Consider the following 41,965-nt stretch of genomic DNA (forward strand, 5'->3'; position numbering starts at 1 on the left):
GGCCCACCCCGATCACCTTGTCCGGACCGATGCCGGTCGTCTCGATCAGCCGCCTGACCAGCTGCTCCGCCCGCCCGAACCCCTCCGCGGACGAGGCGTCGACGTCCAGCGGCTCGGCCTCTTCGGCGAGCACCTGGTGGGCGAGGTTGCCGACCGCCACCCGCAGATGCGTATGGCCGAAGTCGACCCCGATCACGATGCCCGCGTCTCCGCTGAGCGAGACGCTGCGGGCCCGGCGGCCGCCCGCCGAGGTGGGGGTGACCTCGACCGTGCCGCCGTCCTTCAGTTCACGAACGATGTTGGAGACGGTGGCCGCTGACAGGCCGGTGCTCCGTGCGATCTCCGCCTGGGTGAGCGAACCGGCCATGCGTACCGCACGCACGACCCGCTCAAGGTTGGCGCGATGCAGAGATGTCTGCGACCCCGGAGTCTCCATCGACGCTCTCACTCCTACCGTTTTCTCTAACATGTGAACTCTAAGCTGAGCGTTTTGCGACACCCCCCGTCAAGACCTTGAGCAAGCGAAGCCCTCGGATGAGCACCCCGGCCGCACCCCGGGCAGCCTCGGAGCACGCAGGAACCGCCCGCCGGCGCGTGGCCGACGGGCGGTTCGTGTGTACGGGGAAAAAGCCGTGCCGGGGCGCTACTTCACCGCGCCCGCGGTGAGGCCGGCGACGACCTGGCGCTGGAAGATGATGTAGGCCGCGAGGACCGGCAGCATCGCCATCACCAGACCGGCGAAGAGCCCGGACCAGTCCCCCTTGTACCCCTGGCTGGTGGCCAGTTCGACCAGGCCCTGCGAGAGCACCCGGTATTTCGGTTCCGTGTTCAGGACCGTCGGCAGCATGTACTGGTTCCACTGACCGAGGAAGTTGAAGATACCGACACTGATCAGCCCGGGCTTCGCCATCGGCAGCATCACCTGGAAGAACGTCCGGGTGTGCGAGGCGCCGTCGAGCATCGCGGCTTCCGCCACCGAGCTCGGCAGGGTCCGGAAGAACGAGGTGAGGAAGAAGACGGTGAACGGCAGCGAGTACGCGATGTAGACCATGATCAGTCCGTGGCGCGTGTTCAGCAGGGCCATGTTGTTCATGACGAAGAACAGCGGGACCAGCGCCAGGATGATCGGGAAGCTCATCCCGCCGATGAACAGGTAGTAGATGAAGCGGTTGCCGGGGAAGTCGAACCGCGCCAGTACGTACGCCGCCATCGAGCCGAGCAGCAGAGTGCCGACGAGCGAGCAGCCCACCACCACCACCGTGTTGAAGAAGTAGTCGCTCATGTGCGCCTGACTCCAGGCGCGCGACCAGTTCTCGAAGTGCAGCTTGTCGGGCAGTGCCCAGGGTGTCGACAGGATCGAGTCGTCGGTCTTGAACGACGCCATCACCGCCCACAGCAGCGGCAGGACGACCAGGATCGCCCAGATGATCAGCACACCGTGCGAGAAGACATTGAGGACCTGGCCCTCGCTGCTCTTCTCCTTGGCGGCGGATGCGGGCGACTTGGCCACCGGGGCGGGGTCGGCGGCCGGGGCGGCGGCGGGCGGGGTGTCAGTCGTCTTCACGTGTACTCACCTCGTACTGTCGAGCCGGACACGGAGGCCGACCTGTGGTGCCTGCTGGGGGTCCGGGGACCGTCTCCCGGGAATCGCAGCATCAGAACTCCAGCCGATCGCGCCGGCCCAGTCGCATCACGATGGCGGCGAAGGCCATGGTGACGACGAGCAGTCCGACACCGATCGTCGTCGCGTAGCCGGCCTGCCCGTCGCGGAAGGCCGTCTGGTACACGTACAGCGGCAGGACGGTGGTCGAGTAGTCGGGGCCACCGGGGCCCACGGTCATGACCTGCACCGCGGTGAACGCCTCGACGCCGAGGGCCAGAATCCCCATGTAGACCCAGCCCGACTGCACCGTGTCCCAGAGCAGCGGAAGCGTGATCTTGAAGAACGTGGTGAAGCGGTTGGCGCCGTCGAGCAGCGCCGCCTCGTAGAAGTCCTTCGGGATGGATGCCATTCCGGCCGAGAACAGGACGACGAAGAATCCGACCGTGGACCAGACCAGCACCGACATGACGCAGACCAGCGCGAGACTCGGATCGCCCAGCCAGTCCGGCTGGATGGAGCCCAGACCGATCGTCTTCAGTGTCGAATTCAGCATCCCGCTGGTGGGGTTGAAGGCGAACTGGAAGAGCAGGGCCACGATGACGATCGAGAGCACCTGCGGGAAGAAATAGGCGATCTTGTAGAAACTTGAGCCGCGCACGCCGGAGACCGCGGCGTTCTTGCGCCGCCGGCCCCCGACATTGAGCATGAAGGCGAAGAAGAGCGCCAGGCCCAGCGTCACCAGCGGCAGCAGCACCACAAGCAACACGCTGTGCTGCAACGACTTCCAGAAGATGTCGTCCTTCAGCATCCTCGTGTAGTTGTCGAACCCGACCATCTTGAAGTCGGGGCTCAGACCGGTCCAGTCCGTGAACGAGTAGTAGATGGACTGGATGAACGGCCAAATGACGAAGACCGCGTACAACGCGAGTGGGAGTACCAAGAATCCCACGATGAAACGGTACTTGCCATGCTGCATCGTTTACCGACCCCGATCTTTCTGCGGGTGCCGCCGCTGGTGACGGTTGCTCACTGGTGCTTGTAGTGCTTGATGGACTGGTCCTTGGCCGCCGCGTCGGCGAAGGCCTGGATCTTCTTGATGGCTTCCGCCGGGGTCGCGCGGCCGGCCATCATCTCGCCGATACCGGCGACACCGATCTGCTCCTTCTGGAGCTTCACGTACCAGTCCTGCAGGCGCGGGTTCACCACGTTGTCGCCGGCCTTCTTCAGCGCGTCGACACCGGACTGCATGGCGGTCGACAGGGTCAGACCGTCGGTGCCGCCGTTGAACGCGCTGAGCGACTTGACCTGCTTGGTGAAGTTCTTCGAGGACTCCTCGGAGAGCATGATGCGCAGCTGCTCCATGCCGCCCTGGGGGTTCTTCGCGTTGGCCGGGACGACGAAGGGCTCGCCGCCGGAGGCCCAGATGGTGCCGAACGGCATCTTGTCGGACGAGTCCAGGCTGGACGGCGCCGCGACCATCATCTTGAAGTCCTTGGGCGTGGTCGGCGCGGCCTCGTTCTCCACCCACGAACCGTTCGGGAGGAAGAGCGCCTTGCCCTTGGTCCACTCGGTCTGCGACTGGATGTGGGTCAGACCGGGGGTGCCCTTGAGGATGTACCCCTTCTTGTACAGCTCGTAGTACGCCTCGAAGGCCGCCTTGACCGCGGGGTCCTTCCAGGCGTTCGGCTCCAGGTTGTCGATCTTGTCGAGAACCTCCCGGCCACCGATCTTGCCGATGAACGGGTAGAGCGAGAACGGCAGGTAGTACGGGTACTTACCGGCGTACGTCCAGCCCGCGATGCCCTGCTTCTTCGCCTTCGCGCAGAGGGCGAGCATGGCGTCCCAGTCCTCCGGGTACTCCGCGTCGAGCTTCTCCAGCGCGGTCTGCGAGTACCAGACGCCGTACACGGTGTACGCGTAGTACATGATCCAGACCGGGTCGCCGTCGAACTGACCCATCTCCAGGACACCGGGGCGCAGCGTGTCGCGGACCTTCTTGCTCGGGTCGTCGATGGACGGGGCGTCCATCAGCGGCGTCAGGTCGAGCAGCTGCTTCTTGCCGACCAGGACACCCATGTCCATCTGCTCGGCGCCGGAGTTGTCGATCAGGTCCGGCGGGGTGCCGCCGTTGAAGCGGGGCTGCAGCTGCGACTGGATCTTCTGGGTCGCGACATGCTTGACCTTCGGGGCCTTCGGGAACGCGGCGTTGTACTTCTTCTCCGCGTCGATCGCGTACTGCTGGCCGAAGCCGCCGTCGAAGATGACCACCTCGAGCGGGGCCGTCTCATTGACGCCGAGCGGGTTGGCCTTGGTGACCTTGCCCTTCTCGACCTTCTTGTCGCTGCCGCTGTCGCCGCTGGCGCACGCCGACAGGAAGCCCATCGCCGGAACGCTGATCAGGCCGAGTGCGGCCGATCGCTTGATCACATCGCGACGGCCAAGGCCCTCATTCTTGTGGGCGGAGGTGGATCCCATGCTCAAGTCCTCGCCTTCTCCAGGACTCAGGCGGTGTGTACCGGTCGCCCGTAGATATTCGCCTCAGGCGAAGGGCCCCGCCACCGCGGTCAGTTGCGCTTGGGTAATGCTGATTTCAGGCTAGCCAGGTGCAGTGGGGGGTCGGGAAGATCCGGCATCGGACGCACCCGTCGTGCTGTCCGCGGCCCTTCCTCGTGTCCCCCTCGTCCGCGTCGCCGGGAAAGCTGTGCGGACGCCGACAGGTATAGTCCACTTCCCGCCGACTGAGCAAGATCGAATGCGACTTTGAGCAGCAGTCTTTCCCGAGTTGAGACCTCGCGGATACATGGCCCCCGCATGCTCCTGCCCGGGTGCAACGATTTCCGCAATACGGTCGATTCACCTTGCGCTCCCCGTCCAACACCCTTGACACGTCCCTGCACTTGGCTCCCTACTGGACCTTACGCATCTCTCTGACAACGTTGTCCAGGTGTACTCCTCGGGAGGAATGGCTCGGCATGCAGCCCCGACATGGTTCTCGCAAGAGACAAAGCCGTACGGCCGCACTGGTCGCGGCTTCACTCGTTCTGGTCGTGACCGCCCCCTCCGTGGCCGCCGCACAGTCGGCCGCCGCACACGAAGAAAGCCGCTCGCCTTCGGGCGACCGGACATTCAACTCGTCGTTCGAAGCGGATGAAAAGCAGCCGGACTGGCGCAACACCGTAGAAGAGGGTCCGGACGGAAAGAAGCGGTCATCGGGTGTCGATGGCGGATTCTCCGCAGGAATACCGGGCAATATCACCGACAAGGTGACAGACGTCCGCGCCAGTGGTGAGAACACCGGCGGCGGGGAGGTCAAGGAAAACCTGATCGACGTGGAGTCCGGCACCAAGTGGCTGACCTTCGAGCCCACCGGCTGGGTCGAATTCGATCTGGATGAACCGGCCAAGGTAGTGACATACGCACTGACTTCGGCCAATGACCACGACGAGCGCGACCCGAAGGACTGGACCCTCCAGGGCTCCACCGACGGCAGGGACTGGCTGGACCTCGACTCCCGGACCGGTCAGACGTTCACCGAGCGGTTCCAGACGAAGTCGTACGATTTCACATCTGACACCGCATACCAGCACTTCCGCCTGCAGATCACGAAGAACAACGGCGCCGACGACGCCACCCAGCTCGCCGACGTCCAGTTCTCCGACGGCGACACCTCCACCCCGGCCCCCGAGGAGATGCGCAGCCACGTCGACCGCGGCCCCTCCGGCTCCCCCACCGCCAAGGCGGGCGCCGGCTTCACCGGAAAGCGGGCCCTGCGGTACGCCGGTACGCACAAGGCGGACGGCCGGGCGTACTCGTACAACAAGGTCTTCGACGTGAACACGGCTGTCACCCGTGACACCTCACTGTCCTACCTGGTCTATCCCCAGATGGGCGAGACCGACCTCGACTACCCTGCGACGCATGTCTCGGTGGACCTGGCGTTCACGGACGGCACGTATCTGAGCGAGCTGCGGGCCACGGACGGCAACGGCGGCCTGCTGACCCCGCAGGGCCAGGCCGACGCCAAGCGGCTGTACGTCAACCAGTGGAACAAGGTCGAGTCGACGATCGGCACGGTCGCGGCGGGCAGGACCGTGGACCGGATCCTGGTGGCGTACGACTCCCCCAAGGGCACGGCGAAGTTCCAGGGCTGGATCGACGACATCGAGATCGCCCCGAAGGCGCCCGAGAAGCGCCGCGCGCACCTGTCCGACTACGCGTCGACGGTTCGCGGCACCAACTCCAGCGGTGCCTTCTCCCGTGGCAACAACTTCCCCGCCACCGCGGTCCCGAACGGCTTCAACTTCTGGACCCCGGTCACCAACGCCGGCTCGACGAGCTGGCTGTACGACTACGCGCGAGGCAACAACGACGACAACCTGCCCACCCTCCAGGCCTTCAGCGCCAGCCATGAGCCGAGCCCCTGGATGGGCGACAGGCAAACCTTCCAGCTGATGCCGTCCGCGGTCGCCGGCACTCCGGACGCCTCGCGCAAGGCGCGTGCCCTGCCGTTCCACCACGAGAACGAGACGGCGAAGCCGCACTACTACGGTGTGACATTCGACAACGGCCTCAAGGCCGAGATGACACCGTCCGACCACGCGGCCCGGATGCGGTTCACCTACCCCGGTGACGACGCGAGCATCGTCTTCGACAACGTCTCCAACGACGGCGGCCTCACCCTCGACCCGGCCACCAGCTCCTTCACCGGCTTCTCCGACGTGAAGAGCGGCGGCTCGACCGGCGCCACCCGCCTCTTCGTGTACGGCGTCTTCGACGCGCCGGTCACCGCGAGCGGCAAGCTGTCCGGCGGCGGTGGCGACGACGTCACGGGTTACCTCCGCTTCGACGCCGGCGAGGACCGCACGGTCGGCCTGCGCCTGGCGACCTCCCTCATCAGCATCGACCAGGCGAAGCGGAACCTGGCCGCCGAGATCCCCGCCACCCGCTCCTTCGGCCGGGTCGAGGACCGGGCGCAGCGGGCCTGGGACGACATCCTGGGCAAGGTGGAGGTCGAGGGTGCCACGGCCGATCAGCTGACCACCCTCTACTCCAGCCTGTACCGGCTGTACCTCTACCCGAACTCGGGCTTCGAGAAGGTCGACGGCAAGGACAAGTACGCCAGTCCGTTCTCCCCGCAGGCCGACTCCGACACCCCGACGCACACAGGGGCGAAGATCGTCGACGGCAGGGTCTACGTCAACAACGGCTTCTGGGACACCTACCGCACGACGTGGCCCGCCTACTCCTTCCTCACCCCTGACAAGGCCGGCGAGATGGTGGACGGCTTCGTCCAGCAGTACAAGGACGGCGGCTGGATCTCCCGCTGGTCCTCCCCCGGCTACTCCGACCTGATGACCGGCACCTCCTCGGACGTCGCGTTCGCGGACGCCTACGTCAAGGGCGTGAAGTTCGACGCGGAGGCGGCGTACGAGGCGGCGCTGAAGAACGCCACGGTGGTCCCGCCGTCCTCGGGCGTCGGCCGCAAGGGCATGGTGACGTCCCCGTTCACCGGCTACGCGAACACCGACACCCACGAGGGCCTGTCCTGGTCCCTGGAGGGCTACCTCAACGACTACGGCATCGCGCGGATGGGCCAGGCCCTCTACAAGAAGACGAAGAAGGAGCGTTACAAGGAGGAGTCCGAGTACTTCCTGGGCCGCGCCCGGAACTACGTCCAGCTCTTCGACGACAAGGCCGGCTTCTTCCAGGGCAGGGACGCCAAGGGCGACTGGCGGCTTCCGTCGGACAAGTACGACCCCCGGGTCTGGGGCTACGACTACACGGAGACCAACGGCTGGGGCTACGCCTTCACGGCCCCGCAGGACAGCCGGGGCCTGGCGAACCTGTACGGCGGCCGGGACGGCCTGGCCGAGAAGCTCGACACGTACTTCTCCACTCCCGAGACGGCGGGCCCCGAGTTCGTCGGCTCGTACGGCGGTGTCATCCATGAGATGACCGAGGCGCGTGACGTACGGATGGGTCAGTACGGCCACAGCAACCAGGTCGCGCACCACGTCACCTACATGTACGACGCGGCCTCGCAGCCCTGGAAGACGCAGGAGAAGGTCCGCGAGGTCCTGGGCCGCCTCTACACCGGCAGCGGCATCGGGCAGGGCTACCACGGCGACGAGGACAACGGCGAGCAGTCGGCTTGGTACCTCTTCTCCTCGCTCGGCTTCTACCCCCTGGTCATGGGCAGTGGCGAGTACGCGATCGGCTCCCCGCTCTTCAAGAAGACGACCGTCCACCTGGAGAACGGCCACGACCTGGTCGTCAAGGCACCGAAGAACAGCGCGAAGAACATCTATGTGCAGGGCCTGCGGGTCAACGGCAAGGAGTGGACCTCCACTTCGCTCCCGCACGACCTGCTGGCGAAGGGCGGTGTGCTGGACTTCGACATGGGCCCGAGGCCGTCGTCGTGGGGCACCGGCAAGAACGCGGCACCGACGTCCATCACCACGGACGACGAGGTGGCGACAGTGCAGGCGGACGTGGTGAAGGGCGACGGCGCCCTGTTCGACAACACCTCGGCCACCTCCGCGGAGGTCGCCACGGTGAACCTGCCCGTCCCTTCGGCCACCGACGCGGTCCGCTACACACTGACATCGGACAAGGCGGCCGGGGCGCCTAGCGGCTGGGTCCTCCAGGGCTCCTGGGACGGCACGACGTGGAAGGACCTGGACAAGCGCTCGGCCGAGTCCTTCGCCTGGGACCGGCAGACGAGGGTGTTCTCGGTGGCCGATCCGGGCTCGTACGCGCACTACCGCCTGGTGTTCGCCGGTGAAGGCACGCTTGCGGAACTGGAGTTGCTCGCCTGACCCTGCTGTTGCGACTGCGTCGAGGCTGACGGCCGGTACCCCTGGGCGGGGTACCGGCCGTCGGTACGTCCAGTCCCGTTCCTCTCAGTCCCGTGCCGGGGCCTCCGGAACGGCCCGGGGGAACAGGCTCTCGGGCAATGTCACATTCCACGCCGTGATGACCGGCTTCCCGTGCTCGGTGCCGAGCCGGGAGACGGCCCCCGTGGCGAGCTGGAACAGCGTGCCCTCTGCCGGCGTCAGACCGAGGTAGCGGGCGGTGAGCACACGCAGGAAGTGGGAGTGCGCGACGAGCGCGATGTCCTCGTCCTCGTCCCGCCCGGCCGCCTCCGCGACTTCGGCCAGTACCCGGTCGGCGCGCGCCCCGACCTCGGCCGGGGTCTCACCGGGGTGCGCCTCGGGTCCGGGGGCGACCCCGTCCGTCCACAGATTCCACTCGGGGCGGGTCCGGCGGATCTCGACGGTGGTCACCCCTTCGTAGCCGCCGTAGTCCCACTCGCGCAGCTCGGGTGTGATGCGGGGCGCGGCGAGCCCGGCGAGCTCGGCGGTGCGCCGGGCGCGCACGGCGGGCGAGACGAGGGTGAGCGCGATGCGCCGGTCGGTGAGCAGTGGCGCGAGCGCTCGGGCCTGCCGTTCCCCGACGGCGGTCAGCGGCAGATCGGTGTAGCTCGTGTGCTGCCCGGACCGCGACCACTCCGTCTCGCCGTGCCGGATCAGGATCAGCTCGCCCATGATGATTCCGCTCTCTCTGCGCCGATGCCGCTGTCGCTGTGTGAACCTGCGGGCCCACGATCGCATTCCACCGGGCGGGCGACGGGTGCGGCTCGCCCCCCTCGAACTCCGGGCAGCGGTGAACACCTGCGGTGACGCATTCCCCGTTTCCTGAACCTGCGCGTCCGCACGCCGCTACATTGCGGCGCATGCCGCAGCCCAGGGATCTAGACCCGTACCGACGCCCGCTCCTTCTACGGTTCCGAGTTGCGCCGCCTGAAAGCTACACGTCGATGGTGGTTCTCGGACTGTTGCAGACAGCGTCCCATGTGCGTGCACCGACCCGGGCCGCCCACCCGATTGCCGACGCGGACGTCATCGAGGGACGCGCATGGATCGCCACGACCCCGTCCTGCCGTTCCGCGCACCGGCCCGGGCAACCTTCGTACAGAGCGTCAAGCGGTGGGCCAGCCCGGTTCCGGCGGACCGCCGAGTTCGCGCAGCAGTGCGCGGACCTCGTTCACCTCGGGGCTGAGCGCCTGGATGTCGAGGTAGATGGCAAGGGCCTCGTGCAGTGCGGCCCTGGCCGGTTCGACGGCTTCGGTCGCGCAGTGGGCCTGGCTCAGGTGGACCAGCGTCTCGGCCTCGTTGTAGCGGTGACCCAATGAGCGGTTTAGGTCCAGGCTGTGCTGGTAGCAGTCGATGGCCTTCGCGTGTTCGCCGAGGCGGTGGTAGGCGTAGCCGAGGGTGTCCCAGGTGCCGGCCCGGCCTCGTTCGTCGCCCAGTTCCCGCTGGATCACCAGCGCCTCCTGGCAGCGGCGTACAGACGCCTCGTGGTCCCCGAGCTGGGTGTGGTCCCAGGCCACGGCGTTAAGGGCACGGGCCCGCCCGGGGAGGTTTCCGGCCGAGGTGAAGTACTCGACGGCGCTCTGGTCGTGGCGCAGCGCGGCGGCGTTGTCGCCCTCGCGCTCGTACTGCCAGCCGAGGGCGAGATGGGTGTGGGCGGCGGAGAGGAGGTCGCCGTGTCTCTCCGCGAGGGCCAGCGCGTGGGCCAGTTCCTGGTGGGCCTCCGCGAAGCGCCCGGTCTCCGTGCAGGCCCAGGCGAGCGCCCGGCGGGACTCCGCCTGGGCCGACGGATCCCCGAGGCGGCCCGCGGCGGCGAGCGCGGTGCCGTGCACGGCGGTGACGTCGACCCACCACGCCCGGCGGGCGAGGAAGGTGGTGATCGCCCAGGCCATCCGCCATGCCTGGGCATCGTGTCCGGTGCGTACGGCGTGGTTGACGGCAGCGGTCAGCACGGTGTGCTCGCCCGCGAACCACGCCATGGCCCGGTCGGCGTCGGCGAATTCCTCAAGGCGCGTGCCGTCCGCAGGAGTTGCCGACGCCAACGGGTCGCGGTGGGGCAGCAGGAGCCGGTCGGCCTCGTAGGCGGTGTGCGCGTAGTGGTCGAGTACCCGGGTGAGTGCCGCCTCCGCCTCCCCGGCGGGGGCGACGGCCTCCGTCATCTCCAGGGCGTACGCGCGCAGCAGGTCGTGGCAGGTGAAACGGCCGGGGACGCGTTCCTGGACGAGGTGGTGGGCCTGGAGGCGGTGCAGCCGGGTACGGAGGCGGGGAAGCGGCAGGCCGGTGAGGCTGGCAGCGGCGGGCAGGCCGATGTCCGCCCCGGGGGCCTGGGCGAACTGCCGGAAGACCCGGGCGGAATCGGCGTCGAGCGCGAGGTAGGAGGAGGCGAAGACGATCCGCATGTCGCCGTTGGGTTCGCCCGTCTCCAGGGCGTCCAGCGGGGTCGCCGCTTCCCGGAGTTCGGCCGCCAGGGCGCTCAGGGTGAGCATCGGGTCCGTGGTGAGGCGGGCGGCGAGGACGCTGATGGCGATGGGGAGACCGGCGCAGTGGCGCAGGAGTTCCGTCGCCGCCCCGGGTTCCGCGGCGATCCGGTCGGAGCCGAGGCGGCGGACGAGCAGGTCGCGCGCCTCGGCGGGGTCCAGCGTCTCCAGGGTGAGCTGGGCGGCGCCGTGGGAGGCGGCGAGACCGGGCAGCCGGTGACGACTCGTGATCAGGACCGTACAGCTGGGGCTGCCGGGTAACAGGGGCACCACCTGGTCGGTGCCCCGGGCGTTGTCGAGCACGATGAGCAGACGCCGGTCCGCCGTGAGGCTCCGGTACAGCGCGGCCTGGGCCTGGGGGGTTACGGGAAGGCTCCCGGGGTCGGCGCCGAGGGCCTCCAGAAAACCGCGCATGACCGCGTACGGGTCGGCGGGTTCACCGGAGGGGGTGAAGCCCTGCAGATCCGCGAAAAGCTGGCCGTCGGGGAAGCGCTCCTGCCAGCCATGGGCCCAGCGCAGTGCCAGCGAGGTCTTGCCGACACCGCCGGTTCCGCAGATCACCGCGATCAGCACGGTCCCGCCGTGCGGTTCGCCCTGCGGAGCCAACAGTTTGTCCAGGCCGACCAGTTCACTGTCCCGGCCGGCCAGCAGGGGTGGGCGAGCGGGCAGTTGTCTGGGGTGTGTCGTGGTGGCGTGTGCTGTGGAGGGGGGTGTCGTCGTGGTCCGCGCCGTCAGGGCGGGCGCGGTGTCGCGGGCCGGCGGGGCGAGCCGCGGATCCGAGATCAGGATCTGCTGGTGGAGGCTCCGCAGCGGCGGTGCCGGGTCGATGCCCAGCTCCTCGACAAGGCGACGGCGCAGTTCCTGGTAGTGGTTGAGGGCGTCGGCGGGGCGCCCGCCGCGGTAGAGGGCGAGCATCAGCTGTCCGGCGAGCCGTTCGTCCAGCGGGTTGTCCTCGGCGAGCGGGGCCAGCACGGTCACCAGCTCGGTGTGGATCCCGCGGCGCAGCTGGAGCTCGCTCCAGTCCAGCACGGCGGCGAGGCGTTCGACCCGCGCCGCCTCGCGCCGGGAGTTGAACCACGGGGTGTCCATGCCGGGGCACAGCTCGCCCTGCCAGTTCGCGAGGGCCTCCTCGAAGAGGCGTGCCGCCGCCGGCTCGTCCCCCGCGTGCGCGGTGGTCCTGGCCCTGGCGGACAGGGCCCGGAAGCGGTGCAGGTCGGCGTCGGTGGCGGCGACGGTCAGTACGTATCCTCCGGACCGCCGCGCGACCGGCGCGTCCTGGCCCGCGGTGCGTAACGCGTTGCGCAGCCTGGAGAGGTAGCTGTACAGCGTCGGCAGGGCGCGTTGCGGCGGGCACTCGCCCCAGACCCGGTCCACGAGTTCGTCCGCCGTGACCACTTGGCCGACTTCGAGCAGCAGCACGGCGAGGACGCGCTGCTGCCGTGCGGGCCCCAGGTCGATCCGGTGGCCGTCGACGCGGGCCTCGACCCCTCCCAGTACGCGGAATTCCACGGCCACGCCACCCACCCCCCGGCGCGATCCTAGACCGAGGCCAAGGGCTCGGAGTAGCTGTTTCAAGCTCTTTCCAAGGTTGCGACAGGGTCGCCCGAGGACGGTGATGTCCATCCCGCCGGACAGGTTCGGGGACGGGCTACCGGAGAAGACAGCGCAGCCGGAAGCCGAGGACCCGCCTGCCGCGAAGCAGGACAGCAGCCCGATCTCAAGGAGCAGACATGCGTATCCGCCATGCCCTGGCGACGGCCGGCCTCGGCACCGTGCTCACCCTGGGGGTCACGACGTACCCCGCGACCGCCGTCCAGACCAACACGGCCGGCACGGCCAGTACGGCCAGCACGGCCAGCGCGCTCGGCAAGAAGATAGCCGCGCAGGCGCTCGAGCAGTACACCAGCAAGAACGCCGAGGTGAAGAAGCGCAAGTACGAAGGCGCGGCCAACGGCGTCAACGCCAAGAACAACTGCAACTTCTACACCGGCTTCTGGACCGACCCGCGCAACCGCCGCTTCGACGGCACGAAGGCCCCGCGCATCGGTACCAACGGCGCCACCTGCGGCACGAGCAAGGGCTACATGTACGTCAAGGGCACCAAGACCTGGACGCCCGTGAAGTGGAAGTCCCGCGCCTGGTGCTCCGACTTCGCGAAGTACACCTGGTACTGGGGCGGCGCGAAGGTGACGGGGATCAACGCGGCGGCCGCTTCCTTCCGCAGCTACGGGATTGCCAACCACACCTGGCACACCCGTGCCGACGTGGCCAAAAAGCCGGGCCAGAAGGGCCGCTACGTACCGAAGAAGGGCGATGTCGTCAGCTACGACTGGAACAGGGACGGCGTCATCGACCACGTCGGTGTCCTCACCGCGTACAGCACCAAGTACAAGGCGTACTTCTCGGTCGAGGGCAACTCCAGCGAGAAGCTCAACTACAAGAACACCAAGCAGTCGGCGGTGTCGAAGTACGTCGTCGGCTACACCTCGCCCGTCAAGCTCAAGTCGCACTGACGACCGCGGAACGGTGATCCGGTACGGGAATGGGCCGCACCCCTTCGTCCTGCGAAGAGGTGCGGCCCGGTGTCCCGCCGGATCTGCTACTTGCGGATCAGGCTGCGGAGCACGTACTGCATGATGCCGCCGTTGCGGTAGTAGTCCGCCTCACCGGGGGTGTCGATGCGGACGACCGCGTCGAACTCCACACCGGTGTCGGTGGTCACCTTGACGGTGCGCGGCGTGGTGCCGTTGTTCAGCTCGGTCACACCGGTGAAGGAGAAGGTCTCCTCGCCGGTGAGGCCAAGAGCCTCGGCGCTCGCGCCCTCCGGGAACTGGAGCGGGAGGACGCCCATGCCGATGAGGTTCGAGCGGTGGATGCGCTCGTAGGACTCGGCGATGACGGCCTTGACGCCGAGGAGCGCGGTGCCCTTGGCGGCCCAGTCGCGGGACGAGCCGGAGCCGTACTCCTTGCCCGCCAGGATGACCAGCGGGGTGCCGGCGGCCTGGTAGTTCTGCGAGGCGTCGTAGATGAACGACACCGGGGCGTCCGCCTGGGTGAAGTCGCGGGTGAAGCCACCCTCGGTGCCCGGGGCGATCTGGTTGCGCAGGCGGATGTTGGCGAACGTGCCGCGGATCATGACCTCGTGGTTGCCTCGGCGCGAGCCGTAGGAGTTGAAGTCACGGCGCTCGACGCCGTGCTCCGTGAGGTACTTGCCGGCCGGGGTGTCGGCCTTGATCGCACCGGCCGGGGAGATGTGGTCGGTGGTGACCGAGTCGCCCAGCTTGGCGAGCACCCGGGCGCCGGTGATGTCGGCGACCGGGGTCGTCTCCATCGTCATGCCCTCGAAGTACGGGGGCTTGCGCACGTAGGTGGACTGCGGGTCCCACTCGAAGGTGTCACCGGTGGGGATCGCCAGCGCCTGCCACTGGGCGTCGCCCGCGAAGACGTCCTGGTAGGACTTGTTGAACATGTCCTCGCCGATGGCGTTGGCGACGACGTCGTTCACCTCGGCCTCGGAGGGCCAGATGTCGGCGAGGTGGACCGGCTTGCCGTCCTGGTCGATGCCCAGGGCGTCCTTGGTGATGTCCACCTTCATCGAACCGGCGATGGCGTACGCGACGACCAGCGGCGGGGACGCCAGGTAGTTCATCTTGACGTCGGGGTTGATCCGGCCCTCGAAGTTACGGTTGCCGGAGAGCACCGAGGTCACGGCCAGGTCGTGCTCGTTGACCGCCTTGGAGACCTCCTCCGGCAGCGGGCCGGAGTTGCCGATGCAGGTGGTGCAGCCGTAGCCGACGAGGTTGAAGCCGACCTTGTCGAGGTACGGGGTGAGGCCCGCCTTGTCGAAGTAGTCGGTGACGACCTTCGAGCCCGGGGCGAGGGTGGTCTTGACCCACGGCTTGCGGGTCAGGCCCTTCTCGACCGCCTTCTTCGCCACGAGCGCCGCGGCGACCATGACGTACGGATTCGAGGTGTTGGTGCAGGAGGTGATCGCGGCGACGGTGACCGCGCCGTGGTCGATCTCGTACGTCGTGCCGTCGGGGGCCGTGACCGTGGTCGGGTTCGACGGAACGCCCTTGTGGGTGGCCGGGGCGTCGGAGGCCGGGAAGGACTCCTTGCCCGACTCCTCGTCGTCCGAGACGTAGTTGCGCACGTCCTGGGCGAACTGCTCCTTGGCGTTCGCGAGGATGATGCGGTCCTGCGGGCGCTTCGGGCCGGCGATCGACGGTACGACCGTCGACAGGTCCAGCTCCAGCTTCTCGGAGAAGTCCGGCTCGGCGGCCGGGTCGAGCCAGAGGCCCTGCTCCTTGGCGTACGCCTCGACGAGCGCGACCTGCTGCTCGTCGCGGCCGGTCAGGCGCAGGTACTTCAGCGTCTCGTCGTCGATCGGGAAGATCGCGGCGGTGGAGCCGAACTCCGGCGACATGTTGCCGATGGTGGCGCGGTTGGCGAGGGAGGTGGCGGCGACGCCCTCACCGTAGAACTCGACGAACTTGCCGACGACACCGTGCTTGCGGAGCATCTCGGTGATGGTCAGCACCAGGTCGGTGGCGGTGGTGCCGGCCGGGAGCTCGCCGGTCAGCTTGAAGCCGACGACGCGCGGGATGAGCATGGAGACCGGCTGGCCGAGCATCGCTGCCTCGGCCTCGATGCCGCCGACGCCCCAGCCCAGCACACCGAGGCCGTTGACCATGGTGGTGTGCGAGTCGGTGCCGACGAGGGTGTCCGGGTACGCCTGGCCACCCCGGACCATGACCGTACGGGCCAGGTGCTCGATGTTGACCTGGTGGACGATGCCGGTGCCCGGGGGGACGACCTTGAACTCGTCGAAGGCGGTCTGGCCCCAGCGCAGGAACTGGTAGCGCTCCTTGTTACGGCCGTACTCCAGCTCGACGTTCTGCGCGAACGCGTCGTTGGTGCCGAACTTGTCGGCGATGACGGAGTGGTCGATGACCAGCTCGGCCGGGGCGAGGGGGTTGATCTTGGCCGGGTCGCCGCCCAGCTCCTTGACGGCCTCACGCATGGTGGCGAGGTCCACGACACACGGCACACCGGTGAAGTCCTGCATGATCACGCGGGCCGGCGTGAACTGGATCTCCTGGCTGGGCTGGGCCTGGGAGTCCCAGCCACCGAGGGCCCGGATGTGGTCGGCGGTGATGTTCGCGCCGTCCTCGGTGCGGAGCAGGTTCTCCAGCAGCACCTTCAGGCTGTAAGGGAGGCGCGCGGAGCCCTCGACCTTGTCCAGCTTGAAGATCTCGTACGACTCGTCGCCCACGCGCAGCGTGCTGCGGGCGTCGAAGCTGTTCGCCGACACGACAGTCTCCTTCATCAATGTGCGCGTACTCCGCGCCACGCCTCGTTACGGCGGGCGCCGCGTGGTGCCGCCTACGGCCCCTCGACCATCCGCTAAGGTAAAGATTAGTTAGGTAACCCTTACCGGCTGACGGACTGCGGTGCGCCTTCGGCATATATCTCGATGTCGAGATAACTCTAGTACATCACCGCCGCACGGTCATGCGGGGGCGCCACCGCTGTCTCGCCGAAGGTCGAGCAGTCTCACCGAAGGTCGAGCGATGGGTGTTCCGTCCCCGGCGGAGCGCGGGGCACGGGGCGGTCGGGAACGCGGGACACGGGACACGGGACACGAGGCGATCGGGAATACCGGGCGTGCTCACCGGGTCAACGCGAGCAGTTCATCGATCACCGGTTCCTCACCACCGTCACCGAGGTGGGCGATGGCCGCAAACGGCGCGATCACCCGGCTCCAGGCATGGAGCCGGTCGCCATCGAGCCCGCACGCCGCCGCCACGCGCGCACAGCGGGTCTCGACGCCCTCCAGCCCGGCGCCGGCCACGACGTAGTCCACGGCGTCGAAGCACGGATCACCCGCACAGGCTTTCGGATCAATGGCCATGAGACCGCGTTCCGCGCCGCCGTCGAGCACGTTGCCCAGGTGCAGGTCGCCGTGGAGCAACACGGTCGTCTCTTCCGTGTCCAGCAGCCGATCGCACCGCTGGATGGCCCGGTCCCACGCGGTGACGTCCATCCGCGCACTGATCGCAGGCTCGGACAGCCGCCTGCCGACCCGGGCGAAGGCCTCCTCGCACCGCCCACGCAACACACGCGTGGGCAGCGGAGGCAGAGCGACTCCGTGCAGGGCTGCGAGCAGATCCGACCACTGTCCCGGAAGCGAAGCAGCAGGCATGTCCTCCGTCGGTGTTCCGGGCACGACCTCCTCCAACACCATCGCGCCCGCCTCCTCGTCGACGGCCAGCACAGCGGGCACCCGGCCCGAGGCGGCGAACCACCCCAGCATTCCGGCCTGCTCGGCCATAAGGGCCCGCTCGGGACTGATCTTCAGCACCGCAGGCGTGCCGTCGGGCCAGCGGCACCGCAACGCGACCGACGAAGCACCGTCCGGGAGGGGCTCACCGAGCGAGAGTCCCCACCGGGACGTCAGCCGCGCGATGAGATCCGGCGTGCCGGCGCACCACTCGGCGACCTGGGGCCCGAATCGGCGCACCAACCGCGCAGTGACGCTCTCCACATCCACCGGCACTCGTTTCACACGGTCCAGTGTGCCGCCCGCGCGATCGCTGTCCACCGCTTTTCGCTCAAGCCGGGGGCGATGGTTCAGTGCTCACACAGGGAGAACTCTCGCTCGTAGAGCTGCTCGTTGTGTTCGTCGACGAAGAATTTGCGTTCCTGCATGAGCTGTTCGCGGTAGCCCTTGGCCTGCTCCAGCGTCATGGTCGAGGTGGCGGACCACGGCTGCTGCGGCGGCACATCGGAGGTCGAGACAATCGTTACCGACGGATCGACCAGGAAGAACGCGAGGATTTTGCGATATCCCGGCCGGCTGGGATCCGCGAGGCGGAAAGAACCGACGCGGTGCTGCAGGATGTTCGGGAACGCCAGGCAGCGGCCCGCTGGAGTCGATGCCGATCCCAGCACCTGATTCAGCGGGTCTTCATTGCCCAGGCCATAGACGTCACGCATACCGGCGTCGTCATTCTGCTCGTAGTCCGGGTCGTCGACCGCCGACCGGAAACTCAGCCGGCTTTCGGTGATGTTCTCGCTGTCCCAGTAATAAATACCGGTCGAGACGATCCGCTCGTTCATCATCCCCTCGACATGCCAGGAACCGCCCGCGTACTCGGGCTGGTCCGGAGTGAGATGAATGGTGGCCAGCTTGACGATGACCTGGAGACGACGGCCGCGCAGGTCGACCCGGGCCGATCCGTCGGGCAACGCGGGCGGGACGAAGTCCGGGGCGTCCGGGACGACCGGGCGGCGGTTCTCCCACCAGTCGTCCATGGCTTTCTCCCGCGCTTCGTGGTTGTCGTCGTCGTCGGGAATCAGATCCGGATTGCCGGGGGCCTGGTCGTACCACGTGTAGGGATCGGCGTCGATCCGCAGGGGCCGGGGATGGCGCAGATCGGTGAGCACGTTCTCCAGCAGCGGGCGCATGCGCGCGAACAGGACCGGCAGGACGGAGGCGAGTTCGCGATGGGCCACGGGGTGAACATTGTTGACGTACGAGCGGAGGACGACATCGCCGTCGTCGCCGACCTCGACATCCGTGGGCAGCCACTGGAATTTCTCGGAGAGTTCATACCGCGAAGGGCCGGCTGCCGGGGTCTGCCATGCCGATTCGGGTGCTCCGCTCACCTCTCGCACGAGGCAGAACATTGAGGGATGCACCAGATCCAGTACCTGGCCATCGGACCCCGGATGCCAGTCCTTTTCCGCCTCGGGGACCTCTTCCAGAACCCGGACCGCCTCGCGCAGTCGGGACCTGAGCTCGTCGTCGATCAGTGTGTCGGAATGCCACACCCCATCGGCGGCGGACACCTCGATGCCTGTTCGCTCGTCCCGCAGCCCGGCGTAATACGCGAGTTCGGCGATCACATATCTAATCTGCGCTTCGGTAAGGCCCTGGGAAATCGCTTCTTGCGTCCACTTGGCGACGATTCCGGCGTCGTTCATCTTGACGAACCACTCCGACTTCGCCCGAATGTGGGCGCTGCACTCCATCATCTGAAGTTCTCGCAGTGTCCGGGGCTCCGCGAACGATATTGCTCGGGAAGAATAAAACGGCAGCGGAAAAGCGGACGAGTCAGTCATTTCTCTCGGTTCCCCCAGTTGATGTGCGATGGCGGGCAGAGTACTTCAGCACACCGACAACGGCAGTGGCAGCCCAGCCGCGGCACGCCCTGGAGTGCATGCCGGCGCCGACGGCAGGCCGGAGCGAGACCCCGTCCCCCGTACGGACGCGCATCGCACGCGGACGCGGCGGTCCGGACGCAACATGGAACGCACGGCGCGCACCGGATGCGGGCAGTCCATACCGGCCCGACCTGCAACTGCCGTGCCGACACGCCCGAGAATCACCCGAACACCACACCCCGGCACAGGTCTCATCTCATATCTGAGATAGCCTTTCGCCATGTCAGACGATTACCTCGTACGCATCGGCAAGCTCATCCGTGACGCCCGTCAGCATCGGGGCTGGACACAGAGTCATCTCGCCGAGGCGCTCGCCACCAGCCAGAGCGCCGTGAACCGCATCGAGCGCGGCAATCAAAACATCAGCCTTGAGATGATCGCGCGCATCGGTGAGGCACTCGACAGCGAGATCGTGTCGCTCGGCTACGCCGGGCCCATGCACCTGCGGGTGGTCGGTGGCCGCCGGCTCTCGGGCTCCATCGACGTCAAGACGAGCAAGAACGCGTGCGTGGCACTCCTCTGCGCCTCGCTGCTCAACAAGGGCCGTACGGTGCTGCGCAGGGTGGCCCGGATCGAGGAGGTCTACCGCCTCCTGGAGGTGCTGAACTCCATAGGCGTGCGGACCCGGTGGATCAACGAGGGAACAGATCTGGAGATAGTCCCGCCCGCCCGGCTCGACATGGACGCCATCGACGCGGACGCCGCCCGCCGGACCCGTTCCATCATCATGTTCCTCGGCCCGCTGCTGCACCGCATGGACCGGTTCAAGCTCCCGTACGCGGGCGGCTGCGACCTCGGTACGCGGACCATCGAGCCGCACATGATCGCACTGCGCCGCTTCGGTCTGGAGATCGCCGCGACCGAGGGCATCTACCACGCCCAGGTCGACCACTCGGTCACCCCCGGCCGCCCCATCGTGCTGACCGAGCGCGGCGACACCGTGACCGAGAACGCGCTGCTGGCCGCCGCCCGGCACGACGGCAGGACCGTCATCCGCAACGCCTCCTCCAACTACATGGTCCAGGACCTCTGCTTCTTCCTGGAGGCGCTCGGTATACGCGTGGACGGCATCGGTACGACCACACTGACCGTCCATGGGGTTCCGTACATAGACGTGGACGTCGACTACTCCCCCTCCGAGGACCCGGTCGAGGCGATGAGCCTCCTCGCCGCCGCCGTGGTGACGGAGTCCCAACTGACGATCCGCCGGGTGCCGATCGAGTTCCTGGAGATCGAACTCGCGGTACTGGAGGAGATGGGCGTCGACTGCGACCGCACGACGGAGTACGCCGCCGACAACGGCCGCACCCGCCTGGTCGACCTCACGGTCCGGCCCTCCAAGCTGGAGGCCCCGATCGACAAGATCCACCCCATGCCGTTCCCCGGGCTCAACATCGACAACGTGCCCTTCTTCGCGGCGATCGCCGCCTCGGCCCAGGGCCAGACCCTCATCCACGACTGGGTCTACGACAACCGGGCCATCTACCTCACCGACCTGAACCGCCTCGGCGGCAGGCTCCAACTCCTCGACCCCCACCGGGTACTGGTCGAGGGCCCGACCCGCTGGCGCGCCGCCGAGATGATGTGCCCGCCGGCCCTGCGGCCCGCCGTGGTGGTGCTGCTCGCCATGATGGCGGCGGAAGGCACTTCCGTACTGCGCAACGTGTATGTCATCAACCGCGGTTACGAGGAGCTGGCGGAGCGGCTCAACTCCGTGGGTGCGCAGATCGAGATCTTCCGGGACATCTGACCGGCGGGGTGTCGCGCCCCTTGGGGTCAAGGGGCACGACACCTCAACATGCCCGCTGACCTGCGGATACTCACCTTCACGACCCTCCAATGATCACTGTTGTTTTTCAGCACCTTGTGCAACGCACGTGCAAGATGATCTCGAATTGCTGACGGCACGTCAGAGATGTCTGAGCACCTGTCAGCCGTCACGGAGGGTTGTCGCCGAAGTGGCCTCGCAACGTCCGATGTCGGTCGTGTCACGCCGACCGCACCGGCGGACGTGGCCTGCTGCTCGTCGCCGCTCTCTCCGACCGGTGGGAATGCGTCCCCCACCCACCCGGCGGCAAGTCCGTCCGGGCCGAGTTGTCGGCGCCTTGAACAGTGTGTGGCCACGCCTGGTGGGGTTTGCTGCTCGGGCGACAAGACCGGCAATGCGTATCTACGAAGCCCTCCGAGCCCACGACCACTGACGGCCTTCCTCCTGCCCAACGCTGCAGTAGGACCGGCAGGTTCGGTGCGCCGTCAGGTGACCTGAACCGGTGGGTTCGATACTTCGGGCAGCTACGATCTTCCTCAGCGCAGTCGACGGGTCTCAGGAACCCATCCCTTGCGATGGGCCCTCCGGTCCTGACGTCCGGGTGCTGATCACACCGGATGCCAGGGGTCGAGCCCTGTGCTTGTCACAGGGTGGCGGAGGGATACAGCGGCCGCCCGTGCAGGGGCGGTGGAACAGCTCAAGGTGAGGCTCGTCGGCTGCGTCTCACCGACGGGGGACGGGGCGGTTCGATGACGACGGCAGACGACTTCGCGGATCTCAGCCCCGCGGAGTTCCTCCAGGCGGTGGTCAGCGGCTCGATCTACCCGTACACCGAGCACCGGATACCCAAACCTCGTGGCGGACTTCGGACCTTGCACGCCCCCATCCCCCGGTTGTCGTGGATGCAGCAGGAGATCCTGGCCCGTCTTGGCACTCTTCCAGCCAGGTTCCAGCCACACCCGGCAGCGTTCGCGTATCGACGGGGCCGCTCGGTCGTGGACTGCTCGGCAGTCCATCTGCGGGCCCACACCGTGATCCGCCTGGACATTGCCGACTTCTTCGGGAGCATCCGGGAGCGGCATGTCCACGCGGCCCTGAAGGACGCGTGGCCCCGCACGGCGGGACCTGAGTACCGGATCGAACTCGTGGAGGACGACGACGGCTGCCCGGAGATCGGCCTGCGCCGTGTCGGCCGCACCCTCGGTGCGTACACCACGGCCCGGCTGGTCACCGTGCCACCGCCTGCGTCGAACCAGACCTGGACGAACCGTGGCACCGGACACCGCGACGTGTACCTGGAGACCACCGGGCAGCACTTCTCCGTCCGCCGGCCCGCCCTGGTCCACAAGCACACCCGCGAGGGCTTCCTGCCGCAGGGCGCTCCCACCAGTGGGTATCTGTCGAACATCGTCATGCGCGACGTCGACGAGGTCGTCTCGCACCGGGCCGAGTCCTTGGGGTTGCGCTACACCCGCTACAGCGACGACATGTACTTCTCCAGCCGTGGTCCCGTGCCCCACGACCGCGTGGACCGTCTCGTCGCCGAGGTGAAGAGGGCCCTGGAACCGCTGGGCATGAGACTCAACGCGAAGAAGACCTATGTGGCTCGCCCCGGTGCTCGCCGGAGCGTACTGGGCATCGTCGTCGACGGCCCCACTCCTCGCCTGACGCGCGCGTACAAGCGCCGCATCACCATGCATGTGCGAGGGGCCGCGTCGTTCGGTGTCGTGCAGCATTGCCATCATCAGAAGTTCGGAGATCTGGCCGAGCTGGACGCTCATGTCACCGGGCTGCTGTCCTTCGCGCACATGGTCGAACCCGGCTGGGCCGGAGAACAGCTCGCGGCCTGGAAGCGGCTGCGTGAAATTCCGCTGGAGCACGAAGAACCGGTGATCGCGCAGTACGGGCTGGATCTTCCTTGGGACGAGGAGGTCGAGGTCTCTCAGGCGGACCTGGCCAAGGCGTCGATCGACGATCTCGTCCGAGGTGCCCAGCGCTATCGCTCGTCCGCCGACTACGTGCAGATGCTCGAGTTCGTCGGACGCTTCAAACGGTACGCCCCGTTCAATGCGATGGTGGTCCACATCCAGAGGCCGGGCGCGCGTTACGTCCTGTCCTCCTCGGAGTGGAAGTCGAAGTACCGGCGGGTACTCAGACCCGGTGCCCAACCGCTGTTGATCTTCCAGCCCCGGGGGCCCTACATGCTCGTGTACGACGTCGGGGACACAGAAGCCCTGCCGGGAGCCCGGGCGCTGCCCAAGGAGGTCACCGCTCCTGTGTCGGTGTCATCGCGGGCCGGTGAGAAGGAAGTCGCCGAGGTCTGGCACCACACGGAGTCGAACCTGGCGCCCCTGGGAATCCGGCTGACCTTGGTCGACCACGCGGCCTCCTCCTGCGGGCGCACGTACCCGAGCAGGTCCGGCGGTTTCGTCGGGCGTCCTGGCAGCAGGCCCGGGGATCGACCGGAGACGTACCCGACGCTGTTCGAGATCGAGGTCAACCGGAATCTGCCCCTGCTGGACCGGTACGCCACGCTGGCCCATGAGCTCGGGCACCTGTTCTGCGGACACCTCGGCGCAGGTCCTGGGGAGACCTGGCCCGACCGTCGGTTGCGGCCCCGCTCGGACGAGGAACGCGCCACGGCCCATGCCCGCAACGAGGTCGAGGCCGAGTCCATCGCCTACATGGTCCTCAGGCGGCTGGACCCGGATGTCCAGATGGGCGACTACATCACCGGACACCTCGGCCCCGACCAGCAGGTCCCCGACAGCGTCGCCCTCAACCTCACGTTCAAGGCCGCCGGCCTGATCATCGAGATGGGGAGGAAACGCGTCCCTGCCACCAGGCTCCAGAAATCGAAGAAGTGATCAGGGTACCCACCCTGGATGCGTCGAACCTCTGCGAGTTCGGTCTCGGACGTCGGATCAACCGTCCACTCGCCGCCGGTAGCGCCAGATCTGCCGCAGCAGCAGAGCCTCCATGCCCGGTGGGACTCGAGCTCCGCATCAGGAATGGTCTCCCGGCCGAGCCCCTGATGGACCATGAGAACGACAGAATCTCCTGCCTGCCGTGCCCTCAGACACGCATCCCCAGCTTCAGGGCAGCTTCGCGGGCCTTCTCGTCGGCCATGGCGATGAGTCGCTTCCGGCCGCCGTGGGTCTGGAAGTCCGCCTGCGACTTGGCCAGGAGGACTTCCGCCCGCTCCGTCAGTTTGTGCGCTGCGTTCAGTGTCTTGATGCGGTCCTTGGTATACCGGTTGGACGGCAGCGCGTGAACCACACTCGTCTGCGCACGGACGCTAGTGATCAGGCGGCGCACGGTCTGGCGCTGGGCCTCCAGCTCAGCGGCGCGCTGGATCGCGCGCGAGTTCGGGGACTGCCCGTGCCCGGAAGCCACTTGACTCCAGCTGGGCGTCGTCCGGCTCCACCCGGCGGTCCGGTCCTGGCGAGCAGACAGCCGAGACGCTGCCGCGTTCACTGGAGTGATGTGGCCGAGCTCCAGGAGCGAGAACAGCGCGACCCCCCTCTCGTCCGCAAACTTCAGGACACCGGCCGTATAGCCGCCGGACGCGTAGAACAGCAGGTGATGGTGCGCGTCTGCCACCCCCCGCAGTTCTCGGATGGGGCCGACACCGATCGGCTGACCGTAGTGCTTCACCTGCGCAATGGCATCGTGGGCGATCACGTCGATACCCCCGTCCGCGCCGGAACCTGTCACCTGTGCCTCGGCGAAGCCGATACTGCGCATGTGGTCGACGGCGGCGAGCTCGGCGTCCTGCCATGTGCGGATGGTTCTCGCGCGGAACACCCTCTCCTGTGAGCCGGTGCATTCCTTCGCATGCGGAGGCGTGGATGCCCGGCCGGGATTCCCCGGGTGTGCTCGGGAAATCCCGGAGGCGTCGCTGTCGCCCTGCGCGAGGTACGGAGGAGTGCCCGGGCCGTCGTCATCGCCAGGCCGACCGGCGTCGATCAAAGCACGGGCCACCACCGGCGGAAGGGGCTTGAGCTCCATCACCCCCTCTGGGCCGTCGAGCACGACCGCCTCGCCGAACCGCGACTGACTCCCACTCCCCAGGACGGTGAGGGGACGGCGCAGTTCCATGTGTTCCACCTTGAAGGTGCCCCGCCACAGGAGGAGACGCTGACCGGTCAGCGCGCCGTGGAACCGGAGAGTGGTGAAGAGCGACTCGACCCGCTCACCGGGCGCCAGATGCGTCAGCAACTGCTCGGCCTGTGGTGAGTTGCCTACCCAGCCGCTGCCGCGGACAGCAGCGGAGGTACGAGGGTCGCTGCGGAGACTTGACACCATGCCATCTTGCGTCCGTGCAAGCCGAGGGTTCCGGTGCGCAACCTAGTTCCCGGTGCGGAGTGCACCATGGATTCAGCTAATTCTCACGCCAGTTCTCGACCCCAACCCGGTCGTCACCGGGTACGCCAGCCTCTGCCTGCCGCTCCTGAGTCCCAGTGAGGGCCTGGCCCGTCTCCCCTGGACGACCACCATCCTGCGCGCTGTGGATCGAGGCAGCCTTCGATCACGACAACGCCTTCAGTACCCTGCGCGGCACCCACCACGGTCCCGGTCCGGCTGCCCGCCGCTACTGATCGGCGTTTTGGTACGACAGCGCCCTGCGCGCATTGCCGAACACACCGATACGTCTACGCCGGCAACGCGGGGAACACGACCACCGAGCCGTCCTTGTCGCGGGCAATCTCAATCGCCACGTCTGTCGTACGGCTGTTGACTGTGACGCCACGGCCCAGCTGGTGAATCCGATGCGCCGCGCTCATGAGGCGATCTACTTCACCGGTCGTGAAGACGGGCGCCCGCAAGCCGCTCGGGCGTGCCAGCTCCAGTGCCGACAGGCGCACCAGGACACCGGCGATGCTCGACTCCATTTCATCGAGGCGCTGCTGATCGCGCCTGAGTTCGCGGGTGAAGTTCTCGAACGGATTGCCGTCGTTGCTCTGTGCGTGCTCGACGGCCTGGAGGACAACCACCCGCCGCTTCAGCGCGATGGCCAGGGAAGCGAGTTCGAGGTGGGTGCGGAACGTACCGCCATGGTCATCGACGCCGGGGAACGCCTTGGTCAGCGTGCCGAGTTCGACGGCCGCGCCCTCGCGCAGTCCGTCGAGCGCGCCTTGCCACCGGGTAAGGCGGCCGTCGGCCTTGCTCAGCGCCGTGTCGATGGCATGCACCGCCGAGTCAAGTCCCAGGGAGACACCGAGCTTGCCCTGGTCGAGCAGGATGGCCGTGGCTTTGTCGATGGCGCCACGGCAGCCGTCGAGTGTGCTGCGCTCGTCGTCGAGCTTCTCCTCCTGAAGTCGCTCAAGCAGTTCCGTGATGTGTTCGATGGCCTGTTGGCGCCTGCGGTCGGCGTGCGCGCTCACTCCCACCGCCACGGCCATGAGCACGAGCGGAGCGGCCACGGTGAGCGCCGTGCCGCCGCCGGCCGCGGCACCGGCGGTCGCACCGGCCCCGCCGACCGTGCCCGCCGCTGCCGCGCCTCCGACCGGCACAAATCGCGCTTTGGAAGCGATCCTGCCCGTCGAATTCACGAGCTCACCGTAGATGCCGCCGACCGCCCCCTTCGGCACCATCGGGCGGACGATGCCCTGCCCGAACTGGGCGGCGACCCTCGCCGGGACCACCATGCAATACAGATTCTCGCCGGAAGCGGTCGCTCTGGCCGCCGTAAGGGAACTTCGCGTCGATTGCGTGATGAACTGTGACAGGTGCTGCGCCAGGGGACTCGCGGCGTCGAGCGGGATGCCACGGCCTCGGTCGATCTTGTCGGGCAGCGGATGTACCTCAAGTGTGACGATCGGCTCGTCGGCCAGAGCGGCCAGCACTCCGCGCAGTTCAGCCAGGCGTTCAGCTGTCATCGACTCGCCCGCGGCCAATCCCGGCACTCGGACGTCAGCGGTCGCCAGCGTCCACACCGGCACGGTCGTCTTGCGGTCGTCAGTCATCGTCTCCCCCCTTGTTCCCGACAACAGCCTACGTCTGACATCGAATGCGACGATCCCAACCCGCGAATCCGCCCATCCGTCCAACCCCTCCAGATGCCGGGGCAACCGGCTCCCCTGCCAGCCCAGCACCAGCCGCTGCCGGGCGCGGGTGATCACGACGTAGTACGCCATGCGCAGGGTCGCCGCCGTGGGGTCGGTGGCGGAGTCGGATTCCGTGTCGGCGATCCACTGCTCGTTCGAAGTCCGACTCTGGGCGACGTGCCGCCAGCTCACTGTCCGCCCGTCGCCGTCTTCGTCCCTCCGCCATGCTGGGTCACCCGAGGACGGCATCGCATTCGGACGGCTCCGTGAGTGAACGCCGGATCAGTGGACTTACTCGCCCACACGTACGCCTCGCCGGGCTGAAGCTGCGCCATCTGCTCAGAACGCAGGTTGGCGAAGGCGGTGTTTGCCTTCTGGAGGTGCTTCAACCAGGCCGGCGAGGTGAACTTGTGCAGGATGACGTGGTCGGAGAGTTCGATCAGGGAGATCGGTACAGAGGGCGGGTCCTGGCTGGCGACCAGGATGCTCATTCCCTTGTGGCGCATCTCGCGGACGGTCTCGACCAGGCCAGCGACGAGGTCCGGGCTGTCGATGTACTTGTGCGCTTCGTCGAAGACGACCAGCTTATTGAAGTGTTCGTCCCCGCTGCGCGCCTCGGCGAACAGCTGCATCAAGACGACGAAGAGACCGAGTGCTTCGTCCTTCTCGATGTACTCGTCGCGGAGGTCAACGATGATCAGCCGGCCGGGTCGGATGAGGCTGGTGAGCCGGGCATTGTCGTCGATGTAGTCCTCAGCGAGGTTGAGCCGCTCCTGAGCCAGTTGCTTGACGTGGTCGGGCATATCGGAATCGGCCACGCCCTGCCGGATGACTCCGAGGTACAGGTGGTTGCGGTTCGACTTCATGATGCGGGTCAGCTGCCGGATGTACGTTGACTGGTTGCCGACCGCTCCCATGAGGAAGCGCCAGTGGGATGCCTGGAGTTCGCCGGAGGAGAAGGCGAGCGGCTGGACGTCGATGCCGGGGAATTCCCGTCGGCGGTCAGCGACCTGGTCGGCGGGGGCGAGTAGCAGCACGTCCGACAGCGATTGGGGGGCGGCTCCGTAGCGCTCCTTCAGGACCTGGAGCTGCGCCTGGTCATCATTTGGGCGCGCCATCGAAGTGAACTCCGGTGCGTAGTCCATGGTGCGGCTGTAGTGGAACACCACGGTCGCGAGAGGGCGGGGAAGTTCGTTGACCGGCGGTGCGGGCAGCGAGGCCATCTCGATGATGCTGCCCAGGGTGTAACTCTTGCCGCCTCCTTGTACGCCGAAGAGGCTGATGGTGTGGGTTTCGTCGAGATCGACCGCGACTTTCCGGCCGGCTACTTCGCCGAGTACACCGTGTTGCGGAGAGGGGCGGGTGACGCCGAGGAAGATTTCAGGGAGGCCACCTGGTGAAGCCGATCCCGGTGTGACAGAGGTGGGCTGGGCAGCGATGGTCGGCGACTCGTGGAAGCCCTGACTTTCAGGGACGGTGCCCGTCCGCAGCGGATTTCCGGTACCGCCCGGAGGAGGAGCAGCCGATGAGGTTCCTTCCGAAGAGGGAGACACCGGGACCGCCCCCGCCACGTCGGAAGCAGGCACGGTCAAAGTTGCCACCGACTGGGCCGGACCTGTCTCACGGCCCGCACGCTCAGGTGCGGTGAGTGGCCTGGTCTCGTTGCCGTTCCCAACCTCGTCCGTATCGAGGATGGTCACTGCCGTGCCCCCGCCGGCCTGCCCGCGGTCTTCCTCTTGGGCATCTTTGGCATCCTGTACGTCAGGTGCCCGGAACTCGGCGTCGGAGAGCCGTGGCACAGCCAACTGCGACATTGCCAGGGTGGGAGCGGTGGCCGCTCCGTCCTCCTCCTCAACGGCTAGGTCCGTGGGCGCGGGTACGCCCGGCCGAACAGTGGGAATCGCATTGATCAGCTCGGTGATCAGATCGCTGCCGATGCGGTGGAACTCCACCTCGTCGTCGAGTTCGCGGTCGGTCCCCTCGCGTGCGAGGTCGAAGATCAGGCCGCTGCGGGTGAAGTGAAGGGCGTAGCCGTCGTCAAGGCTGTCGAGCAGGGCGTGGGCCGCCGTCCTGGGGGCGTGCCCCATGGTCCCGTGGCGTGCCGCCCGCTCCAGGTAGAAACGGAGCATGGAGCCGAGAGCCAGGTTCTTGACCGGTCGGTCCACCCGGTCTGGGGTGATGTGGGCCGGGTCGAAGGACTCGGTGAGGACGGTCTGGCTCCGTCCGAGCTGCTGAGTGACCTTGGTCTTGAGGCGCTGGTAGGCGCCGATGTCGTCGAGCGCGGTGTAGCACTTGACCTCGACGAGGCGGCAGGTGATGGTCCGGGTCCGCGCGTCGAGGTGGAACAGGGCGAGGTCGCTGCGCTGGAAGGAGAGGGCGTCGCCGAGTTCCCGGGCCTGACGGCGGACTTCGGCGTACAGCTCGGGGTGGGCGTCCAGGGGGACGACGATCTGGTTGCGCAGGGCGTCCTGGTAGTCCAGGTAGAGGCGGGCCAGGGCCAGGCCGAGCACTTCGGTGCGCTGGGTGGGGGCGGTGGAGGCCAGCTTGAAGGCGAGGTTGCCGGAGAGCAGGCGCAGTTGCTCGAAGAAGGTGTTGAGGTGGCGCTGTTCGACGTCGAGCCCGTGCTGCTGGGCGGTCGGCCCGAGCAAGGTGCGCAGTTCGTCGACCGAGTTCGAGCTGACCATAATCTGGTGGCCGAGGCCACTGTCCAGCGAGGGCGCGTAGTCGATGACGTACTCGGGTCGGTCGTGTTGTCCGGCGTGGTCGAAGTACTCCAGGCCGAGGGTCCTGTCGATGGTGACGACCCAGTCGCCGACCTGGTGGGCCTGGTAGAGCAGGGCCCGGTCGGTGGTGTCGAGGGAAAGGACGGTGCACGGCACATGGCGCGGCGCCTGTCCCGCGGTAGCGACGTTGGCCGCGGCGCCGGCGAGGAGTCCGGGCAGCCGGCTCAGGAGAGTGGCAAGGTCCTCCGCGTCCTCTGCGGGCAGGGCGATGCCGTGGCGTGGCATGGTCCGCCACACGATCTGCTGCTCGCTGTTCTCGTACGTGAAGGACGTCGGCTGTACCAGGCCGTGGACCGGGGCGTGCGCGATGTCGTGCCGTGTGACGGAACCGTGCTGTTCCCCGCCGAAGGCGTCGATGAGCACGGTCAGATGGGCGTCGAACTCGGCTCCGGGTTCGCTGAACTCCTCCATCGAGCGGACGGAGTAGACGAGTTTCGCGCTCCGGGTGCCTTCCGCGGCGTGCAGGAAAGCCTCCGCCTCGGTGGAGGTGAACTGACTCTGCGCGCTGATCAGTTCACCCAGCGCCGCACCGGACTCGGGCGCTTCCGGGCCGGACACGCACAGCCGAATGTCGTAAGTGAGGTCCCGGGTGGGGGTGCGGCGCTGCAGTTCGAGGAGGGCGTCGGCGACGATCTCCGCGCGGCCTGCGTTGACGACGTTCATGACCAGGGTGCGGACGTAGGGGTGGAGGCGTACGTACCGCTCGATCCGGTCGGCGAGCGCCGTACCGGACAACGCACCGGCTCCGCCCGCCGCACGAGGGCCGGCGGCCGGGATGTGCAGCGCTGTGGTGAGCCGGCCGAGCAGGCCACGGGGGTCGGCGGTCTCGCTGGGCAGGTAGGCGGCCCAGTATGGGGTGAGGTTGTCCGCAGCTGTCATGAGTCGGCCGTCCTGGCGCCGAACGGCGAACGGGAAACCCAGGGGTGAGAGGGCCTGAAGGAAGGAGTCGCGCGCGGCGATGACCCGGCGCTTGTCCTCGCCGGCAAGGCGCGCGGCCCAGTCCCGGCCCAGGGCCGACCAGGTCGCTAGCCAGAGTGCGCGAAGGGGGTGCGTCGGGGCGACAAGCAGAACGGTCTCGCGCCCGCCGAGACCGTCGGTGAGGGTGACGGCAGCGCAGTCGCCCTGCTGAATGCGGGCCAGCGCCACGAGCGCGGCGCCCCGGGCGCCGTCACCAGCCCGTTCCGCCTGAAGCGACTGGGCTTCCACCAGTTCCGCGTACGCCTCGGTGTAGGCGACCAGTTCGTCCCGGACCGCCTCGAAGTCGGCAGCCTCGCTGACCAGAAGATGATCAGGATTGGCAGGTTCTCCCGCCTGGCCGCACAGGGCGGCGAAATAGACGTGGCGCGTTGCGAGGTAGCGGTCGTAGGCCTCGGCAGCCCGCCCAGTCAGGGCGAGGGACAAGTCCTCCTCGTTACCCTCGGGGGTCTCGCTGGTGCCGTCGGGGCGCAGTACGAGCCGGCGCAGGGAGGTGTCCTGGGGGCGGGCGAGTAGGTCCTGCTGGAGTTGCACGAGCAGCGGGGAGAGCCGGATCTCTGCGCTTCCCGCCATGTGGATCCGGGCGTTGAGGACGCGCAAAGGGCTGCGCGCCGAAGTGGTCTTCCAGCGGACGTCCGTCAGGTTGACACGGGCCGGATCGTCCCCGGCGGTCAGCGCGTCGAACTGCAGTGAGCGCAGCGCCTGGGTGACGCCGTCATAGCGCCCGGCACTGCGCTCCGGCGGCTCCTCGGTCTCCCCCTCGGTGACGACGTAGAAGCGTTCGCTCTCGCCGCCGGGCAGGTCATGTGTACCAGGGGCGATGTCGAGAGCGTCACCGGAGGCGTCGAGCGGGGTGATTTTGAGGTAGTGCCACCCTTCCTCCCAGTCGATCTTGTTCAGGCGGCGCAGCGGTGGTGTCTTGTAATCAGGCTTGGCCCGGGTTCCCTTGACAACGTGCGCGATCCGCCCGATCGGTCCGCCGCTCTCCGAGACGATCTCCACGCGGAAGCGTTCAAGACCCTCCACCTTGAGGGGGGATGGTTCGACGGTGAACCTGGCTGTCAGCTCTCGAACGCCCTTGTCTCCGGCAAGCAGGTAGGGCTGCCCCACGATGGCTTCGAGTGCCGGGTGGGCCTGGAGCTCCTCGGGGTTGTCGCCGGCGGCGGGCAGGCCGAGTTCGCGTACTTCGATGGAGACGGTGGCGCGGCGCCGTTCATCGACGCGCCAGTTCCCGAAGGAGAGCGTCCAGTTCTCCCGGTCGACGACGATGCGACGGGTCCATGTCGCCGGGTCCTCCAGGCCGCAGCGGGTGGCGAATCCCGCGAGCCTTCCGGCGAAGTCCGCGTCGGTCAGCCCCAGATCGAGGACGCGCTGACGCTCCGAGCGGCTGGAGGTGGTGAGTTTGTCGACCAGCTTTCGGTTCCGCTCCGCCCGGTCCTTGACGAGCGACGGGTCGGCGTACAGCTCGAAGTCGGGTACCAGGCCGAAGTGGTAGACGGCGGCCCCTGCGACCTGGTCGCGGTAGTCGTTGGTCCGGAGCGTCAGCAGGTACAGGGCGACGGCTCGGTCGCCCGTCCGGTGCCCGGGTCTGTCGCGGAGTACGGCGAGCAGCTCGTCGACACCGGGCCGCAGCCGGTCCGGTACCTGGTCGAGAAGGTGGTCGGCCAGCTGGCCGTAGGCGTCGCCGAGGGGTACTTCCTCGAAGGTCGCGATGCCGAAGGAGTCCTCGGCACTAACCCGGGTGCCCGGGGGGACGAAGACGAGGAGCGGTCCGGGCAGGCTGTTCCCGTTCTCGTCGTCGCTTTCAGTGCGGTTGCGAAGCTCGACCAGTTTGGTGCTGGTGACGACGGTGTCGTGGTGCGGCTGTTCGGGAGCGAGGTCGTCGGCGGTACCCAGAACACAGATGGTGGCGGCGGGCCCGAGCGCTCCCCGGAGGCGGCGAACCAGCGCGGCCGCCAGCTCGGTCTCCAGCTCGGTGACCCGCATGCAGTGCCCGGCGCCCCGCTCGCCGACCAGCTTGGCCAGGCGCGGTACGAGGACGCCTTCGAGGGCTTCGCGGAGGTCCTTCGCGGTGGGCTCCGCAAGGCCGGTGGTGCCCATCAGTCCGTCGCCCCCGTCGCTGCGGCCCCGATGATGTACCGGGGGGTGATGGTCTGCGTCAGATAGGCATCCGACATGTCCTGGTAGTAGCCGATCTCGCGTAGTCGGTTGAGGAAAGCCACTGCGTTGGCCCGCAGTGCGGCCTGGTCGTCCAGGTGGGCGCCGGAGAAGCCGTCGCCGTCCGGCAGTTGGTCGATGTGGAGTCCGTACCGTTCGCGCAGCAGAGTGAGGAACTCGTCCACACGCATGGGCGCGGTACGCAGATTGCCGGTGTTGTCGTCCGCCTCCCTCAGGAGCGACACCTGGAGGAGTACTTCGAGCAGGCGCGCGTCCAGGACGAATCGTCGGACGGCGCTGTCGCGTCTGCCGCGCGGCTGGGCGAGCAGGGCACCGGGCCGGTGCTTGAGCAGCATGGAGTCGAGGCAGTCGATGAAGTAGCTGCGGTAGTAGCTGCCCTTGTAGTGCATCAGCATCTCGATGTACTCGTCGAAGGCGTTGAGCCCGAGCTGGGTGATCTGCTTCAGCTCCGGGGGAAGGTCCTTCTCCTCGTCCCGTACGCGGGTGGCGCGCTGAAGGAAGAACGCCTCACGTTCCTTGGGATGGGTGGAGAGCCGCCGCAGGACCTCGACCGGGGTGAAGTAGCTCCGGCCGACGGGCGGGGCCAGCTTCTGACTCTTGACGAGGTCCTCGGAGAACTCGTCGAGCTTCTTGATCTGATAGGTCGCCTGGATGAACCGCGTGATCCGCCCGTACCAAATGCCGGCGCTACGCTCGGCGAGCGCAGCCGCCGGGGTGCCGGGCACGCCGTCGACGTCGACGAAGAGCCGGACGCGGTGCGGGCAGCGGTCCGCCGTCGGCGTGTCCTGATGCCCGGTCCGGCAGGTGGCGGGCGCCGATCCGGCCTCGATCACGGCGGGCAGCAGCTTCATCATCCGCAGGTGGTAGAGGGCCAGGTGAAAGGCGAAGAGGATCTTCAGGTAGTCCACGAGGACGGTCCGGGGCATGTGGTCCTGGTGGTAAAGCAGCCACAGGACGTCCCGGCACAGCTGGCGGGACGGTTCGGCGCACAGGGCGGGGTAGGGGGTGCGGGGGCGGGTGGTGTCGGGCCGGTCCCGCATCTGTCCGCCCGCCTGTTCCACCAGGTGGAGCAGCGCCTGAGTCTCCACGTCGGTGTCCGTCCCCGGAGTGATCTCCGCAGTGGCGCGGTCGACGTCGGAGAAGAAGAACTCGCGGAGCTGTTCCAAGGCCCCCTCCTCGGTGGCGAGCATCTCGTACAGCTGCTCGTCGGCTCCGTACGGGCGGGACTTGCGCTTGTTGCGGAACCGGTAGGTGAGACCGTGCAGCGGCCTGGGGCCAGCCACGGCCTCGGTGGCCCTGCCCCGGTTGACCATGTCGAGGAGATGAGTGGAGGCCCACCGGGTGGTGGTCTCCCGGTCGAAGCCGTCGAAGACTTCCGGGTGGTCCAGGAACAGCTTGACGAAGACTTCGACCTTGAGCTCGTTGGAGCGGTTGATCTTGCTGGGCATGCCCTGGTGCCACAGGCGGGCGAACAGCCCGGTCAGGACACGGTCCATATCCAATGTCTTGTAGTCGAGCCGCTCTTCCTGGCCCTACTGCTGATCGTGCTGGGGAGCACCCTCCCTGCCGCCCCACGCGTCCTCGCCCGCATCCGGTCCCACTGGCAGCTCGTCAGCCTCTACCCCCTGTGGCGCACCCTCACCGACGCCGTCCCGGAGACCCGGCTCGACACCCCGCCAAGCCGCGCCGCCGACGCCACCAACCCGCTGCGTACGCATGACCGGCTGTACCGGCGCACCATCGAGATCCGCGACTCGATCCTCACTCTCGCCGACTACGCACCGGCGGAACTGCGCGGACGCTCCTACGACCACGCCACCTCCCTCGGCTTCATCGGCGCCCACGCCGACATCACCGCCGAGGCCTGCTGGCTCGCCGTAGCCCGCGAGGAACGGCTCCGCGGCACGACCACTGGCTCCGGCGAACCCATGCCCCCCGCCAGCGGAGGCCGCGACCTCGCCACCGAGATCCGCGCCCTCACCACGCTCAGCACCGCCTACCGCTCCCGCGCCACGCAGGACTTCCTCCGCGCACACCTTGAGGAGACACCGGCATGACCACCGCCACCCAGCTTCCACCCACCGCCGCTGTTCCTGCCGAGAGGCGATCCGCCCGCCTCGTCACCGAGGTCCTGGCGCCCGCCAACCTGGTCATCGGCGTCCTGCTGGTCATAGGCTGGCACTCCACCAACTCCCTTGCGGGTGCGGGCTGGGGCCTGCTGGCAGCGCCTTCTGCGGCGGCCTGCCGATCGCCTACATCGTCGCCGGAGTCCGCCGTGGCCGCTGGACGGACAAGCACCTCAAGGTTCGTTCCCAGCGGTGGACACCGCTCTTCGTCACCCTCAGTTCCGTCCTCGTCGGCACGGGCCTGCTCCTGGCGCTCGACGCGCCCCGCGAGGTCGTCGCCCTGGTCGCCGCCATGATCGCCGGCCTGCTGCTGACCATGGCGGTCACCGTCTGGTGGAAGGTCAGTGTCCACACCGCCGTCGCCTCCGGCGTCGCCGTCGTCATCACCGTCGCCTACGGCTGGTGGGCCGCCCTCCTCTTCCTCGGCGTCGCCGCCGTCGGCTGGTCCCGTGTCTCCCTCCGCGACCACACCACAGCCCAGGTCATCGCGGGGGCCATCCTGGGCGGCACGGCGGCGGCTGTGGTTTTCGCAGGGCTGCGCTGACCTCCAGCACTTCTTCGAAGCGCTGCCACGCTCCGACCACACGGCTGGTTTACCGTCGCACCTGAATGAGACGGTACATGCCGCTGGCACGGGCGGTGCGCTAGTGTGACGCGGCCGCAGGTCAGGACCATGCTGTAGGACCGCTGGTCAGCAAACTCCCAGCATGAGTCAGGAGCGGCGCACGTGGCGACCAAACTCATCCGTGGGATGGGCAGTTTCTTCAAGACCTGCAGTTGCAAACGGCAGGGCGGATGCGCACACCCCTACGCTATCCGGTTCCGCAACGGAGCGGGGCTCCATGACCGCCTCGCCCGCCGCCAATACCGCTCCTTGAGGAGGCGAGGCACGAAGCGGTCTCAGTCCGGCAAGGTTGCCAGTGCTTCGCGCAGCTCATCGGTTGAGTACCCAGTGCGTAGGGAAATCTCCCGGGGACTGTGAGCATGGAGGACCCAGCGCGCTGCGGGGGCCCACCACTGCGCGACGCTGGCGGGAACGGTGACGGTGGTGTGGGCGGGCGCCGCCCGAGTGTGGTTGTCTCCGTCGCGGGCAAGAGCTGGTGCGGCGTCCGATTCAGGGAGCGTCGTCGAGAAGACAAGTGTCAAACGGTGAGCTTCCCCATGCTCTTTGGACTGCCGACGAGCGCTCCTGAGCCGTGACAACAGATCTTCCAGTTCTTCGGCATCGCATCCGAAACCCTGCAGTCTCTCGGCGGGGAACTCATTGAGTTCGCGTGTCAGGAAGTAAAGCCTCGTGAACTCCGAGTGGGAGAGACTGACGCTGCGGCTGGTTTGCTCGGACATACCGCTCCTCTTATTCCAGGTCCTCGAAGTAGGAGTATCCCTGCTTGGGGGTGAACACGGTGCCCCCGTCACCGTCCACGATGACCACGGCCTCCTTGTCCGGGTCCCAGAAGGCCTCTCGACCATTTCGCAGTCCGTATTTCGGTTCGATGTTGGGTATGCGCTCGTTGATCACTCCGTCGACGTAGAACTTCAGGGCCTTGGGGTCGACTCCTCGCACGTAGTGCGTTCCGTTGCCGTCGGGGCGGAGCGCTTCACCGTTGGCGTGGTCCGCGATCTTCTCCGACTCGGGTTCGAGGTCGTAGGGAGCCAGTCCGAGCGGGTCGGTCAGCCGGATCGGGTTTCGAGGGTACGCATGGTGGTTGTCCGAAGGGGTGAGACCGAGCGGGTCTGGGGTGAGGAATCGAGCCGTTTCCGGGTCGTAGTACCTGAAGTAGTTGTAGTGAAGGCCGCTCTCGGGGTCGGCGTACTGGCCTGGGAAGCGGAGGGGGCAGGTCTCCACGTCGGAGGGGGCAGGGACAGGGGTTCCCCAGAGGGTAGTCCGGTGCTGCCACGTCATTTCGCCGTCTGGGGTGAGCAGTTCGGTGGGCGTCCCCGTGGCATCCGTGACCACGACACGGAAGCGTGAGGTTCCCACTTCGCCGACCGTCTGGGTCAGGGGGCGGTGAGTCTCCGGGGCGTGGTCCCAGGTACAGGTCGCACCGTCCCGGGCGGTCTGTTCCGCGAGGCGGGTCGTATCCCAGGTGAGGGTGAGAGTCGCGCCCTTCGGGTCGGTCTTGCCGATGCGGCGGCCCAGGGGGTCATAGGAGTACGTCCACGTCTCGCCGTCCGGCGTCACGACCCGCGTGAGCTTGTCCTCGACACTCCACGCGTAGGCCCACGTCCGGGTCTGACCGTTGAGCAGCTTGCGGGTCTTACGGATCAGGCGGCCCGCGGCGTCGTGTTCGTACACGGTGCGGCCCGCCTTGCGGACCAGGGTTCCGGTGAACTCCCTCTCACCAGAGGCTTCCTGTCCTGGAGCCGAGGCGTGGGTTTGGTTCCCGGCCGCGTCGTAGGCGTATCGCTCGGTCCAGCCGTGCGCTTGTACACCCGTGACCCGGCCGACCGGGTCCAGGGTGAAGTGGCGTGTACCGGACGTGAGTTCGCGAATCTGAGCGACGTAGCCGTCGGGCCGGTAGGCGTAGGTGCGGTGTTGGATGAGGTCATCGGCGGCGGAAGTAACCGTCTGTGCGGTGATTCGGCCGGTGCCATCCCAGCGTTGGCTGAGGGTGACACCGCCGACGGCACGCTGTGTCTCGTGACCGGTGGCGTCGTGGGTGAAGGTAAGGGTGTTGCCCGCCGTCGTGAGGGTCAGGGGTCGGTCGGCGGCGTCGTACGTCCATGTCGATGCCAGCCCGGACGGCGTCGTGCGAGTCAAACGGTTGCCCACCGCGTCGTAGGTGGAGGTGATCGTGCGGCCATTGACCGTCTCCGCCAGGACTCGTCCCAGGGGGTCCCGTTCCAGGGTCAGGACCGCGTCGCTGTTGGAGGCTCGGGCGAGGGCCCCTCGCGTACCGTAGGCGAAGGTCGTCAGTTCGTCCGTCGTCCCGTCCTGCTGGGTGAGCACCCGCCCCATCGCGTCATGTGTGTATCGCAGCGTCTGGCCAAGCGCATTCGTCCGGGCGGTGAGGCGGCCCGCCGCGTCGCGCTCGTAGGAGCGGGTCACCCCGTTGAAGTCCGTCTCGGCGACCAGGCGGCCGGCGGTGTCGTACTCATAGCGCCATTCATGCCCCAGGGGGTTGGTGACGGTCACCAGGCGCAGTTCGGTGTCGTAGGCGAAGGCGTAGTGGGCGCCGTCGGGGTCGGTGCGGGTGGCGGGCAGGTCGAAGTGGGTGTAGGTGTACTCGGTGGTATGACCGGCCTGGTTGGTGTGTTTGGCGAGGTTGCCCTCGCAGTCCCACTTCCATTCCTCGCGAGTGCCGTCAGGGTGCTCGCGCCAGGCGGGCTTACCCTCGATGGTCCAGCCGAAGTGGGTGGTGCGGCCGAGCGGGTCGGTGAGGGCGGTGACGCGGCCGTGGGGGCCGCGGCGGACGTGGGTGGTGTGACCCAGGGGGTCAGTGACCGTCACCGGGAGCCCCGCCGCGCCCGTCGTCACTGTCGTCGTGCGCCCGAGCACGTCCGTGACTGAGGTGAGGTGGCCCGCCTCGTCGTACGTCCAGTGCGTAGTAGCGCCCGTCGGGTCCGTGGTGGAGGTGCGTGCGCCGCGGCCATCGTAGGTGTGGCGCCATTCCACACCATCGGGCTCGCGGATCTCCAGCGGGAAACCGTTCTCGTCGTAGACCGCCTCGGCGCTGCTTCCGTCCGGACGCTCGATGTGGGTGAGGTTCCCGTCCTCGTCATACGTGTACCGCGTCGTGTGGCCGAGTGCATCGGTGACGCTGAGAGGGAGGCGGTTGGTCTCGTCCCATTCGGTGCGGGTGGTGTGACCAAGCGGGTCGGTCACCTCGACGACCTTGTGCGCCTCGTTGAGGACGTACGTGGTGACGTTGCCCTGGGAGTCGGTGTAGCGGGTGGTGCGGTGAGCGTCGTCGTAGTGGAAGCGGCCCGAGAGGATGCCGGTCGGCCCCACGGTACGCAGGACGCGACCGCGGTGGTCGTAGACGTAGGCGAACGCGGTGCCGTTGCGGTCCTTCCAGGATGTGATGCGGTGCTCGTCGTAACGGTAGAGTTGCGGCTTGCCGGTGGAGTTGGCGACCTCGATCAGGTCGCCGCTGTCGTCGTAGGTGAAGGCGACGAGCCGGGCGCTGTGTTCATGTTGCTCGCCGTGCAGGAGACGCAGGGCCGTGACGCGATGCAGGGCTGTGTCGGTGTCGACGACGATGCGGTAGCCGCCGGAGTGGGTGATCCGGGTGGGTGCGCCGTGCTCGTCGTACACGAAGTCGATGCGGTCGCCCTCACCGCTGCGGTCGGTGATCGCGTGGAGCGGCAGTTCCGAGCCTCCCACGGGGAGCCGGGCAAAGTGCAGGCGGCGGTTCTCCTCCGGGACGGTGAGGGTGAAGGCGCCGTCCGGTTTGCCGTCCCAGCGCAGCGGCCAGCGCGGGCCGGAGACGGGCAGGGTGGGGGTCTCCGGCTCTGGTACCGGGTATCGCAGCACCATGCCGTCGGCCGCGATGTAGACGAGTCCGGCGTCGTCCAGTTCCAGGCGCTGATCGAGGGTGGCCGCCCAGGTGGGACCGAACCAACCGCCGCACGGGTGTCCGGAGACGTAGTGCCGCTCCAGTACCAGCGGCAGGGCGCCGGGCAGACTGACGTCCGTGGCGGACATGAACATCTCGCCGGTTGCGACGTCGACCGGCTCGCCCTCTCCGCACTTCTCCTTGGTGCACTTGTCGTGCTTGTTCGGCTCGCCGTCGGCACGCCTGGCGGCGCTGCCGTCGCGACGCAGTGCCCGCTCGCGTCCCGCCAGCCGCTGAGCGGCAGTCTTGGCGGTCGAGGCGCCCTTCCGCAGGGCGCCCCCGCCGCCGGTGGCGAGGGCGAGCAGCAGATCCGGGGTGAGCTGGCCGGCGGCACGGCTGGGGTTCCGCTGCCACTCCTCCCAGTTGGTGACGGCCTTGGCGAACTCCTTGGGGTGGTTCGCGGCGTACGCGGCCCCGTCGATCACGCCCGCCAGTTGCAGGCTGGCGCCACCGGGGCCGTCCTCAGCCATGTACTCGAACTGTTTCCACATGTCCTTGGCGCTGTCGCCCATGCCGCCGAAGAAGTCCCCGACGCCCTTCTTGAAGCGGTTCCAGCCCTCGGGCGCGTTGGGGGCCTTCTCGGCCGCCTTGGCGAGCTTGGCCTTGGAGTCGTCGACGACGCCCTGCAGCTCGCTCTCCAGTTTGTCGAGCCGGCGATAGCAAGAGTCCAGCCCGGTGATGGGATCGTCGTCCGGCGGCCGCTCGGGCAGCGTGTCATCCCCGCGGTCGACAGCGGCGTTGTAGGCCCTGACGTTCTCCCAGTACTTCTTCGACGCAGCCCTTACCTCATCCGCATCCTCGATGATCGGCTTGACCCGCTTCTGCACGGAACGCAGCTTGTCGGCGTAGGCGTCCAGAGCGCCCGCCGCGGAAGTGAAGTACTTGCGTGCCGACTCCAGCTCCCTGGGCAGACGCTTGCTCGCGTCCTGGAAGCTACCTGCCGCGGCACCGGTCCACGGCAGCAGGGACAAGTCGGTCAGCTTGTCGTAGCCGTCCTTGAACGCGCCCGCATAGACACGGAGCTTGACGACCAGGTCGTCAATCTTCTCGGGTTTGCCCGGTATGACCTCATCGGGCTTGGCGTGCGGGGGTATGCGCTCAGAAGCGCCGCCCTCCATGGCGTCCTTGTGCGTCATGCGACAGGGCCTTTTCCACCGCCGTCGACCACCCAGCCCTCACCGCCTTCACCGGCCACGCGGTAACGAGGATTGCTGGGTGGATCGCCCGTGATAGCCGAGCCGTCACCACTGCCGCTACCGCCGTCGAGCCACGGCTCCTGGTAGATCTCGGGAGGCGGATCGAAATGAGGCCGGTCTCCATTCTTCCACGCACGCAGGCCGTGTTCGCCCATGGGGAGTTTGGCGATGTTGTCCTCGGTCGGCGCAAAGTTCTCGAGCTGCAGCAGGTCCGCCATCATGTAGGCCGCGATGGCCTGCCGCAGGCCTTCAACGATGGAGTCGGCGTGCTCGGCGAGCCGCCCCATGCCGAAACCCCACTCGGACAGCACGTCCTTGGCCGGCTTCTCGATGTCGACGGTGGCCGCGTTCTGGATTCCCTGAGCCATAGACTTCCAGTCATGCTTGATCTTGTGCGCCGCGACGACAGACTCCTCCATCGGCGTCATGATCTTGCGCACCTCAGCGATCTCGATCCTGTAGCCATCCCCCGGCGCAGGCCCGTCCGCTCCGCCCCCTGCCATGTCTACTCCCCCTCCACCTCTGCCGGTTCCTCCAGCATCGCGGCCTCCAACAAGAACGGGTTCGGCCCCAACAGGTCCACCAGCGCCCGCACCCCTTCAGGCAACAGCTCTACCAGGTCCTCGGCCGTGGTCGACGCCCAGTCACATGCTCCTGCGAACAGAGCCAGCTCCTCCCAGGAGGTGAAGACCGGCACTATCGGACCATCCACGGTCTCGGACACGAAAAAGCCGGGGCTCTCCGGCCGCTGGAAGTACAGCCGTGCGGCACGCAGTTGAGCCAACCGTTCCGCCGGAGACATCCGCGCCATCGCCTCGTCGCGGACCAGGTCACGCAACGACATCCCTATTCCCCCTCTTCCATCCAAGCCCTGAGCTGGATGAAACACGGGAAGGATCATCGCATATCCATCGGCGCTGGTCGGGAGAGCAATGAAACCGACTGGAACGATCCTGTGGCACACGCCGACACCACAGCCGGCTCCCTCGTGTCACAACGCCCCGGACTCCGCACCCCCTGCCAGTCGCAGATAGCCGTCGTACGCTAACCTCGCGCTTTCAGTGCGACGTGAAGTCGCTGTCATGCAGTGGTAGTTGCAAGGAGAGGAGTCGACTGCCCCGGCCTGTGACCGATGGCCGGTCCCCAGCC

Annotated in this window: 23 protein-coding genes (1 of these 23 running past the window's edge); 6 read left to right on the top strand and 17 right to left on the bottom strand. The window is 67.6% G+C overall.

The window, feature by feature from the left end; translation table 11 throughout:
- The 4 genes from ACIRJP_RS14570 to ngcE all read right to left on the bottom strand — a co-directional run.
- A protein-coding gene (locus ACIRJP_RS14570) for an ROK family transcriptional regulator (protein ID WP_266729112.1) crosses the window boundary here: on the bottom strand, nt 1-436 show its 5' end (the start). It extends 764 nt beyond the left edge of the window; only the first 436 of its 1,200 coding nucleotides appear in the window; the start codon lies at nt 434-436; the stop codon falls past the left edge of the window.
- 207 nt (nt 437-643) lie between these two features.
- Nucleotides 644-1,564 (bottom strand): carbohydrate ABC transporter permease, encoded by a 921-nt coding sequence (locus tag ACIRJP_RS14575; RefSeq protein WP_404172783.1) that lies wholly within the window; start codon nt 1,562-1,564, stop codon nt 644-646.
- A gap of 91 nt (nt 1,565-1,655) precedes the next feature.
- Nucleotides 1,656-2,579: a carbohydrate ABC transporter permease gene (locus tag ACIRJP_RS14580; protein ID WP_404172786.1), complete on the bottom strand. Its 924-nt coding sequence runs from the start codon at nt 2,577-2,579 to the stop codon at nt 1,656-1,658.
- Nucleotides 2,580-2,629: 50 nt separating this feature from the next.
- Nucleotides 2,630-4,078, bottom strand: coding sequence for an N-acetylglucosamine/diacetylchitobiose ABC transporter substrate-binding protein (ngcE, locus tag ACIRJP_RS14585; RefSeq protein WP_356079476.1), 1,449 nt, complete (start codon nt 4,076-4,078; stop codon nt 2,630-2,632).
- A gap of 497 nt (nt 4,079-4,575) precedes the next feature.
- Between ngcE and ACIRJP_RS14590 the strand changes: the two genes are divergently transcribed.
- Nucleotides 4,576-8,421: a GH92 family glycosyl hydrolase gene (locus ACIRJP_RS14590; protein WP_404172789.1), complete on the top strand. Its 3,846-nt coding sequence runs from the start codon at nt 4,576-4,578 to the stop codon at nt 8,419-8,421.
- Between the two features lie 84 nt (nt 8,422-8,505).
- Here ACIRJP_RS14590 and ACIRJP_RS14595 read toward each other — a convergent pair whose 3' ends face one another.
- Complete coding sequence (locus ACIRJP_RS14595; RefSeq protein WP_404172792.1) at nt 8,506-9,150, bottom strand: histidine phosphatase family protein; 645 nt, start codon at nt 9,148-9,150, stop codon at nt 8,506-8,508.
- 434 nt (nt 9,151-9,584) lie between these two features.
- Nucleotides 9,585-12,467 (bottom strand): AfsR/SARP family transcriptional regulator, encoded by a 2,883-nt coding sequence (locus ACIRJP_RS14600; RefSeq protein ID WP_404172795.1) that lies wholly within the window; start codon nt 12,465-12,467, stop codon nt 9,585-9,587.
- Nucleotides 12,468-12,682: 215 nt separating this feature from the next.
- Between ACIRJP_RS14600 and ACIRJP_RS14605 the strand changes: the two genes are divergently transcribed.
- Nucleotides 12,683-13,465: an amidase domain-containing protein gene (locus ACIRJP_RS14605; RefSeq protein WP_404172798.1), complete on the top strand. Its 783-nt coding sequence runs from the start codon at nt 12,683-12,685 to the stop codon at nt 13,463-13,465.
- Between the two features lie 86 nt (nt 13,466-13,551).
- Here the strand turns inward: ACIRJP_RS14605 and acnA are convergent, their stop codons facing one another.
- The 3 genes from acnA to ACIRJP_RS14620 form a co-directional block, all read right to left on the bottom strand.
- On the bottom strand, nt 13,552-16,266 hold the full coding sequence (gene acnA, locus ACIRJP_RS14610; RefSeq protein WP_404172801.1) for an aconitate hydratase AcnA: 2,715 nt from the start codon (nt 16,264-16,266) through the stop codon (nt 13,552-13,554).
- A gap of 357 nt (nt 16,267-16,623) precedes the next feature.
- Nucleotides 16,624-17,499: an aminoglycoside phosphotransferase family protein gene (locus tag ACIRJP_RS14615; protein ID WP_404172875.1), complete on the bottom strand. Its 876-nt coding sequence runs from the start codon at nt 17,497-17,499 to the stop codon at nt 16,624-16,626.
- Between the two features lie 86 nt (nt 17,500-17,585).
- Nucleotides 17,586-19,079 carry a DUF4246 domain-containing protein gene (locus ACIRJP_RS14620; protein ID WP_404172804.1) on the bottom strand — a complete coding sequence of 498 codons (1,494 nt, stop codon included), beginning with the start codon at nt 19,077-19,079 and terminating at the stop codon, nt 17,586-17,588.
- 322 nt (nt 19,080-19,401) lie between these two features.
- On the opposite strand from ACIRJP_RS14620, the gene ACIRJP_RS14625 reads away from it, so the two are divergent.
- Nucleotides 19,402-20,931, top strand: a complete 1,530-nt coding sequence (locus ACIRJP_RS14625) for a helix-turn-helix domain-containing protein (protein ID WP_404172807.1) — start codon at nt 19,402-19,404, stop codon at nt 20,929-20,931.
- 767 nt (nt 20,932-21,698) lie between these two features.
- Entirely contained in the window at nt 21,699-23,816 is a 2,118-nt protein-coding gene (locus ACIRJP_RS14630; RefSeq protein ID WP_404172810.1) for an RNA-directed DNA polymerase, read from the top strand.
- Nucleotides 23,817-24,024: 208 nt separating this feature from the next.
- Here ACIRJP_RS14630 and ACIRJP_RS14635 read toward each other — a convergent pair whose 3' ends face one another.
- The 4 genes from ACIRJP_RS14635 to ACIRJP_RS14650 all read right to left on the bottom strand — a co-directional run bounded on the left by ACIRJP_RS14635 (nt 24,025) and on the right by ACIRJP_RS14650 (nt 34,431).
- Nucleotides 24,025-25,170 (bottom strand): restriction endonuclease, encoded by a 1,146-nt coding sequence (locus tag ACIRJP_RS14635; protein ID WP_404172813.1) that lies wholly within the window; start codon nt 25,168-25,170, stop codon nt 24,025-24,027.
- 434 nt (nt 25,171-25,604) lie between these two features.
- Nucleotides 25,605-26,918, bottom strand: a complete 1,314-nt coding sequence (locus tag ACIRJP_RS14640; protein WP_404172878.1) for a hypothetical protein — start codon at nt 26,916-26,918, stop codon at nt 25,605-25,607.
- A gap of 269 nt (nt 26,919-27,187) precedes the next feature.
- Nucleotides 27,188-32,857 (bottom strand): hypothetical protein, encoded by a 5,670-nt coding sequence (locus tag ACIRJP_RS14645; RefSeq protein WP_404172816.1) that lies wholly within the window; start codon nt 32,855-32,857, stop codon nt 27,188-27,190.
- Nucleotides 32,857-34,431: a hypothetical protein gene (locus ACIRJP_RS14650; RefSeq protein ID WP_404172819.1), complete on the bottom strand. Its 1,575-nt coding sequence runs from the start codon at nt 34,429-34,431 to the stop codon at nt 32,857-32,859. Before ACIRJP_RS14650 ends, ACIRJP_RS14645 begins: the two co-directional genes overlap by 1 nt.
- Here ACIRJP_RS14650 and ACIRJP_RS14655 point away from each other — a divergent pair.
- Both ACIRJP_RS14655 and ACIRJP_RS14660 read left to right on the top strand, forming a co-directional pair.
- Complete coding sequence (locus tag ACIRJP_RS14655; RefSeq protein WP_404172822.1) at nt 34,390-34,992, top strand: MAB_1171c family putative transporter; 603 nt, start codon at nt 34,390-34,392, stop codon at nt 34,990-34,992. The two genes, ACIRJP_RS14650 and ACIRJP_RS14655, sit on opposite strands and share 42 nt — an antisense overlap.
- A gap of 361 nt (nt 34,993-35,353) precedes the next feature.
- Nucleotides 35,354-35,605: a hypothetical protein gene (locus ACIRJP_RS14660; RefSeq protein ID WP_404172826.1), complete on the top strand. Its 252-nt coding sequence runs from the start codon at nt 35,354-35,356 to the stop codon at nt 35,603-35,605.
- A 356-nt stretch (nt 35,606-35,961) separates the two neighbouring features.
- Here ACIRJP_RS14660 and ACIRJP_RS14665 read toward each other — a convergent pair whose 3' ends face one another.
- The 4 genes from ACIRJP_RS14665 to ACIRJP_RS14680 are packed head-to-tail and all read right to left on the bottom strand — an operon-like array spanning nt 35,962 to nt 41,660.
- On the bottom strand, nt 35,962-36,405 hold the full coding sequence (locus ACIRJP_RS14665) for a hypothetical protein (protein WP_362211937.1): 444 nt from the start codon (nt 36,403-36,405) through the stop codon (nt 35,962-35,964).
- A 10-nt stretch (nt 36,406-36,415) separates the two neighbouring features.
- The gene (locus ACIRJP_RS14670; RefSeq protein WP_404172829.1) at nt 36,416-40,756 is read right to left on the bottom strand and encodes a DUF6531 domain-containing protein; all 4,341 of its coding nucleotides are present in this window, start codon (nt 40,754-40,756) and stop codon (nt 36,416-36,418) included.
- Nucleotides 40,753-41,319 carry a hypothetical protein gene (locus ACIRJP_RS14675; RefSeq protein ID WP_404172832.1) on the bottom strand — a complete coding sequence of 189 codons (567 nt, stop codon included), beginning with the start codon at nt 41,317-41,319 and terminating at the stop codon, nt 40,753-40,755. Before ACIRJP_RS14675 ends, ACIRJP_RS14670 begins: the two co-directional genes overlap by 4 nt.
- Nucleotides 41,320-41,321: 2 nt before the next feature.
- Nucleotides 41,322-41,660 carry an SseB family protein gene (locus tag ACIRJP_RS14680; protein WP_404172835.1) on the bottom strand — a complete coding sequence of 113 codons (339 nt, stop codon included), beginning with the start codon at nt 41,658-41,660 and terminating at the stop codon, nt 41,322-41,324.
- Nucleotides 41,661-41,965 lie beyond the last annotated feature (305 nt).

Origin of the sequence: Streptomyces sp. NPDC102437 (assembly GCF_044765565.1) — a bacterium.
In the GTDB taxonomy this organism is placed as follows: domain Bacteria; phylum Actinomycetota; class Actinomycetes; order Streptomycetales; family Streptomycetaceae; genus Streptomyces.

What these genes read in the sequence shown, in the direction of transcription:
- ACIRJP_RS14580 (WP_404172786.1), bottom strand. Translation starts at nt 2,579, where the DNA reads ATGCAGCATGGCAAGTACCGTTTCATCGTGGGATTCTTGGTACTCCCA.
- ngcE (WP_356079476.1), bottom strand. Translation starts at nt 4,078, where the DNA reads ATGGGATCCACCTCCGCCCACAAGAATGAGGGCCTTGGCCGTCGCGAT.
- ACIRJP_RS14590 (WP_404172789.1), top strand. Translation starts at nt 4,576, where the DNA reads ATGCAGCCCCGACATGGTTCTCGCAAGAGACAAAGCCGTACGGCCGCA.
- ACIRJP_RS14595 (WP_404172792.1), bottom strand. Translation starts at nt 9,150, where the DNA reads ATGGGCGAGCTGATCCTGATCCGGCACGGCGAGACGGAGTGGTCGCGG.
- ACIRJP_RS14605 (WP_404172798.1), top strand. Translation starts at nt 12,683, where the DNA reads ATGCGTATCCGCCATGCCCTGGCGACGGCCGGCCTCGGCACCGTGCTC.
- ACIRJP_RS14620 (WP_404172804.1), bottom strand. Translation starts at nt 19,079, where the DNA reads ATGACTGACTCGTCCGCTTTTCCGCTGCCGTTTTATTCTTCCCGAGCA.
- ACIRJP_RS14625 (WP_404172807.1), top strand. Translation starts at nt 19,402, where the DNA reads ATGTCAGACGATTACCTCGTACGCATCGGCAAGCTCATCCGTGACGCC.
- ACIRJP_RS14630 (WP_404172810.1), top strand. Translation starts at nt 21,699, where the DNA reads ATGACGACGGCAGACGACTTCGCGGATCTCAGCCCCGCGGAGTTCCTC.
- ACIRJP_RS14640 (WP_404172878.1), bottom strand. Translation starts at nt 26,918, where the DNA reads ATGACTGACGACCGCAAGACGACCGTGCCGGTGTGGACGCTGGCGACC.
- ACIRJP_RS14645 (WP_404172816.1), bottom strand. Translation starts at nt 32,857, where the DNA reads ATGGGCACCACCGGCCTTGCGGAGCCCACCGCGAAGGACCTCCGCGAA.
- ACIRJP_RS14650 (WP_404172819.1), bottom strand. Translation starts at nt 34,431, where the DNA reads ATGGACCGTGTCCTGACCGGGCTGTTCGCCCGCCTGTGGCACCAGGGC.
- ACIRJP_RS14660 (WP_404172826.1), top strand. Translation starts at nt 35,354, where the DNA reads ATGATCGCCGGCCTGCTGCTGACCATGGCGGTCACCGTCTGGTGGAAG.
- ACIRJP_RS14665 (WP_362211937.1), bottom strand. Translation starts at nt 36,405, where the DNA reads ATGTCCGAGCAAACCAGCCGCAGCGTCAGTCTCTCCCACTCGGAGTTC.
- ACIRJP_RS14670 (WP_404172829.1), bottom strand. Translation starts at nt 40,756, where the DNA reads ATGACGCACAAGGACGCCATGGAGGGCGGCGCTTCTGAGCGCATACCC.
- ACIRJP_RS14675 (WP_404172832.1), bottom strand. Translation starts at nt 41,319, where the DNA reads ATGGCAGGGGGCGGAGCGGACGGGCCTGCGCCGGGGGATGGCTACAGG.
- ACIRJP_RS14680 (WP_404172835.1), bottom strand. Translation starts at nt 41,660, where the DNA reads ATGTCGTTGCGTGACCTGGTCCGCGACGAGGCGATGGCGCGGATGTCT.